At 69.3% G+C, this 54771-nt stretch carries 59 protein-coding genes and 1 pseudogene; 22 read left to right on the top strand and 38 right to left on the bottom strand.

Going from position 1 to position 54771, the window contains the following annotated elements; genetic code table 11:
• Positions 1 to 104: 104 nt before the first annotated feature.
• The 5 genes from ACFT7S_RS27855 to ACFT7S_RS27835 form a co-directional block, all read right to left on the bottom strand.
• A complete protein-coding gene (locus ACFT7S_RS27855; protein ID WP_382736469.1) occupies positions 105 to 1673 on the bottom strand; it encodes a DUF6056 family protein in 1569 nt (522 codons plus the stop codon).
• Positions 1674 to 1695: 22 nt separating this feature from the next.
• The gene (locus ACFT7S_RS27850; RefSeq protein ID WP_382736467.1) at positions 1696 to 3135 is read right to left on the bottom strand and encodes a glycosyltransferase; all 1440 of its coding nucleotides are present in this window, start codon (positions 3133 to 3135) and stop codon (positions 1696 to 1698) included.
• A 294-nt stretch (positions 3136 to 3429) separates the two neighbouring features.
• The gene (locus ACFT7S_RS27845; RefSeq protein ID WP_382736558.1) at positions 3430 to 3981 is read right to left on the bottom strand and encodes a YciI family protein; all 552 of its coding nucleotides are present in this window, start codon (positions 3979 to 3981) and stop codon (positions 3430 to 3432) included.
• Positions 3982 to 4056: 75 nt separating this feature from the next.
• Positions 4057 to 4431, bottom strand: coding sequence for a DUF6892 domain-containing protein (locus tag ACFT7S_RS27840; protein ID WP_382736465.1), 375 nt, complete (start codon positions 4429 to 4431; stop codon positions 4057 to 4059).
• Positions 4432 to 5033: 602 nt separating this feature from the next.
• Complete coding sequence (locus ACFT7S_RS27835; protein WP_382736463.1) at positions 5034 to 7073, bottom strand: prolyl oligopeptidase family protein; 2040 nt, start codon at positions 7071 to 7073, stop codon at positions 5034 to 5036.
• A gap of 727 nt (positions 7074 to 7800) precedes the next feature.
• Here ACFT7S_RS27835 and ACFT7S_RS27830 point away from each other — a divergent pair.
• Positions 7801 to 8718, top strand: coding sequence for a S1 family peptidase (locus ACFT7S_RS27830; protein ID WP_382736461.1), 918 nt, complete (start codon positions 7801 to 7803; stop codon positions 8716 to 8718).
• Between the two features lie 134 nt (positions 8719 to 8852).
• Here ACFT7S_RS27830 and ACFT7S_RS27825 read toward each other — a convergent pair whose 3' ends face one another.
• From ACFT7S_RS27825 to ACFT7S_RS27780, 10 genes are read right to left on the bottom strand one after another with little or no spacing between them, the layout of a single operon-like run.
• On the bottom strand, positions 8853 to 9131 hold the full coding sequence (locus ACFT7S_RS27825; protein ID WP_382736459.1) for a gas vesicle protein K: 279 nt from the start codon (positions 9129 to 9131) through the stop codon (positions 8853 to 8855).
• A complete protein-coding gene (locus tag ACFT7S_RS27820; RefSeq protein ID WP_382736457.1) occupies positions 9128 to 9355 on the bottom strand; it encodes a gas vesicle protein in 228 nt (75 codons plus the stop codon). The genes ACFT7S_RS27825 and ACFT7S_RS27820 overlap by 4 nt, the downstream gene beginning before the upstream one ends.
• Before the next feature lie 3 nt (positions 9356 to 9358).
• Positions 9359 to 10195, bottom strand: coding sequence for a GvpL/GvpF family gas vesicle protein (locus tag ACFT7S_RS27815; RefSeq protein WP_382736455.1), 837 nt, complete (start codon positions 10193 to 10195; stop codon positions 9359 to 9361).
• Positions 10192 to 10551, bottom strand: coding sequence for a gas vesicle protein (locus ACFT7S_RS27810; protein ID WP_382736453.1), 360 nt, complete (start codon positions 10549 to 10551; stop codon positions 10192 to 10194). The genes ACFT7S_RS27815 and ACFT7S_RS27810 overlap by 4 nt, the downstream gene beginning before the upstream one ends.
• Positions 10544 to 11638 (bottom strand): SRPBCC family protein, encoded by a 1095-nt coding sequence (locus ACFT7S_RS27805; protein WP_382736451.1) that lies wholly within the window; start codon positions 11636 to 11638, stop codon positions 10544 to 10546. Before ACFT7S_RS27805 ends, ACFT7S_RS27810 begins: the two co-directional genes overlap by 8 nt.
• Before the next feature lie 6 nt (positions 11639 to 11644).
• Positions 11645 to 12592: a histone protein gene (locus tag ACFT7S_RS27800; protein WP_382736449.1), complete on the bottom strand. Its 948-nt coding sequence runs from the start codon at positions 12590 to 12592 to the stop codon at positions 11645 to 11647.
• A gap of 7 nt (positions 12593 to 12599) precedes the next feature.
• Positions 12600 to 12854: a gas vesicle protein GvpG gene (locus ACFT7S_RS27795; RefSeq protein ID WP_382736447.1), complete on the bottom strand. Its 255-nt coding sequence runs from the start codon at positions 12852 to 12854 to the stop codon at positions 12600 to 12602.
• A 1-nt stretch (position 12855) separates the two neighbouring features.
• A complete protein-coding gene (locus ACFT7S_RS27790) occupies positions 12856 to 13605 on the bottom strand; it encodes a GvpL/GvpF family gas vesicle protein (RefSeq protein ID WP_382736445.1) in 750 nt (249 codons plus the stop codon).
• A 3-nt stretch (positions 13606 to 13608) separates the two neighbouring features.
• On the bottom strand, positions 13609 to 14079 hold the full coding sequence (gene gvpJ / locus ACFT7S_RS27785) for a gas vesicle protein GvpJ (RefSeq protein WP_382736443.1): 471 nt from the start codon (positions 14077 to 14079) through the stop codon (positions 13609 to 13611).
• Between the two features lie 33 nt (positions 14080 to 14112).
• Positions 14113 to 14433, bottom strand: a complete 321-nt coding sequence (locus ACFT7S_RS27780; protein ID WP_382736441.1) for a gas vesicle protein — start codon at positions 14431 to 14433, stop codon at positions 14113 to 14115.
• A 304-nt stretch (positions 14434 to 14737) separates the two neighbouring features.
• Here ACFT7S_RS27780 and ACFT7S_RS27775 point away from each other — a divergent pair, with 304 nt between their 5' ends.
• A complete protein-coding gene (locus tag ACFT7S_RS27775) occupies positions 14738 to 15145 on the top strand; it encodes a DUF2267 domain-containing protein (RefSeq protein WP_382736556.1) in 408 nt (135 codons plus the stop codon).
• A 110-nt stretch (positions 15146 to 15255) separates the two neighbouring features.
• On the top strand, positions 15256 to 15813 hold the full coding sequence (locus ACFT7S_RS27770; RefSeq protein ID WP_382736439.1) for a hemerythrin domain-containing protein: 558 nt from the start codon (positions 15256 to 15258) through the stop codon (positions 15811 to 15813).
• Positions 15814 to 15874: 61 nt separating this feature from the next.
• On the opposite strand, the gene ACFT7S_RS27765 is transcribed toward ACFT7S_RS27770, so the two are convergent.
• Positions 15875 to 16318, bottom strand: a complete 444-nt coding sequence (locus ACFT7S_RS27765) for an STAS domain-containing protein (protein ID WP_382736437.1) — start codon at positions 16316 to 16318, stop codon at positions 15875 to 15877.
• A gap of 501 nt (positions 16319 to 16819) precedes the next feature.
• A complete protein-coding gene (locus ACFT7S_RS27760) occupies positions 16820 to 17977 on the bottom strand; it encodes a PAS domain-containing protein (protein ID WP_382736435.1) in 1158 nt (385 codons plus the stop codon).
• Between the two features lie 86 nt (positions 17978 to 18063).
• Here ACFT7S_RS27760 and ACFT7S_RS27755 point away from each other — a divergent pair, with 86 nt between their 5' ends.
• The 3 genes from ACFT7S_RS27755 to ACFT7S_RS27745 all read left to right on the top strand — a co-directional run bounded on the left by ACFT7S_RS27755 (position 18064) and on the right by ACFT7S_RS27745 (position 19732).
• Positions 18064 to 18801, top strand: a complete 738-nt coding sequence (locus ACFT7S_RS27755) for an ANTAR domain-containing response regulator (protein WP_382736433.1) — start codon at positions 18064 to 18066, stop codon at positions 18799 to 18801.
• A gap of 111 nt (positions 18802 to 18912) precedes the next feature.
• Positions 18913 to 19473, top strand: coding sequence for a DJ-1/PfpI/YhbO family deglycase/protease (locus ACFT7S_RS27750; protein ID WP_382736431.1), 561 nt, complete (start codon positions 18913 to 18915; stop codon positions 19471 to 19473).
• A gap of 52 nt (positions 19474 to 19525) precedes the next feature.
• Positions 19526 to 19732 (top strand): hypothetical protein, encoded by a 207-nt coding sequence (locus ACFT7S_RS27745; protein ID WP_382736429.1) that lies wholly within the window; start codon positions 19526 to 19528, stop codon positions 19730 to 19732.
• A 7-nt stretch (positions 19733 to 19739) separates the two neighbouring features.
• Here the strand turns inward: ACFT7S_RS27745 and ACFT7S_RS27740 are convergent, their stop codons facing one another.
• Positions 19740 to 20033, bottom strand: a complete 294-nt coding sequence (locus tag ACFT7S_RS27740; protein WP_382736428.1) for an SHOCT domain-containing protein — start codon at positions 20031 to 20033, stop codon at positions 19740 to 19742.
• A gap of 85 nt (positions 20034 to 20118) precedes the next feature.
• Complete coding sequence (locus ACFT7S_RS27735; protein WP_382736426.1) at positions 20119 to 20559, bottom strand: DUF6325 family protein; 441 nt, start codon at positions 20557 to 20559, stop codon at positions 20119 to 20121.
• 359 nt (positions 20560 to 20918) lie between these two features.
• Here ACFT7S_RS27735 and ACFT7S_RS27730 point away from each other — a divergent pair, with 359 nt between their 5' ends.
• From ACFT7S_RS27730 to ACFT7S_RS27705, 6 genes are all read left to right on the top strand, one after another.
• The gene (locus ACFT7S_RS27730; protein WP_382736424.1) at positions 20919 to 22337 is read left to right on the top strand and encodes a DUF2252 domain-containing protein; all 1419 of its coding nucleotides are present in this window, start codon (positions 20919 to 20921) and stop codon (positions 22335 to 22337) included.
• Positions 22338 to 22463: 126 nt separating this feature from the next.
• Positions 22464 to 24290: a glycoside hydrolase family 15 protein gene (locus tag ACFT7S_RS27725; RefSeq protein WP_382736422.1), complete on the top strand. Its 1827-nt coding sequence runs from the start codon at positions 22464 to 22466 to the stop codon at positions 24288 to 24290.
• Between the two features lie 240 nt (positions 24291 to 24530).
• Entirely contained in the window at positions 24531 to 24977 is a 447-nt protein-coding gene (locus tag ACFT7S_RS27720; protein ID WP_382736420.1) for an SRPBCC domain-containing protein, read from the top strand.
• Complete coding sequence (locus tag ACFT7S_RS27715) at positions 24974 to 25333, top strand: ArsR/SmtB family transcription factor (RefSeq protein ID WP_382736418.1); 360 nt, start codon at positions 24974 to 24976, stop codon at positions 25331 to 25333. Before ACFT7S_RS27720 ends, ACFT7S_RS27715 begins: the two co-directional genes overlap by 4 nt.
• A 213-nt stretch (positions 25334 to 25546) precedes the next feature.
• Positions 25547 to 27697, top strand: coding sequence for an MMPL family transporter (locus ACFT7S_RS27710; RefSeq protein WP_382736416.1), 2151 nt, complete (start codon positions 25547 to 25549; stop codon positions 27695 to 27697).
• Positions 27698 to 27792: 95 nt separating this feature from the next.
• Positions 27793 to 29049, top strand: coding sequence for an aromatic acid exporter family protein (locus ACFT7S_RS27705; protein ID WP_382736414.1), 1257 nt, complete (start codon positions 27793 to 27795; stop codon positions 29047 to 29049).
• Positions 29050 to 29079: 30 nt separating this feature from the next.
• On the opposite strand, the gene ACFT7S_RS27700 is transcribed toward ACFT7S_RS27705, so the two are convergent.
• Complete coding sequence (locus tag ACFT7S_RS27700; protein WP_382736412.1) at positions 29080 to 29463, bottom strand: hypothetical protein; 384 nt, start codon at positions 29461 to 29463, stop codon at positions 29080 to 29082.
• Positions 29464 to 29746: 283 nt separating this feature from the next.
• Here ACFT7S_RS27700 and ACFT7S_RS27695 point away from each other — a divergent pair, with 283 nt between their 5' ends.
• The 3 genes from ACFT7S_RS27695 to ACFT7S_RS27685 all read left to right on the top strand — a co-directional run bounded on the left by ACFT7S_RS27695 (position 29747) and on the right by ACFT7S_RS27685 (position 33041).
• Positions 29747 to 30661, top strand: coding sequence for a diiron oxygenase (locus ACFT7S_RS27695; protein WP_382736410.1), 915 nt, complete (start codon positions 29747 to 29749; stop codon positions 30659 to 30661).
• Positions 30662 to 30693: 32 nt separating this feature from the next.
• Positions 30694 to 32340: an FAD-dependent oxidoreductase gene (locus ACFT7S_RS27690; protein WP_382736408.1), complete on the top strand. Its 1647-nt coding sequence runs from the start codon at positions 30694 to 30696 to the stop codon at positions 32338 to 32340.
• An 80-nt stretch (positions 32341 to 32420) separates the two neighbouring features.
• On the top strand, positions 32421 to 33041 hold the full coding sequence (locus ACFT7S_RS27685; protein ID WP_382736407.1) for an L-threonylcarbamoyladenylate synthase: 621 nt from the start codon (positions 32421 to 32423) through the stop codon (positions 33039 to 33041).
• Positions 33042 to 33274: 233 nt separating this feature from the next.
• Here ACFT7S_RS27685 and ACFT7S_RS27680 read toward each other — a convergent pair whose 3' ends face one another.
• Entirely contained in the window at positions 33275 to 34789 is a 1515-nt protein-coding gene (locus tag ACFT7S_RS27680; RefSeq protein WP_382736405.1) for an alpha/beta fold hydrolase, read from the bottom strand.
• Between the two features lie 112 nt (positions 34790 to 34901).
• Here ACFT7S_RS27680 and ACFT7S_RS27675 point away from each other — a divergent pair, with 112 nt between their 5' ends.
• Complete coding sequence (locus ACFT7S_RS27675; protein ID WP_382736403.1) at positions 34902 to 35828, top strand: MerR family transcriptional regulator; 927 nt, start codon at positions 34902 to 34904, stop codon at positions 35826 to 35828.
• Here the strand turns inward: ACFT7S_RS27675 and ACFT7S_RS27670 are convergent.
• The 5 genes from ACFT7S_RS27670 to ACFT7S_RS27650 form a co-directional block, all read right to left on the bottom strand.
• A complete protein-coding gene (locus ACFT7S_RS27670) occupies positions 35780 to 36088 on the bottom strand; it encodes a UBP-type zinc finger domain-containing protein (protein WP_382736401.1) in 309 nt (102 codons plus the stop codon). The two genes, ACFT7S_RS27675 and ACFT7S_RS27670, sit on opposite strands and share 49 nt — an antisense overlap.
• Before the next feature lie 97 nt (positions 36089 to 36185).
• Positions 36186 to 37673, bottom strand: a complete 1488-nt coding sequence (mptB, locus tag ACFT7S_RS27665) for a polyprenol phosphomannose-dependent alpha 1,6 mannosyltransferase MptB (RefSeq protein WP_382736399.1) — start codon at positions 37671 to 37673, stop codon at positions 36186 to 36188.
• A gap of 90 nt (positions 37674 to 37763) precedes the next feature.
• Entirely contained in the window at positions 37764 to 37925 is a 162-nt protein-coding gene (locus ACFT7S_RS27660) for a hypothetical protein (protein ID WP_328907457.1), read from the bottom strand.
• Positions 37926 to 38070: 145 nt separating this feature from the next.
• Positions 38071 to 39717, bottom strand: coding sequence for an MFS transporter (locus ACFT7S_RS27655; RefSeq protein ID WP_382736397.1), 1647 nt, complete (start codon positions 39715 to 39717; stop codon positions 38071 to 38073).
• 91 nt (positions 39718 to 39808) lie between these two features.
• Positions 39809 to 40510 (bottom strand): alpha/beta fold hydrolase, encoded by a 702-nt coding sequence (locus ACFT7S_RS27650; protein ID WP_382736395.1) that lies wholly within the window; start codon positions 40508 to 40510, stop codon positions 39809 to 39811.
• A gap of 370 nt (positions 40511 to 40880) precedes the next feature.
• Between ACFT7S_RS27650 and ACFT7S_RS27645 the strand changes: the two genes are divergently transcribed.
• Positions 40881 to 41504, top strand: a complete 624-nt coding sequence (locus ACFT7S_RS27645) for an RraA family protein (protein WP_382736393.1) — start codon at positions 40881 to 40883, stop codon at positions 41502 to 41504.
• Positions 41505 to 41595: 91 nt separating this feature from the next.
• Here the strand turns inward: ACFT7S_RS27645 and ACFT7S_RS27640 are convergent, their stop codons facing one another.
• Complete coding sequence (locus tag ACFT7S_RS27640) at positions 41596 to 41805, bottom strand: hypothetical protein (RefSeq protein ID WP_382736392.1); 210 nt, start codon at positions 41803 to 41805, stop codon at positions 41596 to 41598.
• 287 nt (positions 41806 to 42092) lie between these two features.
• Between ACFT7S_RS27640 and ACFT7S_RS27635 the strand changes: the two genes are divergently transcribed.
• The 3 genes from ACFT7S_RS27635 to ACFT7S_RS27625 all read left to right on the top strand — a co-directional run bounded on the left by ACFT7S_RS27635 (position 42093) and on the right by ACFT7S_RS27625 (position 44356).
• Positions 42093 to 42920, top strand: coding sequence for a PP2C family protein-serine/threonine phosphatase (locus ACFT7S_RS27635; RefSeq protein WP_382736390.1), 828 nt, complete (start codon positions 42093 to 42095; stop codon positions 42918 to 42920).
• A gap of 79 nt (positions 42921 to 42999) precedes the next feature.
• Positions 43000 to 43968 (top strand): MASE1 domain-containing protein, encoded by a 969-nt coding sequence (locus tag ACFT7S_RS27630; RefSeq protein ID WP_382736388.1) that lies wholly within the window; start codon positions 43000 to 43002, stop codon positions 43966 to 43968.
• A gap of 253 nt (positions 43969 to 44221) precedes the next feature.
• Positions 44222 to 44356 carry a hypothetical protein gene (locus tag ACFT7S_RS27625; RefSeq protein WP_382736386.1) on the top strand — a complete coding sequence of 45 codons (135 nt, stop codon included), beginning with the start codon at positions 44222 to 44224 and terminating at the stop codon, positions 44354 to 44356.
• A gap of 512 nt (positions 44357 to 44868) precedes the next feature.
• Here the strand turns inward: ACFT7S_RS27625 and ACFT7S_RS27620 are convergent.
• On the bottom strand, positions 44869 to 45303 hold the full coding sequence (locus ACFT7S_RS27620) for a nuclear transport factor 2 family protein (protein WP_382736384.1): 435 nt from the start codon (positions 45301 to 45303) through the stop codon (positions 44869 to 44871).
• 244 nt (positions 45304 to 45547) lie between these two features.
• Here ACFT7S_RS27620 and ACFT7S_RS27615 point away from each other — a divergent pair, with 244 nt between their 5' ends.
• Positions 45548 to 45886 carry a DUF779 domain-containing protein gene (locus ACFT7S_RS27615; RefSeq protein WP_382736382.1) on the top strand — a complete coding sequence of 113 codons (339 nt, stop codon included), beginning with the start codon at positions 45548 to 45550 and terminating at the stop codon, positions 45884 to 45886.
• An 80-nt stretch (positions 45887 to 45966) separates the two neighbouring features.
• On the opposite strand, the gene ACFT7S_RS27610 is transcribed toward ACFT7S_RS27615, so the two are convergent.
• The 10 genes and pseudogenes from ACFT7S_RS27610 to ACFT7S_RS27565 all read right to left on the bottom strand — a co-directional run bounded on the left by ACFT7S_RS27610 (position 45967) and on the right by ACFT7S_RS27565 (position 54058).
• On the bottom strand, positions 45967 to 46725 hold the full coding sequence (locus ACFT7S_RS27610; RefSeq protein WP_382736380.1) for a hypothetical protein: 759 nt from the start codon (positions 46723 to 46725) through the stop codon (positions 45967 to 45969).
• Positions 46726 to 46851: 126 nt separating this feature from the next.
• Positions 46852 to 47046 (bottom strand): hypothetical protein, encoded by a 195-nt coding sequence (locus ACFT7S_RS27605; RefSeq protein WP_382736378.1) that lies wholly within the window; start codon positions 47044 to 47046, stop codon positions 46852 to 46854.
• A 135-nt stretch (positions 47047 to 47181) separates the two neighbouring features.
• Positions 47182 to 48057 carry a phosphatidylinositol-specific phospholipase C/glycerophosphodiester phosphodiesterase family protein gene (locus tag ACFT7S_RS27600; protein ID WP_382736376.1) on the bottom strand — a complete coding sequence of 292 codons (876 nt, stop codon included), beginning with the start codon at positions 48055 to 48057 and terminating at the stop codon, positions 47182 to 47184.
• 186 nt (positions 48058 to 48243) lie between these two features.
• Positions 48244 to 48687, bottom strand: a pseudogene (locus tag ACFT7S_RS27595) (ATP-binding cassette domain-containing protein); the annotation flags it as partial.
• 150 nt (positions 48688 to 48837) lie between these two features.
• Positions 48838 to 49986, bottom strand: a complete 1149-nt coding sequence (locus tag ACFT7S_RS27590; protein ID WP_382736374.1) for an acyl-CoA dehydrogenase family protein — start codon at positions 49984 to 49986, stop codon at positions 48838 to 48840.
• Positions 49983 to 51173: an acyl-CoA dehydrogenase family protein gene (locus tag ACFT7S_RS27585; protein WP_382736372.1), complete on the bottom strand. Its 1191-nt coding sequence runs from the start codon at positions 51171 to 51173 to the stop codon at positions 49983 to 49985. Before ACFT7S_RS27585 ends, ACFT7S_RS27590 begins: the two co-directional genes overlap by 4 nt.
• Positions 51170 to 52138 (bottom strand): NADPH:quinone oxidoreductase family protein, encoded by a 969-nt coding sequence (locus ACFT7S_RS27580; protein WP_382736370.1) that lies wholly within the window; start codon positions 52136 to 52138, stop codon positions 51170 to 51172. The genes ACFT7S_RS27585 and ACFT7S_RS27580 overlap by 4 nt, the downstream gene beginning before the upstream one ends.
• A 99-nt stretch (positions 52139 to 52237) precedes the next feature.
• Positions 52238 to 52837, bottom strand: a complete 600-nt coding sequence (locus ACFT7S_RS27575) for a helix-turn-helix domain-containing protein (protein ID WP_382736368.1) — start codon at positions 52835 to 52837, stop codon at positions 52238 to 52240.
• A 139-nt stretch (positions 52838 to 52976) separates the two neighbouring features.
• Entirely contained in the window at positions 52977 to 53708 is a 732-nt protein-coding gene (locus ACFT7S_RS27570) for a PIG-L deacetylase family protein (RefSeq protein ID WP_382736366.1), read from the bottom strand.
• A 71-nt stretch (positions 53709 to 53779) separates the two neighbouring features.
• Positions 53780 to 54058 (bottom strand): metal-sensitive transcriptional regulator, encoded by a 279-nt coding sequence (locus ACFT7S_RS27565; protein ID WP_382736364.1) that lies wholly within the window; start codon positions 54056 to 54058, stop codon positions 53780 to 53782.
• A gap of 98 nt (positions 54059 to 54156) precedes the next feature.
• On the opposite strand from ACFT7S_RS27565, the gene ACFT7S_RS27560 reads away from it, so the two are divergent.
• A complete protein-coding gene (locus ACFT7S_RS27560; RefSeq protein ID WP_382736362.1) occupies positions 54157 to 54729 on the top strand; it encodes a rhodanese-like domain-containing protein in 573 nt (190 codons plus the stop codon).
• Positions 54730 to 54771 lie beyond the last annotated feature (42 nt).

Genomic DNA, 54771 nt, shown 5'->3' with positions numbered 1-54771 from the left:
CGTGCACCGGACGTGAAGTGGGTGGTCAGGCCCTGGCCGGGTGGCGAGGTCGTCGGCGTATCGGTGGACCGCATGGTGGGTGCCGGTGATGGCCCGCTACTGGATCACCCCGCGCTGGGGAGCTTGGTCGAGTACGTGACCCGGTCGAGGTGGTAGTAGTCGGCGACGCACCCGGCCGGCCAAGGGCTACGCCCCTGTCGGCTGAACGGCTCCAGCATCCCGCTCACGGTGACTGCCTTGTACGGGAGCACCTCGGCGCCCGCCGCCGCCCGCTCCCGCAGCCACCGGTCCTGGTGGTCCCAACGCTGCGCACGTGCCTGCATGTTGGTGTCGAGGCGGACGAGCGAAATGGCCGGCCCGATGCATACCAGGACGCAGAGTGCGGCGCAGACGGCCTTGACCGGACCGGTGTTGCGGCAGAGTGGCCGAACGGCCTGTCCGAGGAGCAGGCCCGCGCCGACGAGCAGCACGATGTACAGCAACAGGTAGTCGTTCCAGAGCCGGTTGGCGGTCGCGACGCGCTCGCCGAAGGCCGGGTAGGTGATGACGGTACAGAGGTATCCGGAGATGAGCAGGGCGAGTGTGCCGGTGGCGGCGAGCAGGGGCCAGTGCGTGGGCGGTCGGGTCGGGCGTCCGTCGGCCCGGTTGGCGACCAGGCCCAGCAGAAGCCCCACGGCGACCGCTCCGACGTACTGCCAGATCGTGGCAACCGTGACGATGATCTCGCCGAATCCGCGCAGCGACCCGATCAGCGCGTCGGGGGCGAGCAGGGCGGAGTTCTGCGCACCGAACCGTTCGCGACGGGCCTGTGAGCCCGGTGAGGCGAGCAGGACGAGGGCGCCGATCCCGGTCCCGGCGATGCCCGCCGCGCACCATGCCCAGCCATAGGACCGGGTGCGGACCGGGAAGACCCGGCGGCCGATCAGCATGACGACGACGAGCACGACCACGACGACGACGGTGGTCTCTTCCGACAGGGTCCCGATGAGCAGACCCGTGAGGAGGGCGACCGTCAGGGCGAACAACCTCCCCCGGCGTGAGCGGGCCCGCAGCAGCGGAATCACCGCGGCGCAGGCGAGCACGGGGGGCAGGGTGTGCGATACGGAGGCGGCGGGCCAGTAGAACGTCTTGTACGTGTTCGTCGTCACGAACAGGAAGAGCGCAGTGACCATGGAGGCGATCAGGAGCGCCGTGCCGCGGGGGACCCTGACTCCCGCTCTGCGCAGTGCCGCCACCGTAACCGCCCACAGGACGCCCAGCATCAGTACGCCGCTGACCAGGGCGAACCACTGGTGCCCGGCGACCCCGAACTTCGCGTAGGCACCGACCAGCAGCCCGTTCGCGATCCGTCCGTTGTCGTCGAGGTAGAACTTGCCGACGATGCCGGCGATGCCCTCGTCCCGTACGACCGGCAGGAAGCACCAGTCGTCGGCACTGGGGCGGACCCAGCGTCCGAACCATGACGCGGCGGCGAGCAGACCGAGGGGCAGGAGGGCGAGGGCCTGTACCCAGAGACCGGTCCACGGTCGCGCTCTCGACGGCCGGAGTTGTTCGTCCGACGGCATGCCCTCAGCGGCTGACCGATCCTTCTCCTCGTACTGGCCTTGCTCCCCGGGCCTGCCCTTCTCGTCCGGTGGTTCCGGAACGGCGGTTCCAGGGATGCTGCCAACCATGTGCGGAGGTGCCTTTCGCCGTTCAGAGACTGTCGGACTTGACCATCGACGGCTCGGAAGCCGTGGTGTCCGGCCGGTCGGGCGGTTCGCCCGTGCGTCGGCCCGAGGTGATCGCCCATCGGGCCAGCAGGAAGGAGACCGGCGTGACGAGCACACCCGCGACCAGGGCCGCGAGGTTCTTGTCCATGTCCAGCCCACTGACCGCGAAGTGGAGCAGGGCGCCGGATGCCACCAGGTTGATGACGCTCGACAGGGGATAGCGCGCGAACCCACGCCAGGTCGGCCTGGTCCCCACCGTGATGTAGGAGTTGAGCAGGAACGAGCCGATGACGCTGACCGTGAAGCCCACCGCATGGGCGACCAGGTACGGAATCAACTGGTTCAGTACGTAGTAGACGCCCAGATACACCGCCGTATTCGCGAAGCCGATCAATACGAACGAGGCGAACTGTCGCATGGTGCGCGACCGGCCGACGGCGAGTTCGCCCAGCTCGCCCGGGACGACCGGTTGGGGTGTGCCGGTCAGTACGGGGCACGATTCGCTCGTCTCCCGTACGACATACGGTGGGCGGTGTTTCGCCTCGTGGTAGGTACGGCCCACGTATTCACCGATGACGCCGAGCGTGACCAGCTGAATTCCGCTGAGCGCCACGACGGCGGTGAGAAGGGTGGCGTAACCGGGGGTGTCCGCACCGTTCAGTGCGACGTTCACGATCGTCCACAGGGCATAGGCGAGCGCCGAGACGAAGACCCAGAATCCGGTGTAGATGGCGAGGCGCAGGGGCCGGTTGTTGAAGGACAGCAAGCCGTCGATGCCGTAATTGAGCAGTCTTCGGCTTCCCCATTTCGACTGTCCGGCCGCGCGCTCTCTGTTCCGGTAACGGAAGCTGACCGTATCGAAGCCGATCCAGGAGAAGATCCCCTTCGAGAAGCGATTGCTCTCGGGCAGCGAGAGCACACTGTCCACAGCCCGTCGTGACAGCAGCCGGAAATCCCCGGAGCCGTCGACGACTTCCACGTCCATGCAGCGGCGGACCAGTGCGTAGTAGGTGTGGCTCAGCGCGTTACGCAGCACCCCGTCGCCCGTACGGTCGCGGCGCGGAATCACCTGGTCGTAGCCGTGCCGGTGCAGTTCCAGCATGCGGGGAATGAGCTCGGGCGGGTGCTGGAGGTCTGCGTCCATCAGCACCACGGCTGCGCCTCGGGACATCCGGAGTCCGGCGAGCATGGCGGCCTCCTTGCCGAAATTTCGGCTGAAGGCGGTGTACCGGACGCGCTTGTCGAGTGCCGCGAGGCCGCCCAGCAGAAGTCGTGTTCCGTCGGTACTGCCGTCGTCCACGTAACAGATTTCCAGCTCGTCCCCCAAGGGCTCGAGGGCGGCGATCAGCGCGGCGTGAAAGACCTCGATCGCTTCGGCCTCGTTGAAACACGGCACCACGACCGATAGCTGAAGGGCAGTCATGTCACGCTCCCCGGAATTGGCTGACCGCCTGTCTCTGTGGTAACCGGTGACCCGGACCGGCGATCGGACCTGGGCCTCAGCTTTCCGACGCCGTCCACTCTGCGGCCTTCCGCCATTCCGCAAGGCTATACGGGCTCCTAACGCGCGAAACACTCCTTCTTTTCATTCGGACAGCGCACGCGTACGTCGAGATGCCGTAGGCAATCGCGCACCGACAGCAAGCGCGTCACTCCCGCCACCAAGGAGCTGACAACGGCTCACTCGATGGGGCGGGAGGACTGGCGACGCCTCACGTCATGACGGCCGCCCACCGAACTGCCAGTTGTGCACCTCGATGTCGGCGTACCGGTCGGGGGTGAGGACGGCTCGCGCCGCGGCCGGGTCCGGGGCCCGCACCAGCGCCGCCGTACCCAGCCATGTGGTGCCGTCGTCGGACAGCAGTGGCCCGTACGCGATCAGCTCGTCCCGATTCGGCGGCACGGCGAGATCGGCGGCCTCTCCCGTGCCGAGGCCGAGCACCAGGTACCGGTTGCCACCGCTCTCGCCGCCGGGGAAATCCCACATGGTGCGCCCCAACGTATTGCGCCACCGGCGCAGCAGCACGTCGCGGTACACGCCTGCCTGGTAGCCGGGCTCGCCGAAGGCGAAGGCCCGGGCGGCGGCGGGGTCCGGCAGGTCGACGATGTGCACGCTGCCGGTGGGAGCCTCACCGTCGCCGGCAAGGCTCGGGCCGCGGGCGATCATCTCCGACGCGTACCGGTCCATGTAGGACCAGTGCTCCTCCAGCAGCTCGTTACGCAGCGTCAGGGAGCCGGGCCGATCGCGGTGATAGCAGAAGAATTCCATGTCCACAGTCTTCATCACCGATCCGGCGTTGACCGCCGCCCCTTCGACGCCCCGAGCCAACCCGGCATGAGGTCGTCAATCGGCAGCGATGCCGCGTGCCTCAAGGATGCTGAGCCTGTCCGGGACCGCCACGACGCCCTCCTTCGCGCTGACGAGGCGCTTGAGGTTCGGCAGGAGCGCGAGGTCATCGAGGGAATGAACGTCGAACAGATCGTCCTCGCCATCCCACATCGGGCAGCACTCGTTGTAGACGATGTTGCCGCCGTCCGCGTCCAACCGGTCGACGGTGGCGAGAAGTTCGTCACTGATCTGCAGCGCTTCGAAGTAGGTGCACGCTTCCTCCAGCACCACATCGTCGAGATTGTTGTCGACCGCGTAGCTGAAGGCGTCATCGACTCCCAGGCGCTCCGCGAGGTTGAACTTCGGAGTCAGCGTTTCGTCCGAATACATGAGCCTCTAGATGACGAGCAGCTTGAAGTTGAAGTCAGTGAAGTCAGCCATGACGGACCAAGGTAGAGGACGGCACTGACAGCCGTCCCACACGGCCTTGTCCCCACGACGGCGGTGTCAGGCCCCTCGACGGCCCGGCGGTCAGCCGTTGTTCTGGGCCCGGGTCCGCCGGACATCGTCCTGCGCGTTCGCCTTTGCCCGGAGTCGGCCGACTCCGTCCGGACCGAGGTCGTCGAGCGGCACCAGGAACTGCTCGGCGAGCGTTACGGCGAACTCGTCGATGTCGCTGATGGCCCAGGACCTCCTGCTGTCCGCGCCGAGTTGATCGATGCCTGCGAGCCCGCGGCGATACGCAGCCGCTACCCGACCGGAAGACGATGTCAGCCCAGCAGATACGGCGCTCTCGTTGGCCGAAGGCCGAGAAGGTCATCAGGTGCTCGGGGGTGAGCCGGGTGCCTTTGGAGCGCGACAGGAACAGCGAGCCGACGACACCCGCTCCGGCTGCATGCGCACGGCGCGTAATTCCGCGGCCGTCATGGGGTCGGCTGTCCACGGCAGGCCCAGGTAGAGCAGGCCCCTGCGCTGGTCGGGGGCACGATCCGTCAGTCGGCAGCGGGGTGCGGTGGCTGGGTGAGCTGCTGCCACAGGAAGGTGTGCACCAGGGCGTTGTTGTGCGCGGACTGTTCGTTGTCGGTGGCGCCCGCGTGGCCGCCGCCCGTGTTCTCGTACAGCAGGACCTGGTGGCCGAGTTCGCGCAGTCGTGCGGCCGTCTTACGGGCGTGGCCGGGGTGGACGCGGTCGTCACGGGTGGAGGTCATCAGGAGGACCGGTGGGTAGACCTGGTCCGCGGTCAGTTGGTGGTACGGGGAGATCGCGCGGAGGTGGGAGCGGTCCGCCTCGTCGTCCGGGTCTCCGTACTCGGCGATCCAGGAGGCGCCGGCCAAAAGTTTATGGAAGCGCAGCATGTCCAGCAGCGGGACCTGGGTGACGATCGCGCCGAAGAGGTGCGGGTAGCGGGTGAGCATCGCGCCCATGAGGAGGCCGCCGTTGCTTCCGCCCTCGGCGCCCAGCATGGCCGGCGTCGTGATGCCGCGCGCGACAAGATCCTCCGCCACGGCCGCGAAGTCCTCGAAGGCGCGCGGCCGTTCCGCGCCGAGTGCGGCCTGGTGCCAGTCCGGTCCGTATTCTCCGCCGCCCCGGATGTTCGCAATCACGTAGGTGCCGCCGCGCTCCAGCCACGCCCGGCCGGTCACCCCGCCGTAGTGGGGGGTGAGGGAGACCTCGAAGCCGCCGTAACCGTAGAGCAGGGTGGGGCCCGGACCGGTGGTGGTGCGGTTTGGGCCGATCACGAAGTACGGGACCCGGGTGCCGTCCCGGGAGGTAGCGAAGGCCTGTTCCACCGTCAGGCCCGCCGCGTCGAAGCGGGCCGGAACCTGCTTGAGGATCTCCGTGTCGGCGCCGATATCCCCGCGGTAGAGGGTGGAGGGCTGCAAGAAGCCGGAGACATCCAGGAAGAACTCGTCGGAGACGTCCGGGTCCGTGTCCACCACCGTGACGGCCGACAGGGCAGGAACATCCGCGAGCGGCTTCCGCGCCCACCCACGGCCGGAAGCGCCGGAAGCGGGGGTGAGGACCTCGATGCGGGCGCTGACGTCCTGCATCGTCTCCAGGATCAGATGGTGACGGGTCCATGAGTGCCCGGCCAGGGCCGTCCGCTCGTCGGGAGTGAACAGCACCTCCGCGGTGCGGTCGCCCGCCAGGAAGGCGTCGAAGCCGAATGCCAGCAGGGAGCCGGCACGGTGTCCGAGCCAGTCGGACTTCAGGGTGACGATCAGATGCTGGCGATGGGCGTACGCACGGGCGTCGTCAGGAACGTCGATCTTCACGAGCGTGGCGTCGGGGGCCAGGAGGTATGTCTCACTGCGGAAGAAGTCCAGCGAGCGAGCGACGAAGTCCCGCTCGAAACCGGGGGTACTGTCGTGCCAGGCCCAGGCGGACACGTCTCCCGTCTCGGCCTCGAAGACCAGGGCGGCTTCCTCCAGCGGCGTGCCGCGCCGCCACCTGCGGACTATGCGCGGATAGCCGGAGTCGGTCAGGGAGCCCGGGCCGAAGTCCGTACCGACGAAGACGCTGTCGGCGTCGATCCAGCCGATCCGCGTTTTGGCCTCCCCCACCTGGAACCCGTCCTCGACGAATGCCCGGGCGGCGAGGTCGAACTCGCGGACCACGAAGGCATCGCCACCGTCGCGCGACAGACACACCAGCGCGCGGTCGTAGGCGGGGTGGCGCACCCGCGCACCGGCCCACACCCACTTCTCGCCCTCCTCGGCGCGGAGCGCGTCGACGTCGAGAAGGATCTCCCACTCGGGAACGTCCTTGCGGTACTGCTCCGGGGTCGTACGCCGCCACACTCCACGTACGTGCTCGGCGTCCCGCCAGAAGTTGTAGAGGAACGCTCCGCGGCGGACGGGGTACGGGATGCGGTCCGACGCGTCCAGCACCTCCCGCAGGCGGCCCTTCAGGGAGGCGAACCCCGCGTCGGCGGTCAGCGCGGCCTCCGTCTCGGCATTGCGCTCGGCCACCCAGTCGAGTGCGGCCTCTCCCTCGACGTCTTCCAGCCACAGGTACGGGTCGTCATCCATCACAAGCGAATTGTGCAGGTCCGGGAGGCGCGACGCGACCACATTCGTCCGTCCCATGACGTACGGAAGCGGACGGGCGCCGGATTCGGTCGTCGCCGCGCGTCTGGCGGTGACGGGATCAGGACAGTCGGCCGACCCGGGCGAAGGGGAACGATTGAGGCGTTAAAGGGATGCCGCTGACCGCGGTCATGGCCATAGGGCGTCGGCGCGTCGGTGACGAAGGTGGCCGTTGCCGACCCCGACGCGACGACCGTTCGCATGCGTATCTGTGCGCCAGCTACTTCTTCGGACCGGCAACGGGGAGCCGCGTGCCCGGCCGTGGGGTGCGACCGTCGTCGAGGTGGGGTGCCGATGCGGCGCGATGACTGAACTGGAGAAACGGTATGAGTCGTTCCGCTCCGCCCTCGTGCCGCCAGGGTTCCCCCGACGGGCTCGCCACGGCGAGCTGAAAGACCATCAGCAAACTTCCGCAAGCGTTTGCAGTCCACTCCCCCACCCCGACCGGGGCGGCCGTCCGGCCGGGCGGCCGCCTCACCCGAGGGACTCCGGCCCACATGAACGCGCGTAGACGGCCGAAAGGCGTCCTTGCAGCGCAACACCACCTGCACCCAGGATTCGTCTCGTCGAGTTTGGCAGGTCCATGGCGGACTACCTCCTCCTGGACGTGCCGTTCCCGCACCGACGGCCCGCCCACCCAGCGAGCCCCCCACTCCCACCGGAGGATGCAGTGAACCTCAAGCGTCTGTCCCCCCTCGGCAGCGTCGCGAACGGCGCACGGCTGATTGCCGTGGCCACCGCACTCGTGGCTGCCGCAGCGCTTGCCGCACCCACCTCGTCCGCGGCCACAGCCGCTGACAGCCGGGCCACCACGACCCAGCTCGCCGTCGCCAGCGACGCCGTACGCGGAGCCGACGTGGCCGGCACCGCCTGGTACACCGACCAGGCGACCGGAAGAATCGTCCTCACCGCCGACTCCACTGTCTCCGCCGCCGAGATAGCCAAGATCAAGAAAGCGGCCGGCGACCGCGCAACGTCGCTGGAGATCAAGCGCACGGACGGCACGTTCAACAAGCTCATCGCCGGCGGCCAGGCCATCTACGTCGGCGGCGGGCGCTGTTCGCTCGGCTTCAACGTCCGCAGCGGCACCACGTACTACGCCCTGACCGCGGGCCACTGCACCAACATCGGCAGCACCTGGTACACCAACTCGGCCAGCACCACACTGCTCGGCACCCGTACGGGTTCCAGCTTCCCGACCAATGACTACGGCATCATCCGCCACTCCAACACCTCGGCGGCGGACGGCCGTGTCTACCTCTACAACGGCAGCTACCGCGACATCACCGGCGCCGGCAACGCCTACGTGGGCCAGTCGGTCCAGCGCAGCGGCAGCACCACCGGCCTGCGCAGCGGAACGGTCACCGGTCTCAACGCGACCGTCAACTACGGCAACGGCGACATCGTCTACGGCATGATCCAGACCAACGTCTGCGCCGAGCCGGGCGACAGCGGCGGCTCGATGTTCTCGGGCAGCACCGCTCTCGGTCTCACGTCGGGCGGCAGCGGCAACTGCTCCAGCGGTGGCACCACGTTCTTCCAGCCGGTGACCGAGGCGCTCAGCGCGTACGGCGTGAGCATCTTCTAGGGCGGGCGGAACCAACAATCCGTCGGACTCACGGATCAGGCGCGCGGCAGTACTTCACGGACCCCTGGGCCGGCGATGCTCTCCTGATCGCCGGCCCTCGGTCGCGCTCCGCCCGTTCCGCCGCCCGGGTCGGCTCAGCCGCGCGGCAGAAGTGAGCCGAGCGGCCCGAGGTCGAGATTGAGATCTTCCGGTCGCACACCGTGCTGCTCGCAGAGCTCCTTCATGCGTTCGTCGAGGAGCATGAGCGTCGTCCCGATCTCGTCGGCCTTCTCCTCGCTGAGGTCGCCCTGCTCGATACGGCGAATCGCCTGGCATTCCATCAGCTGCCGCAGGAGTTCGACCACGGTCAGCACGAGTGCGACGAGGTCGCGCCCCATCTGTTCCCGGTCGAGGTCCACTCGCGAGCTCGTCACAGGGGACCTCCGTCCGACCAGGGTGCGGGAACCCGCTCGTTGACGGACGACAGGAGCGCGTGCAGCGACACCCGTACGAGAGGTACGTCCGCGATCGCGATGACCAGGTCTCCGCTGATGACCACGCCCGTGGCGAGCACGCGGTCCAGGAGGTCGACGAGCGGCACTCCGATCGGACCGCTCAGGGGCTCGGGATTGTTCCAGGGCACCACATGACCGGTCACGGGCTACACCTCTCCGACGAAGGAGTACGGCACCCACGGGCCCGACAGTTCGATCTCGGCACCCGTCCGGTTCCGCAACACCTCTGCCAAGCGCGCCAGTTCGTCGGCCCGGTCCTCAGCCACCAAGTAAGTGGCGTTGAGTACCTGCACACGGTGTTCCCCCGGAAGCTGGGGGCCGTGGGGTCGCAGGCGTCGGAACGCCGTGGCGAGTGACTGGAGTTCGGCGTCGACCTCCTCGGCGGTCCGGGTCGCCTCCTCCTGTCGCCGTTCGCGCATCTCCTGGAGCCCCCGCTTGCGGTTCAGGTAGGCCAGTCCTGCTCCCGGGGCCGGGCGGGTGCGCTCTGAGGGGCTGGGTGCGGAGGAGCCGGGTGCCGGAACGGAAGAGTCCGGCGCGGGGGAACCGGAGGCGGGAGCATCGGGGGCGTACACCTTCACTCCCCACTCGGAGTGGTGCGCGATGCGCCGCAGGGCGGTCTCGAATCGGGCCGACTCCTGGGCCAGCGCCTCCCGTGCCCTGTCCTCGCCGTGGTAGAGCGTGGCCAGCGGCAGAGGGACCGTGGGGCACTGCGCGGCGACCGCGGTCACCACCGCGTGGTGGGCGCGCGCATAGCGTTCGAGTTCACGCTCGTCGGCCAGGCGCGCCTCCCAGGCTTCGTCGGTGAAGTCAGCGGCTCGTACGGACTGCACGACCGCTGTGAGCGAGCCGAACGGCAGTGTGCGTACGGGTTGCTCGTGCGTGATGCCCGGCAGGTCGGCCACCGCTGCCGGATCGAGAGCGCGGCACGCGGCGAACACGTAGAGAGCGGTGGCTTCCGAAGCTTCGGGGCCGCGCTTGGTCATGTGCCTCGGTTCTCCTTGGTCGTTGCGGGCGTCCTGTCCCCATCGGACGTGGACTCCAGTTCCTCAAGACGTCGGCGCAACTCGCGGTTCTCGTCCTTCAGTTCGTCGCGGGCCGCACGCGAACTCAGGGCAGGGTCTGTCTCCCACCAGTCGATGCCGGCCTTCTTCGCCGTGTCCACGGAGGCCACGAAGAGACGGAGACGGATGGTAAGCAGCTCGATGTCGAGCAGATCGATCTTGATGTCACCGGCGATGACGATGCCCTTGTCGAGGACGCGTTCGAGGATGTCGGCAAGGTTCGTGGTCTGCGGGCCGGGGACCGGGCGCGCCTCCTGCCGGAAGTCGACGTCAGTCACGCCTATGTCCCCTCTTCTTCTGCCTCTTCTTGGAGCGGGGCTCCTCGTCCTCGTCCTCGTCCTCGTCCTCGTCTTCCGCTTCTTCCTCTTCTTCCTCTGGTTCCTCTTCTTCCTCTGGTTCCTCTTCTTCCTCTGGTTCCTCTTCTTCTTCCTCTGGTTCCTCTTCTTCTTCGCCCTCGTCCTCGGGCTCCTCCTGATCCCAGTCGTCCTCGTCTACGCCCTCCTCCTCGTCCTCTCCTTCGTTACCCTCGTCCTCCGCCTCTTCCTCTTCAACGGCCTCGTCGTGGGACTTCACGACCTCGCCGTCCCGGATCTCGCCCCGCCAGCCGTCGGCCTCTTCCTCGGCGAGCGTGACGTACCGCTGGAAGTTCTTGAAGTCCAGGCGCATACGGCGCCCCTGGGCGCGCCACAGGTTGCCCGTCTTCTCGAAGAAGCCCGACGGGTAGTACTCGACGACGAGGACGATGCGCGTCAGGTTCGGTGCCAGTTCGTGGAAGCTCACAGCGCCCCGCGTCGTCCCCTTGGCCCCTTCGGAGGTCCATACGATGCGGTCGTCGGGCACCTGTTCCTGGACCGTCGCCTTGAAGCTGCGTGACGAAGGGCCGACCTTGACCTTCCAGTCACTGGTCACTTCGTCGCTCGTCGAGACGTCGCGGACGCCCTTGGCGAAGCTGCTGAACTCCTCGTACTGCGTCCAGTGGTCGTAGGCGAAACGCAGCGACACTCCCACATCGAGAACCTCGATGATGTTCATGACCTTTCCGCCGCTCGACTTGCGCTTCCCCTTTCCGCCGCCGAAAGCTTCCTTGGCCTTGCCCACGACGTTGTCCTTGACGTCCTTGGCCTTCTGCCCGACGAATGCCTTCACCGGGGACTCGCCCTGCAGAACGCGCGCGCCGACAGCGGGCAGCGACCCGCCGTTCTTGGCGACGTCGCCAAGCTGGTCGGTCACATCCGTGAGCTTGTCGCCCGCCTTGCCCGCCAGCCGCTCCGCCTGCGCGCTGAGGTAGCTCGACAGCTCGTCGCGGAGTCGGTCGAGGACGCCCGATCCCTCTTCCTCGCGTTCATCTGATTCCGTCCTGGCCATGACTGCCTACCTCCTCCGGTCCGCGCGCTTGGATGCTGCTGTCCGCTTCGATGACGTCGTCTTCTTCGCAGCCGTCTTCTTGGCTGAACCGGTGTTCCTGGAGGCCGACTTCTTGGCGGGAGCCGTCTTCTTCGCGGTCTTCTTCGCCGGGCTGGACTTCTTGGCCGGGGCGGACTTCTTGGCTGCGGTCTTCTTCGCAGGCGCCGACTTCTTGGCGGGAGCCGTCTTCTTTGCCGCAGTCGTCTTCTTGGCAGGGGCCGACTTCTTGGCCGCCGACTTCTTCGCAGGGGCCGTCTTCTTGGCAGGAGCCGACTTCTTCGCAGGCGTCTTCTTCGCCGGAGCGGCCTTCTTCGCGCGAGAACCGGAAGGCTTACGGGAAGGAGTCCTGCTCTCGGCCCTGCGCGGTCGCCTCCGCTGCGGCTTCGCCGGCTCCTCTTCCTCCTCTTCCTCCTCGGGCTCCTCTTCCTCTTCCTCCTCCTCCTCTTCCTCTTCCTCTTCCTCCTCGGGCTCCTCTACGTCCTCTGCTTCCTCATCAGGTTCTTCCTCTTCCAGCTCTTCCTCGGCCTCCGGCTCCTCCTCGTCTTCGTACTCCTCTTCGTCCTCCGCCTCTTCCTCGTCCTCCTCCTCGCCTGCCTGCGGCAACTCGACGAGCCGGGCGGTACGTTCACTGATCACATCGGCGAGCGAGTTCATGCTCCGGCTGGCGGCAGCCGTCACCGCCTCACGGCCGGCATCGAGGACCTCCCCCTTCAACTGATCCTGCAGGGCCGCAAACTGGGGCATCTCGCCGAGCCTGCGCATCCCTTCGGCGGCAAGCTGTCGTGGTTCGAGACCGAATCGCCTGCCCGCCAGGTAGGTCGCGACAGTGATCGCCACACGAGCCTTCTTCGTACGGCCGAGCACATAGCCGCCCACCACTGCGGCTGCGAGTGTCACTTTGGTTGTGTCATCCATGGCTGGGTCACCTTCGTTCGTCCGGCGCCGGGCCGACCGGTACTGCGTGCAGCCGGTCGAGCAGCCGTTCCTCTTCCCGTTCGAATTCCTCCAGGTCGATGATTCCGTCTTCGAGTTCCTGGTTGAGCGCGGCGAGCTGGGCACGGATCACCCCGGGATCGTGCAACTCGCGCTCGGCCGTGTCGTGGACCTTCTCCGCCACCCAGATCACACCGCGGACCGGAGCCAGCGGGAGGGTGAGGAGCCCGGTGATCAGCCCCATGTCACACTCCCGCCGCGGTGGCCGGTACGGACTCGGAGCCGACGAAGCTGTAGCAGGGCAGCGGGCCAGCCAGGCGCAGTTCGGCGTGTTCGCGGTACTGGTCGGCGAGCGCGAGCGCCGTGGCACGGAAGGAGTCGCTGTCGCTCCGGTCGACGAGGAAGGACACATTGAGCGTGCATCCCTGCACCTCGGGCCCGGCGGATACCGACCGGGCCAGGGGGGTGAGTGTGCGGAGTGCTTTCTTCCCTGCTTCGGCCGCACGGCGGGACAGTGCCGTCGCCACGGCTTCGCCCAGTCGCACGCTGGCGTCGTACGTGGGGCGGCGGCGGACTTCCTCGCGGAGCCGCCGGACGTTCTTGTCCTCCGCCACCAGTGCCGCGAGCGCGTCCTGCGCCGGAAGCGCCTTGAGGTTGACCTCGACCCGGCCCGCCAACTGCTGAAGGGTCGCCAGGTGCGCGGCTTCGGCCCGGTTCAGTTGCGCCTTCACGGTCTCCTCGTCCGGTGCGACCATGCCGAAGCGCATCGGCAGCACCGGGCCCTCGTCCGTGAGGCGCAGCAGCAGGTCCTGGTGCGCCAGGAGATCGCGTCGCCGTGCACGCAACTGGGCGGGAGCCTCACTGACCACGGCGGCGAGGGCCCCGTGTCCGACCGTCCGCACGGCCACGGGCGGGCCGCCGACGCCGCCGACGTCGTCCGGGAGTGCCCTGTCGGCGTGGATGATCGCGTAGACGTACACACCGTTCGCTGTCACCGGTCACGCCTCCACACGTCGGCGGCGGCTCGCTCCACTGCTGCTGCGCGTGGGCGCACGGCGCTTCTTGGGCCGCTCCTCGCGCTCTTCCTCGTCGTCCTCGTGTTCGTCGGAGTCGTCCTTGGCGCCCACCGCCTTGCGCACGGAGTCGCCGACCGATTCCGCGGCCCTGCGCACCTTGCGCTTGCCGATGGACTTGGCCGCGCTGCCGCCCAGGAGCTCGGGAATGGTCGTGCTGCCCGAGTCGCGCTCCAGGTCGAGCCGATTGCACGCCTCGGCGAACCGAAGGTAGGTGTCCACACTCGCGACGACGATGCGGGCGTCGATCTTGAGGATCTCGATGCCGACCAGGGACACCCGGACGAAGACGTCGATCACCATTCCCCGGTCAAGAATGAGTTCGAGTACGTCGTACAACGTGCCCGCGCGCGGTGGGCACGGTGCCACTTCGTCCGAATAAGTCGTCGTGGGCATGGGACGTCCTTCCAGCTGTCGGGCACACACGGATCACTCGTCGGCGGCGCCCCGTCGATAACGGCGGACCCTGCGGTACTCCATGAGCTCGCCGTCCTCGTCGAGTTGCACTTCGTAGGAGGCGAGAAGGCTTGTGGTGTCCGGGATGCGCGGCACTTCCAGCACATCCACGACGACGCACCAGCCGTCGTCGCTCCGCCGCACGGCGGACACACCCTCTGTTGGATGGCTGAGCAGCCCTTCGAGGCTCTGACAGGCGGCCTGAGCGGCATGCACGGGCCCCTTCACGGATGAGGCGCGTCGAGAGGGGGGCGCTGTCGAAGTCTGCGCGCGCTTGCGACGTTGCTCTGCCATGAACCCCAGTCTGATGAACGGAGCGGAGTTCGCATCTTGAGCGGGTCCATCGGCGGGGATCGGTGCACGTGGCAGCAGGTTCCGGCGGTCACGTGCACGGCGGCCCGGTGGCTCTCCGAGCGGCGACCGGACGTCTCCTCCCGGCAGCTCGTCCTGGCCGATATCCTGGATACCGAGAACATCCGGGCCGACTACGAGCCGGGCCGGCACCAGCCGCGCAGCGGCGGAGGACGGGGCACGTTCTCCCCCCATGTCCGGTCCTCCGTCTCCTCCCCCGCACCCAGGGAGGCCACAAGTGACTCACATCAGCTGGTCGGCGTTTCTGGACGCCGTCCGGGAACGCGGCAGCTACCCCTCGCCGCACGAAGCGGAACGGGCGGCGCGCACCGTACTCGCACTGCTCGGCGCACACCTGGTGGGCGAAGAACGTTCCGAACTGGCAGCAAGGCTGCCCGACACGTTCGCCCTCATCCTGCTCAACCCTCTGCAGGCAGCCGAACCGCTCTCTCCCGAGAGGTTCGTCCGGGCCACAGCGGCGTGGATCGAGGGAGCGACCGAACAGACCGCCGTGTGGGATGTCGGGGCCGTACTGAGTGTCGCGGCCGATGCCGCAGGCGAGGACCTCACCCAGCGCCTGCTGCTTCAACTGCCCCCTGGATACGACCTGCTCTTCGGGCGCCCCGGTCCACTTGAACCGCCCGCCGAGCACTGAGGCGGTGCCCGTGAACGCCCCTTTCCCTCCCCACCGTCTGCCGGCCGAGCAATCGCGGCAGAGCCGTGCCACCCGCCCGCAGCGGCGGGAAGGACGCGAAGGAGAGTGCCATGATTCACGGCAGCACCGTGATCGAGGAAATTCAGGCCGACCACCGTGAAACCGAGAGCCTGATCGCCTGCCTCGAAGCCCTGCCCGTGCAGGACCTGCGGTGCCGCGCGCTGGCGGACGAGCTGACAGCACTGCTGGTACGGACAGCTGTCGCGGAGGAGACGCACCTCTATCCGGTGGTACGCGAACGCTTCGGGAACGGTCCCGAGCTAGCCGACCAGGAGATTGCCGCCCACACCCGAATCGAGGAGATCCTCAGGGAACTGGAAGACCTGGAGTCCGACGATCCGCGCTTCACCGAGCGGCTCACCAGCCTGAAGGCCGAGATCTTCGCGCACATCCGCGACGAGGAGATACGGCTCTTCCCTGAGCTGGCCCGCACCTGCTCGGCGCAGGAGCTGCGGCTGCTGGGGCAGCACGTGCGCCGGACCATGGAGACGGCGCCGACCCGTCCGCATCCCTGGCTGCCCACCTCGCCGCCGGCCATCAAGGTCGTCGCACCCGGCGTCGGATTCGTCGACCGGCTCCGCGACACGCTGAGCGGACGCCCGCACTGAACCGGACCGCGCAGGACAGGGCAGAGCAGGGCAGGGCAGCTTTACGGTGACGAGTACGGGGTTACGGGTTGCCCTGCCGAACGGGCCGTACGAGGCCATCGGGTTCCGCCGTGGCAAGCAAGGCAAGGTGCCTCTGCCGTTCGGCCCGCTCCTCGACCATGCGGCGGAACCCCATGAGCGCGGCGCGTTCACGGGGATACGCGTGCCCGCCCGGCAGGTCGGCGACAGCTTCCATCAACTGCTGCGGCTGGGCCTGCCAGCCCGCGACGAGGACCCTGAGACTGCGGCACTCCGCCCGCCGGTGCAGATCGAGGAAGAGCAGCAGGCCGGCCGAGTCCATGAACGAAACCCCGTGCATGTCAAAGATCACCACTGCGGTCCCTGACGGCACACTGTCGAGGACGCGGGCGAGAAGCGGCCCGGCAGCGGCATCCAGGTCTCCTGCGACGCTGACCAGAACCGAACTGCCGGTGTGCTGAAATGCTGTTCCGAAAGAGACCGTCACGCCCATGCCCTCCATCTGCCGAGGTGCGTGGTTCGCCATCGGCCCAGATCAGCCACAGAGGATGCCGTAACCGAGTTGACAGGGCGGCGAGGCGCGCCGACGGATGGACTACGGCCGGGGCTGTTCCCCGCCATCAGCCGAGCCGGGGCTGTTCCCGCAGCTCCGATCCGAGCCGTGAACCTTGCGAGGCTGCCGGGCGGACGCGTTTGTGTCCGGCTGCGTGGGTACCCCGTACAGCACGCTGCCGACGTACGCGGTGGCGGAGGCGCTGATGGTTGGGAAAACAGCCTCAGCGCCGTCCCACTTCCGCAGGCAGGGTGCCGCTGCGAGCGCTCGCCATGTTTGGACCTCGGACACGCGGGGACCCGGAGAGACAGCCGAGCGGCCGGCCACGGTGGGGCCGGGCCGGGGAAGTGGGATTCAGGGGTCTTTCCTCGGCCCGGCCACGGGGATCACGCCGCGGCAGCGCCGCACACCTTCCCGTACCGAGTGCGACGGGCGCTACTCGGCGCCCCCGGCCGTCGTCGCACCGTCGGCAAGAGCCTCCGCGACGATCGCCATGTGCCCCACGATCGTCTCCACGCATGCGGCCTCGGCCATGGAGAACGAAGGTCGCGCCCCCGTCCGCAGCAGGGTCAGCACACCCCGCACCGGGGGCTCGCCGACCTGGGCGGAGAGTGGCACGGCCAGGAGCGAACCGACGTCGGCGCGTCCTGCCAGCGGAGCCCCGTTGTCGTCCACGCCCAGACGGTCGAGGTCGGCCGCCAGGCCGTCGAGCACGACCGAGCCCGTGCTCACGACGCCGACGACCACAGGGCAGCGCCGAGGGTCCTGCTGGACGATCGTTTTCTCCAGTCCCGGGTCGTCGTTCCCCTCGGGGCCGTGCACGGCACTGCGGGTCAGCTCTCCCTCGACAAGGAGATCGAGCACCGCCCAGTCGGCGATCCCGTCCCGGATCAGGCCGGTCACGGACCGCAGCACCTCGGCCGGATCGTGTGCGCGGCCTCCGAGGAGCACGCGGGTCGTCCGGTCCATCAGGTCCGTGAGTTCGGCCGCGCGGACCGCCACCCGCACCGTTGGTGTCGCCTCGGGCGGATGTCCGGTGGCCTGCGTGGAGGTCGGCCAGAGGGTCACCAATACCGCGGTTTCCGTATCGCCGGACGACAGCACCTCGGTGAGCGTCACGCGCACGAAGCTCCCCGTCCGTGACTGAAGGTGCACCGAGAGGCTGCGGCTACCCTCTCCTCTGGCGACAGCCGCGGTCTGGCTCCGCAGCGCGGGCCGGTCGCCGGGGCGCAGGATCCCGCTCAGCGGTCTGCCCGCCGCATAGCCGACGGGCAGACCGGTCAGGTCGGCGGCGGCAGCATTGATGCGCCGCATCACCGTTTCGCCGTCCACGAGGGCCACGGGCACCGGAATGTTTTCGAAGATAGCCTTGAAGAGCTGCTCGGCCCTGACACCGGTCGTCGCACCTCTGACGCGGGAGGCGAATTCCTCGTACGCCGGGCGCATGTCGTCGACCACGTGCTGCAATTCCAGAAGTGCCGCATCGAGCAGAACCGAACGTTCGGAGTCGGGGCGGGCGCGGGCTGCGCGCAGCTCCTCCACCCGGGCTGCGAAGTCCCGGAACTCGCTGCCGAAGTCCTCTGACTGGGTCATGAAGCGAAGCTAACGGATTCGGCCGGATTCGGGGCGCGCGGCAGGGGTGGTTCGTTCCGCGCGAAGGCGCGAAGGAGGGATCGGAAATGTCTCCGCCGATCGAGGTGAATACCGAATCCGCGTCCGCCGTGCGGCGGACCACACAATTGAGTCTGCGTGCGAGAGAATACGCACCGGCGTGCTGCGGAACCACCGTGACCCTGTGCGTCCCCGGCGGCGGACGCCGGACCGCGGCGACCCACCCCGACCTTGCGGTGCTGGCCCGGCTCCAGGAGACGACGGGCGCGGGTCCTGACTGCGACGCCTTCGCCCTCCACGAACCTGTGGCCTCCGCCGACCTGGTCGCGGACCCACGATGGCCGCGCTTCCGTTCCCGGGCCCTGGGAACGGGCCTTCGCGCCTGCCTGGCTCTTCCGGTCCGTGAACAGGGCATTGTCACGGCGGTCACCCTCTACGCGTTCCGGCCGAACGCGTTCCCTCCCTCGATCCGCCAGCCCCTCCGTGGGCTCGTCGAGGACTTCATCGACGGGCTGCTCCGTGATCACGCGTACGCGTCGACGAGGGCCGAAGTGCAGCAGTTGAAGAGGGCCGTGACGTCGCATGCCGTGATCGACCGCGCCAGCGGCATCGTGATGCGCGTCGTGGGCTGCGACGCCGATCAGGCGTTCGCGATACTGCGGGCCATTTCCCAGGGGACGAACCTCAAACTGAGCGAGATAGCAGAAGAAGTGGTCGAGGCGAACGGCCGAGGTCTCGCCCAGCACCTGCGGCTCATCAGGTACACGGCCCCCTCCTCCCGCCGCACCGGATCGCCGGCCCGCTGAGGGGGTGCAGGGACCGTCACGCGGCCGGCAGGAATGCATGACTACGGATATCGGGGGAACCGAGGACGTGGAATCGCCATGGATATGCAGCGTTCGGAAAGGTGACAGCTGATGACTGAGAACGACGTGAGCAAGCGGAACGTACTGGCCATCGTCACCAATTACGGTGTCGAGCAGGACGAACTCGTGGTGCCGGTCGAGCATCTTCGTGGATGGGGCGCCCAGGTCGACGTCGCCGCCGTGTCGATGGACGACATCGAGACGCTCGTCAGCGACAAGAATCCGGGGAAATCCATCCGGCCCGACCTCACTCTGGCCGACGCCGATCCGGCCCATTACGACCTGCTGCTCGTGCCCGGCGGCACGTTGAACGCGGACACGCTCCGGCTGCAGGGGCCCGCCACCGACATCGTCCGCGCCTTCACGGAAGCCGGGCGCCCCGTCGCGGCGATCTGCCACGGGCCATGGGCTCTCGTCGAAGCCGGTGTACTCGAAGGGAAGCGGCTCACCTCCTACTCCTCGCTGAAGACCGACATCCGCAACGCGGGAGGCGCCTGGACCGATGAGCCGGTCGTCACCGATGGCACCGGCGGCTGGAACCTCATCACCTCACGCAACCCCGGCGACCTGGAACCCTTCGTGCGCGAGATCGACGAGGCGCTCGCGGTGTAGGCGCCTTCGCCGCTCCGCATCGGCGTACGGTCGCGCGGCGTGCTGCCCCGAAGTGCCGGGGTCGCTCGGCCCGGTCTTCACCATGCTGTCGTGGCTGATCGTGATCTGCGTGGCCGTCGCTGTCGCTGTCGGGATCACCATGGGCGCCGTGCCGGCGCAGGAGACGTACCTGGCCGGCCGCCTCGGCACCGGTTCACCGCAGCGGATCGAGGAGACATCGGGTCGGCGGCCGGCCGCACCCACGGACCGGCGCCCGTAGGAGGTGCTCAGGAGTTGAGAATGCGGCCCTTCTGGACTTCGAACTCAGCTTCCGTGAGAACTCCCTGCGCCTTGAGTTCCCCGAGCTCCTTCAGCTGGTCGATCTTGCTCTCCATCGACGGCGCGGGCGCTTCGGCCGGCGGCGCGGCGGGAGGGGCGGCGTAGACACCCTGCTGGGCGGCTTGCGCGTTGTCCTGCTCGGCCCAGCGGCCGGCCTGACGTCGCGACACTCGATTGGAGACCGCGGTCGCCGTCCCGGCGACCGCAGCGGTACGGGCGATTCCACGAAGTAGACCAGGCATGGCATTCTTCCTTGCTCGCGGAGCGGCCCGGAGCGGTCGTCACGACAGCGTCCGGGCCCGGATGGGTGGCGGTCTCGCTTCGGACTCAGGCCTCGACCGCTTCGAGCGATGCCACGAGGTCCGGCACCGGAATCCGCCCACCGGCCACCAACTGGGCACCCGCGCGCCGTAGGGCGGCAGCGAAGGGTGCGGCCCAGGTGTTCTCGTAGACGATGACGCCTGCGGACGTCCCCGGCTCCAGTACGGCGGCTGCGTCCTGCAGGTCGTCCTCGCCGAGCAGGCCCGATGAGGCGCCTTCGAAGAGGGCCACGTCGAGTTCTCCGTCACCGTCCATGTCGGCGATCTCGATGCCCGTCACTGAACCGTCGCGTTCTTTTCTGACGAATCTCAGATCGAGAATCCGGATGATGCGCCGCTCCACCAGATCGAGAAGGAGCGGCAGACCCTCGCCGGTCATTCGGTTGCCCGGAAACTCGACGACCAAATAGTCGACAGGGCCCATATCGAAATCTTCGGCTGCGCTCATCGGGGCTCCTGGCCTCGTTCGGGTCTTCACACCAGCCTCACCATTGCAACACCGCGCGCCTTCCCATGCACCTCGGCTCACATCCGTCGGCGAATCGGGCCACTGCCCCGTCCGCACACTTCTGCTTGCCCGGTCGGGCGCCCGCACTTCGCGCCTCCGGCGCTTTCATGACTGTCTGGGTTCGGCAGACGCAACGACGCATCGTCCCGATCTCTCTGGCCCAGCCCGCCCGACGGGCGACGCTTCCCCGCCGCAGTGCCGTCTCGGCCGATGTGCGTTTCCCTGGAATGGGCAGGGCCGCCACGGCTTCCGCTCATCAACTCCGCGCGCGGCGGCAACGCCGCTGGGGAAGGTGCGAAATGAACCGGAAACCGGTGACGGTCACGCGAGAAGTACAGCTCTCCCCCCGGGAGCGAGCGGCCCGGGGCAAGGCGGCCCGTGCGCGCTCCTCGCGTTCCGCCCACGCGGATTTCACGCCGTCCCGGCATCGGCCGAACCCGGTGGACACCATCGAGAAACAGTCCGCGACGCGCGTACAGGAACTCGTTCCCCTCCGGTACGGGCGGATGGCGGAGTCGCCCTTCCGGTTCTACCGGGGTGCGGCCGCGATCATGGCGGGTGACTTGGCCACGACTCCGGATTCCGGTCTGCGGGCCCAACTGTGCGGTGACGCCCACATGCTCAATTTCCGCCTGCTGGCTTCTCCGGAGCGGAATCTGCTTTTCGATATCAACGACTTCGACGAGACGCTGCCGGGACCGTGGGAATGGGACGCGAAACGACTGGCTGCCAGCCTGGTGATCGCCGGCCGGGAGAACGGCTTCACGGAGCGACAGCGCGGCACGATCGTCCGCGCCACCGTGCGGTCGTACCGCGAACAGATGCGCAGATTCGCCGGGATGCGCACGATGGACGTGTGGTACGCCCGGTCCGACGCCGCGCAGTTGTCGGCGCTGGCGTCCGGGCGGCTGCACAAGCGTGGCCGTGAGAAGCTCGCCCGGTCCTTGGCGAAGGCGCGCACGCACGACAGCCTCCAGGCCTTCGGGAAGCTCACCGCCATGGTCGACGGCGAGCGTCGGATCGCGGCCTCGCCTCCCGTCATCACGCCGCTCGCCGATCTGCTGCCGGACGTGGAACGACGGGCGCTGGAGGAGAACGTACGCGGGCTCATCCGCCTGTACGGCACGAGTCTCCAGACCGACCGTCAGCACCTGCTCCAGCAGTTCACCCCGGTGGACTTCGCGCGCAAGGTGGTCGGTGTCGGCAGCGTCGGCACCCGGTGCTGGATCGTGCTGATGCTCGGCCGGGACGGTGGGGATCCGCTGTTCCTCCAGGCCAAGGAAGCGGACCAGTCCGTCCTCGCTCCGCACGTCGGGAACAGCCGGTTCGCCACACAGGGCGAGCGGGTGGTCGCGGGGCAGCGGTTGATGCAGGCCGCCAGCGACATCTTTCTGGGCTGGGAACGGACGCAGGGGATCGACGGCCGCGAACGGGACTTCTACGTACGCCAGTTGCGGGACTGGAAGTTCGTCGCCGAACCGTCCCTGATGGTTCCCCGCGGCATGCAGCTGTTCGGCGAACTGTGCGGGGCCACGCTCGCCCGCGCCCACGCCAGGTCGGGCGACCGTATCGCCATCGCCGCCTACCTCGGCAGGAGTGACGTCTTCGACCGCGCTCTGGCGACGTTCGCCGAGCGCTACGCCGACCAGAACGAGCGCGACCATCAGGCACTCCTCGACGCGATCAAGGGCAAGCGGGTCGCCGCTCGGGCGGACTGAGGAACCGATCGAGCACCGGCCGCGGGGCGAAGGCTGCGGACGGGCCGCACGGCCTCGGCGCGCAGAGCGGGCCGGGGTGCCGGATGGTAAGTGCAGGGGACTTCTGTTCGAGACATCGGAGCAGCTATGGACCGCTACCCTCCCATCGCCGAACACGGCCTGGTGGGCGATCTACAGACCGCTGCACTCGTGTCGTCCCAGGGTGTCGTCGACTGGTTCGCTGCTCCGAGGTTCGATTCGCCGAGCATCTTCGCCGCCCTGCTCGACCACGACCGGGGCGGGTACATGCGGCTGGCCCCCGACCACCCCGACGGAAGCTGCAAGCAGCTCTACTACCCCGACACGGCCGTCCTGGTGACGCGCTTCATGTCCCCGGACGGCGTGGGCGAAGTCGTCGACTTCATGCCGCCGGACCGGATCGGTGCAGTCACCGACCGCCACACCCTGGTGCGCGTGGTGCGCGCCGTGCGCGGGACGGTCGCCTTCACGCTCGAGTGCCGACCTCGTTTCGACTACGGCCGCGCGGAGCACTCGCTGGAGCTCGGAGAGAAGGACGGCCTTTTCAGCGCTCCGGGGATCGATGCCCATCTGCAGACCACCTTCCCACTGGAGCGCGATGGTCAGGACGTCCGGGGCACCGTGACCCTGAGCGCCGGTGAGGCCGCAGGCGCCGTGTTCACCGTCTGCGCCTCCGGCGGCCCGGCACCCGAACCGCTCACGGTCGACGGGCTCACCGCACAGGTCGAGGGGACCGTCCACTTCTGGCAGCAATGGCTGCGCCGGTCCCGCTACCGGGGCCGCTGGCCCGAGCTGGTGCACCGCTCGGTCATCACGCTCAAGCTCCTCACCTACGCGCCCACCGGCGCGCTGGTCGCGGCAGCCACCATGGGCCTGCCCGAGCAGATCGGCGGCGAGCGCAACTGGGACTACCGCTACACCTGGATTCGCGACGCCGCGCTGTCCGTGCGAGCCATGCTGGACCTCGGATTCGTCGAGGAGGCGACTGCCTTCGTCCACTGGCTGGTGGATCGGCTGCATCAGCGCGAGGGCAAGGAGGAAGAGCCGCTCCAGACGATGTACCGCGTCGACGGCGACCCCGACCTGGCGGAAGAGACCCTCGACCACTTCGAGGGATACCGCGGCTCCTCCCCCGTACGCATCGGCAACGGCGCAGCCGACCAGCTCCAGTTGGACATCTACGGTGAGGCCCTCTACGGACTGTCCCAGGGGCGTGCGGTCGCCCAGCAGGCCACGTACCGGGGATGGCAGGCTCTGGCGAGGACGCTGGACTGGTTCGCGAAGAACTGGGACCGGCCGGACGAGGGCATCTGGGAGACCCGCGGCGGACGCCGCGACTTCACCTACAGCAGGGTGATGGCCTGGGTCGCCTTCGACCAGGGGCTGAGTCTGGCCGAACGCTTCCGCAGGCCGGCGGACGTGGACGGATGGCGCAAGGCCAGGGACGCCATCCTCGAGCAGGTCATGGCGCGCGGCTGGAACGACAAGGAACGGGCCTTCGTGCAGCATTACGACAGCGACGTCCTGGACGCCTCGCTGCTGCTCATGCCGAGGGTGGAGTTCATCGCCCCGAAGGACCCGGTCTGGCTCTCCACACTCGACGCGATGGACCGCAGGCTCGTCTCCGACAGTCTCGTCTACCGCTACGACCCGGCGGCTTCGCCGGACGGCTTGCCCGGTTCGGAGGGCACGTTCAGTCTGTGCACCTTCCTGTACGTCGACGCGCTCGCCCGGGCGGGACGGGTGGCCCAGGCCCGCTACACGTTCCAGAAGATGCAGACCTACGCCAACCACGTCGGGCTGTTCGCCGAGGAGATCGGCCCGAGCGGGGAGCAGCTGGGCAACTTCCCCCAGGCGTTCACCCATCTGTCGCTCATCATGGCGGCGGTCACCCTGGACCAGGCCCTCGACGAGGAGCAAGGACACTGCCAGTGATCACCACCGTCCGTGCCGCCGCGCACCGGCACTCCCGCCGAGACGCAGGCGCGTGCCCGAGAGTGCGGTGACGGCTGTGCCGACCGGACCCACCCCGCGGGTCTGGCGTAACGCGGTGGACTCGGTGGGCTGACCGGAGCCTCATCCCATGGTGCAACCTTCGGGTTGCGTCTCATGTCTCAACGTGCAACCCTGAAGTTGCACCGATCGACGGCATGAACGACACGAAGGAGTCACGTCATGAGCGAGGACCGGATCGAGCGCGAAACCCTCATCGCCGCATCCCTGGACCGCGTCTGGTCCCTGGTGGCCGAACCGGGTTTCTGGGTGGCCGAAGAGGGGAGCCTGTCCGGAGCCGTGGCCAAGGAGGGCGAGTCCCTGGTGGCGAAGAACCCCGAGTACGGCGACTTCCCCGTACGCGTGGAGAAGGTCGAGCCGCAGACGTACCTGGCGTACCGCTGGGCCAGCGCGTTTCCCGGCGAAGAGCTGCGCGAGGACAACAGCACCCTCGTGGAGTTCACGCTGACCCCGGAGGGCGACCAGACGCGGCTGCGCGTCGTCGAGAGCGGGTTCGCGGCCCTGGCGGGCTCCGACGAGCTGCGGAACAAGGCCGTGAAGGACAACACAGGCGGCTGGCCGCAGGTGCTCGACGCCCTCAGGACACGCGCCGAAAAGCCGTCCGTGTGACGGACGAGCGGGGCTCGGAAGCGGTCGACAGCGTCCTCGCCGCCCTGGCCGACCCGACGCGACGCCGGCTGCTGGACCAGCTCGCCGCGCAGCGCGAGGCCACCGCGACGACGCTCGCCGAGCGACTCCCCGTTTCACGGCAGGCCGTGGTCAAGCATCTAGCCGTCCTCGACGCCGCCGGACTGGTCTCCGGCAGCCGTGTAGGGCGCGAGATGCGGTACACCGTGCGGCCCGCCGCTCTGGACGCGACCTCGCGGTGGATGGCCGCGCTCGCGACGGACTGGGACCGGCGGCTGGCGACCATCAAGCGCGTCGCCGAGACGGCGGAACAGGAGGAGAGGAACACGGACCGGTAACCGATCCCCGCTCGCGGCCCCGGATAGCCCAACCGGGGCCCGGCCCGGTACGGACGGCATGTCGCGGGCCCGCCCGGCAAGGCTCCACTTACTGTCTCCCGCACGGGCCGGGCCCGCGGGCGGCCGAAGAAGATCGCTGCCTCGCGGGCCACTTCGACGGCCTCCGTCCCGAGGGCAGCCATGCCACTCATGACGAAGCGATGGGGGAATGGCATGCCGGACGTCCAGCAGCCTCGACGGCGCGGAGTGGCCTGGCTGACGTGCGGCCCACGCACCAAGTGGCTGGTGGTGGCCCTGTGGCTGGTGGTCTTCGTCGTCGCCGCGCCCCTCGCCCAGAAGCTCACCGACGCGCAGGACAACGACGCCGCCTCCTGGCTGCCGAGCAGCGCCGAGTCCACCCAGGTGCTGGAGAGCTCGAAGGACTTCAGACCCGAGATCATCACGACGATCGTCGTGTACGCCCGTGAGGACGGCCTGACGCGGGAGGACCGTGTCCGGATCGCCGCGGACACGCGGCAGCTCAAGATGCTGCGGGCGGACGGCGTCAGGGGCGCGGAGACCCGGGGCCCCGTCTACAACAGGACGATCCCGCCCCAGGCGGCCCAGGTGTTCGTACCCATCACCATGGACGAGGAAGGGTGGGAGCGCATCGGGCCCGCCGTCGACTCCATCCGGGACATCGTGGGCACCGGCGGCGACGGTCTCGCTGTGCACATCACCGGGCCCGGCGGTGTCACGGCCGACTCCGCCGATGCCTTCTCGGGCATCGACTCGACCCTGCTGCTGGCCGCGCTCGCCGTGGTGATCGTGATGCTGCTGATCACCTATCGCAGCCCGACACTGCTCCTCCTGCCGGTGCTCGCGGTCGTTGCCGCACTCTTCAGCGCGCAGGCGCTCATCTATCTGCTCGCGACGCACGCGGGTCTGACCGTCAACGGGCAGAGCGCCGGCATCCTCACCGTGCTGGTCTTCGGCGCGGGGACGGACTATGCCCTGCTCCTGGTGGCCCGCTACCGGGAGGAGTTGCGCCGGCACGAGAACCGCCACGAGGCCATGGCCCGTGCGCTGCACCGGGCCGGGCCCGCGGTGCTGGCGAGCGGCGGCACGGTGGTGCTGGGCATGCTCGTGCTGCTGACCGCCGAGATGAACTCGACGAAGGGTCTGGGTCCCGTTGCCGCGATCGGCGTGGCCGTGGCCCTGCTCGCCATGGTCACCCTCCTCCCGGCGCTTCTGGTGATCTTCGGACGATGGGTCTTCTGGCCGGTCGTCCCGCACTTGGGCTCGCCCGAGCCCACCGAGCACGGCGTCTGGGCGCGGATGGGGGCGCGGATCGCCCTGCGTCCCCGCGCGGTCTGGGTGGGCACCGCCCTGGTGCTCGCCGTGCTCTCCCTGGGGCTGACGCAGCTGCGCGCCGCGGGGCTGAGCAACGCCGACTCCTTCACCGACAAGCCCGACTCGATCACCGGCCAGGAGGTCCAGGACCGCTACTTCCCTGCGGGCAGCGGCAATCCGCTGGTGGTCATCGCCGCCGCCGACCGGAACGCGGAGGTACGCATGGCGGTCGCGTCGACCCGTGGTGTGGTACCCGAATCCATCGGCGTACCCCCGGGTACGAAGCCGGTGCACGACGGCCAGGTGCTCTTCGAGGCGACCATGACCGATCCGGCGGACAGCGATGCGGCCAAGCAGACCGTGAAACGGGTCCGTGACGCGGTGCATGACGTGCCATACGCCGACGCCCAGGTGGGCGGTGGCACGGCGGCCCTGCTGGACATGGACACCGCCACGAGGCACGACAACATCCTGATCATCCCTCTGGTGCTGCTTGTGGTGCTGTGCATCCTCGCGCTGGTGCTGCGCGCGGTGGTGGCTCCGCTGCTGCTGATCGCGACGGTGGTGCTGTCCTTCGCCGCCGCACTGGGCGTCAGCGCGCTCGTCTTCCGGTACGTCTTCGACTACGCGGGCGAGTCGACGGACTTCCCGCTGTTCGTCTTCGTGTTCCTGGTCGCGCTCGGGATCGACTACAACATCTTCCTCTCCACCCGCATCCGCGAGGAAGCGTTGCATCAGGGCACCCGGGCCGGAGTGGTGACCGGGCTCGCGGCCACCGGAGCGGTGATCACCTCGGCGGGACTCGTCCTGGCGGGCACCTTCGCAGCCCTCGGAACCCTGCCGATCGTGGGTCTCGCGGAGATCGGATTCGCCGTGGCGCTGGGTGTACTGCTCGACACCTTCGTCGTACGGTCCGTACTGGTCACGTCCCTGTTCCTGGACATCGGCCCGAAGGTGTGGTGGCCGCACCGGCTCGCCCGCGAGGACGGTACAGCGACGAGTGGGCCCGGGACGCCGGCCACGGATTCCTAGATTCCGGGCACGTACGTCCTGCTCGCCGGCCGGCTGCCCGGTTCCCGTCGCAGCTGCCGTTGCCCCCTGCGCGTAGGCCCCGGAGGATTCACAGAGTGCCCGAAGTCACCGACCCCTTGCTGAATCTCGTCCGGCGGCACAACGAGCCGGTGGTCGTACAGACGGTCCGGTCGACCGTGGCTGCCGTGATCTCCTACGTCGTCGCCCTGATGCTGAGCAGTGAACCCGCGCCGCTCACCGCGCCACTGACCGCGCTGCTCGTCGTCCAGGTCACCCTCTACTCCACGCTCACCACGAGCATGCGCAGGGTGAACGCGGTGGTGGCCGGCGTGGTCATCGCCATCGGCTTCAGCTCGTTGGTGGGGCTGAGCTGGTGGAGCCTGGGCCTGATCATCCTCGCGTCCCTGGTGCTCGGCCGCTTCGTCCGGGCCGGTGAGTTCGTACCCGAAGTGGCGATCAGCGCGATGCTGGTGCTGGGCGTGACGCACGTGACCGAGACGGCCTGGGACCGGGTGCTCGAAACGCTCATCGGGGCGGTCGTGGGACTGCTGTTCAACGTCCTGTTCGCACCACCGGTGTGGGTGCAGCCGGCCAGCGAGGCCATCGAGCATCTCGCGGGCCGCATGCGGCGGTTGCTGCTCTGCCTCAGCGACGAGGTGGTCGGCCACACCACCGTGGCGGTGGCCGCCGACCGCTTGCACGAGGCCCGCCGGCTGGATCACGACATCGTCCAGGTGGACGCGTCGCTCCGGCAGGCGGAGGACAGCCTCCGGCTCAACCCCCGCGTCAAGGAAGGCATGCTCTTCCGGGTCGTCCTGCGGACCGGGCTGGACACCCTGGAGATCTGCGCGGTGGTGCTCCGCACCGCGTGCCGCACCCTGACCGATCTCGCCAAGGCCCGGACGGACGAGCCGCTCTTCCAGCCCGAGACCGGCGCCGCCCTTCAGGAACTCCTCACCCATATGGCCCGTGCGGTCGAGAGTTTCGCCGAACTCATCACCACACAGGTCAGTGCGAACGCCGACGCGGCGGAGGACCGGCTGGTCGAGGAGCTCTCCGCCAGCCGTGAGAGCAGGGAGACCGTCGCGTTCCTGCTGCTCGGAGGCGTACAGCAGCATCCACGCCAGTGGCAGTTGCACGGGGCGCTGCTGGCGGAGGTCGACCGGATTCTGGACGAGCTGGATGTGGAGAAGCGGTCGGCGCGACTGGTGGAGGAGCTGGACCGTCAGTCCCGTGAACAGCGGGAGAAATACCCGCTGGTGGACAAGCTCCGGGACCGGTTGCGCCTCGGTCGCTCGCGTCCGGACAGCGAAGACATGGCGGACGCGTCCGACGAGCACGACCGGGACTGACGCGGTGCCCGCCGTCCACCGGCCGGACCGTCAGAGGTTGTTGAGCTCGGCGACGAGGTCGGGATCACGCATGCCGGGCAGGGCATAGCCCTCCGTCTCGTCCCAGGGGACGTCGAGGTCGTCCGAGTGGACCCGCCACTCCGCTCCCGCGACGGCGCGCCGCAGTTCGGTCACCGAATCGAGCACACAGGCGATCAACGGCAGGAGCCGCCCCGGGTCGAGCGGCATCTTCGTGGACCCCGCCAGGATCTCGCCCGCGTCGCCCCTGTCCGGTGGATAGAGATACAGGGACTCCTCCTCTCCGCTGTACGGGAACGACGCCATGTGGGCGGCGACGATGCGCTCGACGGAGGCCGTCTCGGCCTCGGTCAGCGGCTGCTCGCGGCGCGCGCTGTAGTAGAGGGAAACACTCATGGCGCGAGCGTACGGCGAGGGTCTGACACTGCCGGCCGCCCTCCGGGGCCGCCCGCCACGTGAAGGCGCGGCGGCAGCTCCGTGGAGAGATCTCACGCAATTTGTTACCGGGGGTAGGCCCACGAGCCGCTCTTGTTGTACCTTCCGCCTGACAGCTTGCTAGACGCGGTGTCTAACAAGCGTGGTTGGCGCGTGGCAGCCATCGCTCCCATCAAGCGGGCACTCGGTGGGAGCGACACGGCGGCCGGCGTCGGGTCGACCTCTCGATTCAAGGAGCCGCAGCATGTCAAGCAGCACACTTCGGCCGGAGGAACAGGACCGGCTCCAGGAGCAGGACGTCGCACGGCGGCTGCTCGACTCGTCCGCGAAACTGTCGTACGACCCGGCCACCGAGGTGGACTGGGACACCCCGCTGGACAAGGACTTCCACGGTGCGAGCCCCGAGTGGAGCACGCTCTACGGAACGGCCTACTGGCAGGAACTGAGCGATGCCCAGCGCAAGGAGCTGACCCGCCAGGAGGCGGCGTCGGTGGCCAGCACCGGTATCTGGTTCGAAATGATTCTGCAGCAGATGGTGCTGCGCGACATCTACACCAAGGACCCGACCGACGCGGATTTCCAGTGGGCGCTCACGGAGATCGCCGACGAGTGCAGGCACTCCATCATGTTCGCCCGGGGCGCCGCGAAACTGGGGGCCCCCTCCTACAAGCCCCGCCGCGGCGTCGTCGAACTCGGCAGGGCCTTCAAGACACTTGCCTTCGGCGAGGCCGCGTACGCCGCGATCCTCGTCGCCGAGGAAGTCCTCGACGTCATGCAGCGCGACTGGATGCGCGACGAGCGGGTCGTGCCGTTCGTCCGCACGATCAACAACATCCATGTCGTGGAGGAATCCCGGCACATGAAGTTCGCCCGCGACCAGACCCGTAAGCGGCTCCGGCACGCGGGCCCGCTGCGCCGGCAGCTCAACGCGCTCGTGATCGCGATCGCCTCCTACTTCATCGTCACCAGCATGGTGAACCGGGGCGTCTACGCGAACGCCGGGCTCGACACGAAGCGCGCCCTCACCGAGGCGGCGGCGAACGAGCACCACAGGTCCCTGATGCGTTCCAGCTGTGCTGGCCTCATGGAGTTCCTGTCTTCGGCCCGCCTCCTCACCAAGCCGGCGCTGTTCTTCTACAAGCGCGCCAACCTCATCTGACCCGAGATCCGACCCGGAGCCGAGCCGACGCCATGACCTACGCCATCACCCAGACCTGCTGCAGCGATGCCACCTGTATCGCCGTGTGCCCGGTCAACTGCATCCATCCCACGCCGCAGGAGCGGGAGTTCGGTAGCACGGAGATGCTGTACATCGACCCGAAGACCTGCATCGACTGCGGTGCCTGTGCCGACGCCTGCCCGGTCGACGCGATCTTCCCGGTGGACAGCCTCCCCGACGCGCAGCAGGAGTACGCCGCCATCAACGCGGACTACTTCGCGGACGGCGAGCCCGAACCGGTCGGCGCGGGACCGAACTTCCATGCCTGGGGCGAGCCGAGTTTCGATCGCGGCGTGCCATCCGACTTCGCGCCGGTCCGCGTCGCGATCGTCGGCACCGGCCCGGCCGGTATGTACGCCGCAGAGGACCTGCTGCTGCACACCAATGCCGAAGTGACCCTGGTCGACCGGCTTCCGGTGGCCGGCGGCCTCATCCGGTACGGCGTCGCACCGGACCATCCCGCGACGAAGAAGGTCGGCGACACCTTCGCACGCTTCCACGCCCATCCCCGGGCGCGGATGGTCCTCGGCGTCGAGGTGGGCAAGGACATCACTACGCAGGAGCTCGCCGCGCATCACGACGCGGTCATCTACGCGGTGGGTGCCTCCAAGGACCGCCGGCTCGGCGTCGGGGGCGAGGACCTGCAGGGCAGCATCGCGGCCACCACTTTCGTCGCCTGGTACAACGCTCATCCCGAGGTCGCGGCGGACGCCGTCGACCTCTCGGGCGAGCGGGTGGTCGTGGTGGGCAACGGCAACGTCGCGGTCGATGTGGCACGTATCCTCGCCACGGACCCGGAGACGCTGGCCGGTACCGATATCGCCGACCACGCGCTCGCGGCCCTGCGGGCATCGAAGGTGCGCGAGGTGGTCCTGCTCGGCCGCCGCGGGCCCGAGGACGCCGCGTACACCGCTTCCGAACTGCTGGCCCTCAAGCACCTCCCTGGTGTGGAACTCGTCGTCGACGACCACGATCCGCGGACCGGTGCGACGATCGACAGCGCCTCGCCGAAGGGGAAGGCCGCGCTGCTGCGGGACGTGGCCCGAAGGACGGTCGACTGGTCGCCCACCCCCGACGCGGGACGCCGCATCGTCCTGCGTTTCCACTCCTCGACCGTGGAGGTGCTCGGCACGGACACCGTCCGGGCCGCTCGGGTGACGAGTGTTCCGGGCGACCTGGAGATACCGGCGGGCATGCTCCTGCGGGCCGTCGGATATCGCGGTGTGCCCGTGCCGGGCCTGCCCTTCGACGAGGCGACCACCACCGTCCCGCACGAGGGCGGCCGCGTGACGGGGCAGCCCGGAACGTATGTCGTCGGCTGGATCAAGCGCGGGCCCTCGGGCGGCATCGGGGCCAACCGCACCTGTGCGGCGGAGACCGTCAGCATGCTCCTCGCCGATGCCGTCGCCGGCGCCCTGCCCGCACCGGCCCTGACAGCGACATCGTTCCGCCGCCTCGTCCGGAGCCGCACCCGCCAACTGATCGACGCCCGCGGCCTGGCCGCCATCGACCGGGCCGAGCTGGCGCGCGGCCGGGGCCAGGGCCGGACACGCGCCAAACTCGGCACGGTGCCCGAACTGGTGGCGGCGGCGAAGGGCAACCGCTGGGTGAAGCGCTGAGCGGTGCGCACGGACAAGGGCCAGGGACCGGACGCGCCGGGCCGCCGGGCCGAGAGGCCCGGATCACCTAGACTCGGCGGATGGCGAAGTACTTCGACGTGCACCCCGAGAATCCTCAGCGGCGCACCATCAGCAACGTGGCCGACAGCATCCGCTCCGGCGCGCTCGTCGCGTATCCGACGGATTCGTGTTACGCGCTGGGGTGTCAGCTGGGCAGCCGTGACGGCATCGGCCGAATCCGGTCGATCCGCAATCTCGACGACCGGCATCACTTCACCCTCGTCTGCGAGAACTTCGCCCAGCTGGGCCAGTTCGTGCAGGTCGACAACGACGTGTTCCGCGCCATCAAGGCGGCGACACCCGGCAGTTACACCTTCATCCTCCCGGCGACGAAGGAGGTGCCGCGCCAGCTGATGCACCCGAAGAAGAAGACGGTCGGCGTGCGTATTCCGGACCATGCCGTCGTCCAGGCGCTGCTCGCGGAGCTCGGTGAGCCCATCCTGTCCAGCACCCTGCTCCTGCCGGACGAGGAGGAGGCACTGACCCAGGGCTGGGAGATCAAGGAGCGGCTCGACCATGTGGTGGATGTCGTGGTCGACTCGGGTGACTGCGGCACCGAGCCGACCACGGTCATCGACTTCTCCGGCGGTGAACCGGAGATCGTACGCAGGGGAGCAGGCGACCCCTCGCGGTTCGAGTAGCCACAACCGCTAGGGCCCCTTCGTTTGGCTCAGGCCGGATCAGGGAGCGGGGTCTGGTGCGCGCAGCTGCAAGGCGGAGGATTCAGGCATGGCGAATGGGGCGTCCCCTGCTCGAGCGGAGCCGAGAGCTCGGAGAACATGGTGATTGACGACAACGCAGGAGGGGGTCCAGCCGAGAGCTTGGGGAGCGCGTGCCAGACCCCGCGAGCCCGGGCCTGATCCAAACGAGAGGCCTAGCTCCGCAGGTGCCCCAGCACCGTGCGTACCGCGTGCTCCACGGCTTCGCGCGCCTCGTCGGTGTGGTCGATCGATTCGAACGAGTGGTGGCCCGAGGGCACGTCGATCACTTCGATGTTCGCGTCGCACTCCTTGGCGGCGGTCAGGAACTCCTCGACCGTCGCCATGATCTCCGGTCGTTCGAGGCCGACCCGGGTCAGCACGATCGGCAACCCGCCCGCGCCGCGAACCGTCGCCGCAGGCCGGAACCGGGGATCGACGAGCGTCCAGTTGGGCAGCGGCTCGAGCACGGGGTAGGACGCCGCCACGCACCGCAGCCACGGCGGGGGCGCCGCGAGCCAGTCGGCTGACAGTATGCCGCTGCCGGAGAAGTACCAGAGCGCCACGCGTTCCCCGTCGACGCGCGGATCGGCGCGTACGAGCTCGACCGCGTCGGCGACGTCCCGAGCCGCTCGGCCGTAGTCGGTGAAGTCGTGGAGCCGGTGGTCGAGCGTCACTCCGATCCCACCCAGATTCGCCACGTACTGCCCGTAGCCGACGAATGTCGGCCAGTCCCGCGGGGTCGGCCGCGCACCGGCGGGAAGCGGGCCGCCGTGCACGAACACCACAGCGGGGCGCGGGCCGTCACCGTCGGGCAGGTGGAGGTCGACCTCTCCCACCCGCTCGCGGGGCCGCTCCGGTACGTCCATGAGGAACGGCCGCAGATGGACGGGTTGCTCCTTCACGCTCGCGGCGAGACGGTGTCCTTCTCCCGCGGCGGCCCGGACCAGCACCTCGGCCAGTTCGCCGGGGACGGAGAGCATCGGCCAGTGCCCGGTGCCGAGTTCGAAGAACGTCACGCGGGGGTCGGTGAGCGCCTGGAAGCGCGAGTCCCCGAAACCCACCACGGACTCGACCAGTTGGATGCTCGACCCGTTGGCGGTGCACAGGACACCGGTCAGCGGCAGCTCCGCGACCGCGACCGCGTCGGACAGCCGGAGCGGCTGGGTGAGCGTGCCCACCGGCTGTGGCGCGGCGCAGCGGGCCAGTTTCGCCAGTCCCTCCGCGTCGATGCCCTCGACACTCCCCCAGCGCTGCCACGCGTCGAGCGGGGGCGGGGCGATCAACCCGTCGTCCTCAGCCGCCCCCGAAGGGTCCACCAACCGGTCGCGGAGTTCCTGGTCGGGTACGAGGCCGAGTGCCGGGTCGCCGTCCTGGGGCAGTCCCCCGTCAACGTTGACGATTCGGGCAACGCGCTCCGGGCGCCGGCCGGCGGCGCCGAGCACGGGGTACAGGCCGTAGGCGTGGCCGACGAGCACCACCTCCGGGGTGTCCACCTGGTCGATCAGCCGCACCACATCCCGGATGTGCGTCTCCAGGTCCGTGCCGGGTCCCGCCGGAGGTCCGGATTCTCCCATGCCGGTGAGCGTCACCGGATAGGCGTCGGCGCCCGACTCCCGTAGCCCTGCGGCCACTTCCTGCCAGATCCAGCCGCCGGTGAAGGTGCCCGACACCAGGATGAATGCCGTCATGTACGTCTCCTCGCACGCTGTGGTCCGTGGGGCCTGCCGCGTGGGCCGCCCACCCTCGCCGGTACCGTAGTAACTCCCCCTGAGGGAGGTTCAAGAGTTGTCCCCTGACGGCATGTGGAGCATCGGAGAGCTCGCCGAGCACGCGGGCGTGTCCGTCAAGACCGTCCGCTTCTACTCGGACCGGGGTCTGCTGCCGGAGTCTGCCCGCAGCAGCGGCGGCCACCGCAGATATGGACCCGGTGCGGTCGACCGGCTCCGCCTCATCCGCTCCCTGCGCACGCTCGATCTGCCCGTTCCGGAGGTGAGCCGGGTCCTCGACGAGGAGGACGCGCTGGAGGACGTGATCGCGGGACAGTTGAGGGAACTCGGTTCGCGGCTGGCCGCCCTGCGCTGGCGGGAGGCCGCGCTCCAACTGCTGCAGGACTGCACTCCGCAGGAACGTGCCGAACGGCTCCGGCTGATCGGTGCCGTGCCGATCCCGCCCGACACCACCGAGCTCGCCCGCTTCTGGCGACGCTGGCTGCCCCCGCGGCTGCCCGCGTCGCTGGTCTCCGCGGTCGTCGATCAGGCGATCCCGCAGCCACCCACCGATCCGACCCCGGCCCAGGTGCTGGCCTTCGCCCGGCTGTTCGCCTTCGTATCCGGCGTGTGCGTCGCTGCCGCGCACTGCCAGCCGGCAGCGCACCGGACCGACAAGGGCTACCGTCCGGCCGTGCTCTACGAAGGTCTCAGTGAGGCGTACGCCCTGGCGTCGCCGGAGCTCAGGGCCCGACGGCCAGGACGCGAGGGCGAGGCGCTCGACTGCTTCGTATCCGCCTACGCCCGCTCACACGGCACGCGCGACACTCCCGGCTTCCGTCGCGGGCTCGCCGGGGTGCTCGCGGAGGATCCCCGTATCGACCGCTACTGGCAACTCGTCGCCGAGCTGACCGGCCCGTCGCAGCCGACGGCCGGCGCCGCCCACGACTGGCTTCTCGACGCCCTGGACGCTCAGACCGGACGGGCCGGGAGTGCGCCCTCGACGTCGAAGGACACCTGATCCACGTAGCACCACCACCAGCTCTCCCCCTTCTCGAAGGAGCGGATGAGCGGGTGGCCGCTTGCGGCGAAGTGGGCGGTGGCGTGCTTGTTCTTCGAGGAGTCGCAGCATCCGACGTGTCCGCAGCTCTGGCACTCCCGCAGATGCACCCAGGTGTCGCCCTGCGCCACGCACTCCGGGCAGGAGTCCGGGCTGTCGGGGGTCACGGGCCGCACGTCGTCGAGGTGCCGACAGATCCGGAACGTCTCGGCGTCCTTCATCGTCCGTACTCCTTCGCTTCGCTCGCGCAGCGGTCGCACTTGCCGGGCACGGCAGCGGACCGGCACATCGACAACCCTCCCACCCGGCCGCCGCATGTCAAACGGAACCGGAGCCCACCCGTCCGATACGGGTTTCCTCGGCCCCCGCGGGCTCGGCGCTGCGCGGGGCCGGCACACGGACTCCGTCCGGCGCGGTCCGCTCGCGGCGGACGAGCAGCGTGCCGATCACGCAGGCGACACCCACCAGGGCGAAGCCGTAGAGCGGGGTGCTCCCCGTGGGGTGCGTCTCGTACACGAGCGCTGCCGACAGCACGGCGACCGCTGTGCCGGCGCGGCTGTGGCCGGCGGTGGCGGCAACGACCGCCGTCCCCCACAGCAGGTACCAGGGCTGCACCATCGGCGAGAGCGCGACCAGGGCGAGGAGGGCGAGACCGAGGGCGTGCACCGGTTCCACACGGCCGCGAAGGGCGCGCCATGCCAGGTGGAGGATCAGTGCGACCGCGGCCGCGAGGCCCAGCGTCTGGACGACGGACTTGACCGTGGTCGGATCGGTGCCGATGACCAGGTGCAGCAGGTGGCCGAGGCCGAGCCCGATGTCGCTGGTCGCCGACAGTGCGGTGTGGATGGTGCCGGCGACGCTCTGTGTTCCCAGCCAGCCGAAGCCCGTACCGGCGAGGAGGGTGGCCGCGACGGCCACCGCCACTGCGACAAGACCGGGCGCCAGCAAGCCCTTCGCCAGCCGGCGCATGTACGGGCCGGTGGCCGCCCTGGTCACGAGTACGCCGATGAACAACAGCGCGACGGCCGCCGGGGACTTGACCATCATGGCGAGCCCCACGAGCACACTGCCGGTGATCCAGCGGCCCCGTAGGGCGAGGACCACACCGGCCAGCATGAGCCCGATCATCAGCCCGTCGTTGTGCATGCCACCGATCACATGCATGAGCAGCAGCGGATTGAGCGCCCCGAGCCAGAGAGCGGCGCTCTCGCTTCTGCCGTGCTCGCGCGCGAGGTGCCGCAGCGCCCACACGATCAGCACGAGCGCACCCACGGCGACGAGTCGCATGCCGAGGACTGCGGGCACGATCGTCCCGCCCGTCAGCCAGGTCACGCCACGAGCGAGCACGAGGAAGAACGGTCCGTACGGCGCCGGGGTGTCCGTCCAGTGCCCTCCGACGCTCGCGGCGGCGTCGCCGCCGAGCCCGCCCGGGTCGAGGACCGAGGGCCCCACGACATAGACGTCGTGCCCTTCGATGACCATGGCACCCTGGGCGATGTAGCTGTACACGTCGGCGCTGTAGAGCGGCGGTGCCAGCAGCATCGGGGCCGTCCACCAGGCGAGGGTGACGAGCGTCTCGCGTACCGAGGCCCCCGCCCGGCCGTACTGCCACCAGGCGACGACGAGCAGGGTCAGTCCGGCGTATGCCAGGACAGCGGCCGACGTGGTCGGCACGGACCCGTGCGGCACCCACAGTCCCCAGGGGTCGCGGGCCGGCAGCTTTCCGGCGGCCCAGCCGCCCAGGACGACCGCGAGGGAGCCGACCGTGCCGAGCCGACGGTATGCGACAGCGCTCATTGCCCACATGACCGGCCAACCTATCGAACGGGTGAACGAGTTCCCAGTGGGGACCGTTCGGCCGGGTACTCGGAGATCAGGCGGCCGATGTGGCCGGGATCACCGGAAGGCCACCGGCGCGCGCAGGTCGCTGAAGTCGATCGCGCGTTCCGCGTCGCGGAGTGCCTGCTCGGCCACCCGGCGAACCTCGGCCAGTACATCTCCGTGCTCCTGCACGAGACTGGCGTAGATCGGTGCCTCGGACCTGTCTGCGGAACTCATGTCGAACTTCTCCGTCAATCAGTTGCGTACACTCCCCGCCGGTGGGCGCAAGTGCGGGCCGAGTGTACGTGCTCCGCCATCCGCGCCGCAGCTCGTATCGCGACAACGCGTCTCGGCCACCATGATCACGTACCGAATCCCGTGGTCATCGCGCGGGCGGGGGTCCGTCGGACGGTCCGGGGCCGCGTGGCGGTGCTCCCGCCGGTTCGTCAGCGCCGGCCGCGCCCTCGGGGGCGTCTCCGGCCGGTGCGAGCGGCATGGTGCCGCTGCCTCGCAGGCGCTCCAGGTCGGCGGGGCGCACCTGGATGACGAGCAGGGCGATCAGCGCCGCGACGATCGCCAGGACGGCGGCGCCGATGAACGCGCTCGAAATGCCCGATGCCAGTACCTGGTCACCCCAGGACCCCGGCAGCTCCCCCGTCCTGCGGAACTCCAGCATCTCGGCCGGGGTCGCCTCCGCCATGAAACGCGGGACCTGATCGGTGGCCTCGTTGCGGCTGGCCGTACCGAAGATCGTGACCAGGATGGACAGGCCGAGCGACCCGCCCACCTGCTGGGTGGTGTTGAGGATGCCGGAGGCCGCCCCGGATTCGTGCGGCGCCACACCCGACACCGCCATCAGGGTCAGCGAGACGAACTGCATCCCCATACCGAGGCCGAAGACCAGCATGGGGCCGAGGATGCTCCCCAGATACGTGCTGTCGATGTCCGTCATCGTCAGCCAGCCGAGTCCCACCGCCGCCAGGACCGCACCCACCACCATGAACGGCTTGGGACCCCACCTGGGCAGCAACTGCGAGGCGATTCCCGCGCCCACCGCGATGATCGCGCTCACCGGCAGGAACGCGAGACCGGCCTTCAAGGGGCTGAAATTCAGGACGTTCTGGACGAACAGCGTCAGGAAGAAGAACATGCCGAACATCGCCGCGGCGAGGCTCAGCATCATTCCGTAGGAGCCTGCTCGGTTGCGGTCGCGGAACATCCCCAGGGGCGTGATGGGCTGCCTCGACCTGTTCTCGATCACCAGGAACACGGCGAGCAGCACGAGGGCGGCGCCGAAGGCGGCGAGGGTCACGCTGTCGCGCCAGCCGTCCTTCGAGGCGCGGATGAAGCCGTAGACCAGCAGCACCATGCCCGCGGTCGAAGTGAGCGCGCCGAGGATGTCGAAGTGTCCCGGGTGTCGTTCCGACTCGCGGATGTAGTGGGGCGTCGCGAACGCGATCAGCAGGCCGATGGGCACGTTCACGAAGAGGATCCAGCGCCAGTCGAGCCACTCCACGAGCAGCCCGCCCGCGAGCAGCCCGATCGCGCTGCCACCCGCCGACACGGCGGCGAACACACCGAACGCCCGGTTCCGCTCGGGCCCTTCGCGGAAGGTGGTGGTGATGAGCGCAAGGGCCGTGGGCGAGGCGATGGCGCCGCCGACGCCCTGGAGCGAGCGCGCGGCGAGCAGTTGCCAGGATTCCTGCGAGAGTCCGCCGAGCAGAGAGGCGAAGACGAACAGCAGGATGCCGAACATGAAGACTCTGCGGCGGCCGAGAATGTCGCCCAGCCGGCCTCCGAGCAGCAGCAGGCCGCCGAAGGTCAGCGTGTAGGCGTTGATCACCCAGGACAAGGTCTCGGTGGAGAAGCCCAGCGAGGTCTGGATGTGCGGCAGGGCAATGTTCACGATGGTGATGTCGAGGACCACCATCAACTGGCAGGACGCGATGACCAGCAGAGCCATTCCGCTGCCGTGGCCCCGCTCGGGGGCTGCGGCAGTTCGGGAGGATGGTGCGTGGGAGCTTGTCATGGCATCTACGCCTCGCGTCAGCGGTGAAGGCATGCGCTCACCCATCGACGTTATGCCTCGGCTCCCGGCCTCGCCAATCGATCACCCGTGGTCAGTCGCCCACGGCCGCCCGGTGCAGAATCCCGGCCAGTTCACCGGGCCGGGAGAACATCGGCCAGTGCCCGGTGTCCATCGTGACCAGTCGCCAGTGCTCGCTCTTCAGCAGTTCGGCGACGTCCTCGCTGGGCTCGGCGCCGTCGAGCAGGCACTTGATGTACATCGCCGGAAGCTCGCCGAGCGGGCGCGTGAGGATGGCAGGCTCGGTCAGCGTGGCGCCCGGATGCGGGGTCGAGCCGCCCACGATCCGTGCGGTCTGCTCAGCGGTCAGATCCTGGCCCTCGCAGTCCGCGGCGGTGAGCGGCGCCCAGAAGCCCCCGTTCTCCCTGATCGGGGTCTCCAGCTTCTCGCGGCCCTCCCACCAGCCGGAGGCGAACGACTCGCCGTCGGCGGGAACGCTGGAGTCCACGAAGACCACCCGGGTCAGCCGGTCCCCCAGCCGCTCGGCGGCCTGGCCGACCGGAATGCCCGAGTAGCTGTGCCCGACCAGCACGACGTCGCGCAGATCAAGGCGCTCCACCTCGTCGACGATGTCCTGCACGTGGGTCTGCTGCCCGGCCGCCAGGCCCTTCTTCTCGGCGAGGCCGGTCAGTGTCAGCGGGTGCACGCCGTGCCCCGCGGCCCGCAGTCCGGGCACCACCTCGTCCCACGCCCACGATCCCAGCCACGCGCCCGCTACCAGTACGAATTCGCTCATGGGGGCAACCTAGCGGGAGGGTACGACAGTCGGCCTCCCGCACGGAGCCGACCGGCGCCCGCCCCCACCGACGGTGAGCGCGTCCCGCTGCCCGCAGAGGTGCCGGCCAGGACGTTGATTCCCAAGGAGCCGTTCTGCATACGGATGTCGGCCGAATACCCCCTGACGGAACGGGAGTACATCGACCTCGGGGACCTGGCCGACGAGTCGAGGACGACGACGGCGGTCCGGAGGCTCTGGTCGAGGCATGCGTGATGGCCGGATTCGTCCCGTCACGCAGGCGGATCTGCTCTACCTCCCGGAGCTGCACCCGGCATTCGAATAGAGTTGATCGTTGTTGATGGCAGGGGCACTTGAGCGGGAGAAGAGCATGAGCGACGTCACTGGATTCCAGGACATCTCCCCGACCACCCTCGCCGATGTTCTCGGGCGCGAACAGGTCATGGACATCGGTATCCGTCCACTGTGGCAGCCGATGCCGCGTATCGCGGGGCCCGCCTTCACCGTGCGGTGCCCTCCGGGTGGCAACCTCATGCTGCACGCGGCCATATACCGCGCGGAGCCCGGTTCGGTGGTCGTCGTCGAGGCCGGTGACGTGGACTTCGCGGTGGCCGGAGGAAACGTGTGCGCCGTCGCCCGGCGCCGGGGAATCGCGGCGTTCGTGGTCGACGGCGTGATCCGTGACCTCGCCGAGGTACGCGAGATGGGCTTCCCGGTCTTCGCCAGGGGCGTCATTCCCGTCCCGGGGGTCAAGGAGGGCGTGGCGCCGCTCAACGGCCCGGTGCGGTGCGGCGGGGTGAAGGTGAGCGCCGGCGACATCGTGGTGGCGGACGAGGAGGGCATCGTCGTCACGCCGGGCGGTCGTCGGGAGCAGGTCCTCGCCGACGCCCGGGCGAAGCAGGCCAAGGAGGCCGGCGAATCCCACGACGCCTGGGAGGCGGCGCACCGCGCCCGCATCGACACGATCCTGGCCGGCAACGGCTTCCAGGGCTGAACACCACTGTGCCCGGTGCCGGAACGGCCGGGCCGGAGCACAGCGAACCGCCCGGGACATGGTCCCGGGCGGTCGAGTGGTTCAGAGCGTTTCAGGCGCGGCCCTTCACGTAAGCGGTGAGTCCTGCCGTGAGGTTGAGCGGTACGCCGATCAGTTCGACGACCATGGCCTTCCACGCGTAGTGGATGTTGATGACCTTGTTCAGGTACACGTACGGGAAGTTCCGTGCGATCCGCAGGAGGGAGAGCTTTCGGCGACGCGCGGCGTAGATGAGGGGCGCCCACAGCAGCACGATCTCCACACCGAGCCACCACAGCAGGGCCGCCCAGACGGACTGGTGGAACGCGACGACGCCGCGCCGAAGGTGACATCTCCGTCGCAGGACCTGGTCACGCAGCGCAATGGCGGTGGCTGCCGCAATGGGGCGGATAGCCGGGCGTCACGGAAGACTCAGGCCCATATACGTTTACGCCATATACGTACACATCACACCTCGATGGCAGGAACGCCAAGAGGGCGGGGTGGGGTGATGGTTGACCAATGGGTTTAAGGTTTGACCAGAGTCATAACGAAATGCCCGGGAATGTCATGAACCAACGCCGCCACGCGTCCGACAGCACACAGGAGCTCCTCCATACCCTTGGGCGTCTTGTCGATCAGGCCCTGGACAACATCCGGCTCCAGCGGGCCCAGGCGGAGTTCGGTATGGCCTTGCAGCGGCACATGCTTCCATTCGCGCTGCCCGAGTTCCCGGGCATCCGGCTGGCAACGCGGTACACGCCCTGTCAGGACGGCATGGCTGTCGGCGGTGACTTCTACGACGCCTTCGCGATGCGGAACGGCGTGGCGGGCATCGCGATAGGTGATGTGCAGGGCCACGGAGTGGAGGCTGCTGCCTTCATGGGGGAGGCCCGTGCCAGTCTGCGAGCCCTCGCCAGTGTCACGGCCGACCCTGGGGAGGTGCTGACCTGCACCAACGACCTGCTGATCGCGCTGGGCTGTGACCTCTTCACCACCTGTTGCCTGGTGAGTTTCGTCCCGGAGAGCGGGGATCTCGGGGTCGCCCGGGCCGGCCACGTCCCCATGGTGTGGGGCACCGACTCCGGCGAGTCCGGTGTCTCTCTGGACGCCGGCGGGATGCCGCTGGGGATTCTGCCCGACCAGACGTACCCGGTGGCGCGCCGGCAGGTGACGGAGCCGGGTTACCTCGTCCTGCTGACCGACGGTGTGGTCGAGGGGCCGTCGTACCCGATCGACGAGGGTCTGGCGGAGGTGGCCAGGCTGGTGGGCGCGGCCTCCGGAGTGGCTCCCGACGTACTCGCGTCGCAGGTGATCCAGGTCGCCGACCTCACGGGCCACGATGACGATGCCGCCGTACTCGTCGTCCGCTACGACGGGCGGCCGGGCACCGGGTAGCGGAGGCAGGGCAGGGACCCGTGTCACGGGCGTCGGCGCGTCCGACCGGGCGGGACGACCCGATGTGGTGTCTGATGCTGTGGTGAACAGCGCGTGGCTGCGACAGCACAAAATCACTGCTCTGACGATTCTGGCGGTCGCCGTTCTCTACTACGCGACCGCCCGCCTCGGGCTGCTTCAGCAGCTGGTGCGCGACCAGGTCACGCCCCTGTGGCCACCGACCGGGATCGCGCTCGCAGCCCTCCTGCTGTTCGGTCTGCGGATCTGGCCCGGAATCGCCGTCGGCGCCCTCGTCGTCAACATCTCCATCGGCCCCACGACCGCGTCCGTACTGGCGATCGTCGCAGGCAACACCCTTGCCCCCGTCTGCTCGTACCTGCTGCTGCGCCGGACCGGATTCCACAACGACCTCGACCGACTACGCGATGCGCTGGCCCTGGTCTTCCTCGGCGCCCTGGGCCCCATGCTGATCAGCGCAACCGTCGGCAGCGGCACTCTTGTCCTGTCAGGGGCGCTCCCGGCCGACGGCTTCTGGCCGACCTGGTCGGTCTGGTGGACAGGCGATGCGACGGGCGTCCTGCTCGTCACCCCCTTCCTGCTCGTGCTCCGGCACGCCCGGTGGCCACGCGACGTCGGCCTCGCCGAATGGGCCGAAGCGGCGGCGCTGGTGGCGTGCACGCTGACCGTGACCCTCCTGGCGACCGCCAGCGGCAGCTCATCCCTGCTCTTCCTGGTGTTCCCCTTCCTGATCTGGGCCGCGTTCCGCTTCGAACGTGCCGGGGCCGCACCGTGCGCCCTGGGCGTGTCCATGCTCGCGATCCTCGCCGCCGGCCGGGAGACCGGCCCCTTCGCCCATCGCGATCTCCTGACCAACATGGTCACCCTCCAGGCGTTCAACGGCTCCCTCTCCCTCACCGCCCTGCTTCTCGCCGCGCTCATCACCGAACGCAACCGCACGCACGAGGAGATCCAGCGGTTGTGCGTCCAGCTCGCGAACACGGTCACGCGGCGGGACAAGGAGTCCCACCCGGAGCCGCCCGAACGGTGAGACCGCCACCAGCGCGCTGTCACAAACACGGTCTGATAGCAAACGCTCGCATGCCGGCGCGCAGCCCGCACATCACTCCGATGCCTTGATCCCCATGGGAGTTCTCGATGCGCCCTGCCCCAATGCCCTTCCTCTCCGGATGTTCCCGCCGCATCCGTCCCCCTTCCGTCGACCGTCTCCGGCCCGGGAGACCGGTCCGGCCCGCCACCGCCACCCGTCGCACGCGTGCTTCTGGTCTCGCCTGCACCAACTGGTGCGGCGTGAGCACCAGGACGACGCCCCGGTCGACGACACCCGGGCCTTCCCGATCGACCCGTCCGGGGTCGAGGCACTCGCCGCGCTGAAGCTGCCGCAGCCGCCCGTCGACCCCAGCACACTCACCGACTAACCAGGAGGCCGTGCCGACATGAGACCACCCCGACGCCAAGCCCTCGCGCTGGCAGGTGCCACCGGTGCCGCTCTCCTGGTCTCCGGTGCGCCCGGCCGGGCGCAGGCGGCCACGGGCGACGGGGGTGCGGGCACGCACGACACACTGCGGTTGCGAACCGTTGAGCTGATCATGGGCGGCGCCATCGACCCGGTCGACCCGACGATGAAGCCGGGGGCAGCAGGCCAGAGTTGGGCGTCCACGCCCACGGTCCGCTGGACGACGGGCGCGCCGGTCCGTCACCAAGCAGACACTCCCGATGTCGTTCGAGGAGGCCCCCGACGCGTCCGGTACCTACTTAATTGGAGAGCGGAAACCCGACCGTACGCGGGCTTCCAGCCCAAGCCCCCTTCAACGCCAACGCCACCACCACGGACAGCCACTGCAAGTACGGCGCCGACGGCGGGGCGGGTGTACGACGAGATCGCCGTGGGGCGCAGCGCCCTGGGCCCGGTCGTGATGCTTCGCCGCGATCACGACGGCATGTCGGGCAGCAGTCCCAACTGGTCGAGGAATTCGACCTGATCGAAGTAGAGGCGGTAGCTGACGATCCGGCCGTCCTCCACCGTGGCGACGTCGCAGCCCCGAATCCTGACGGGCTTCTGCGTGGCCGGCAGGATCTCCCCGGAGGGCAGCGGCAGCGGGCCGGTGTTCGTGCCCGAGTAGAACCCTTCATCGATCGCCGTGTTGCCCACCTCGTACTTGTGCAGCGACTCAAATGTGCTGCCGGGCAACGCGTCTGTCATCTGACGCCAGTATTCGGTGATGCTCTCCCGTCCCCGGATCTCGCCCTGGTCCGGTGTAAAGGCGACCGCGTCCTCGGCGTAGAGCTCCGCGATGGCCTTGAGGTCGTTCGTCGTGGTGAGCGCCTCGGTGAGCCGGTCCATTACCTCGCGCGCCTGTCCCATGATCCACCTCCTGCTTCCCTGTGGTCACATGGCGATTTTCCCATGGCCGAGGTGCGGTGGAACGGCAGGCGGACCTGCCGGACAGGGGATACGACCGGCGCCGGGCGGTGGAGGCACGCAACCCTCCTGCAACGTTGAGGCGGGTTCACTGGGGCGGCGCAGCTGTTTTCAGCAGTCGGAGAAAGGCCCGTAGGTGAACGCACACGAGACGAACCATCCCCCTGGTGACGCGCCGGCTCCCGTCGTGGAGCTCACTCCTGCGGCTGCCGCTCTGCTGCGCCGGCTCCGGGCGGATCACGGCCCGCTGATGTTCCACCAGTCCGGCGGCTGCTGCGACGGCAGTGCGCCCATGTGCTACCCGGCCGGTGAGTTCCGGACGGGGAACTCGGACGTGCTGCTCGCTTCCCTCGACGTCACCGGCGTCGCCGAACCGGTCCAGTTCTGGATGTCGAAGAGCCAGTACGAGGTGTGGGCGCACACCCGGCTGATCGTCGACGTGGTCGAGGGGCGCGGCAGCGGGTTCTCGCTGGAGGCTCCCGAAGGGGTGCGGTTCCTGATCCGCTCGCGGCTCGTCGGCACCTGAGAGCCGACGAGCCGGACCGGACGGTCACGCCGTGTCGCGTACCGCCACGATGCCGTTGAACACACCCGCGTACGCCGTGATCAGCGCTGCGGCCTCTGCGGAGGCTTCGGGTGCTGCTTGCGGGAGCGGTTGTCCAGCATGGCTCGTCTGATCTCGGCCGCGGTGGCACGGGCATGTGCCGAGGTCGCCGTGTGGTCGGCCACCGCGGTGACGAAGCGATGCGTGGGGTGCTGGCACCGCCCACACGGCCTATCGCTGGTGACCAGATAGCCGTCCTCGCACTGCGGGTCGGAGCAGTGGCCCGGCTGCAGCAGCTGCTCCGTGATCTCCTCGACGCTCCAGCGGCGGCGGCCGTCCTCGTCCTTCTCGTGCAGGGCGTGGGACCAGCGCGTGTTCCACCGGCGTTCCATCCGGTCCACCAGCTGGGCGGGCGTGCGACGGCCCAGTTCCTGGTGGATCAGCTCGTGGATCTCCTGCGGCATGCGGCGGCCGAGCGCCTGCGTCAGCGGCTGCGGAATGGCGCGCAGTACGTAGCCGACCGGGTCCGAGCCCGCCCTCTGGTGCCAGGTCCGGCATCCGCATTCGCCTTCGGGCGGCATCGGGGTGTGGCAGCGTCCGCACAGCCCACGGCATTCTCCGCAGAGCCCGTCGTTCAGCCCGTCCAGGTGGGGGGCGGGAGACCTGCCGCACTCGCGGCAGCAGGCGGCGCACAGTCCGCAGAGCCGTTCGTTGCCCAGTTTCGTCGTCCAGGACCGCTGCTGGCACCGGCAGCAGAGCCCGGTGTTGCAGTACTCGTGGTGCGCGGCGCCCGACTGCCGTCCGGGGAGTGGGAAGGACATTGGTGCGTTCTCCAGATACGTGGCGGGGGCCGTCCGGAGCAGTGCGCGGCCGGGTTCCCTCGCCATTGTCCCGTATCGGACGGAGCCGCGTAGCTGAAAGGGCTGGTTACGGGGAAACGGTGCAGGTCAGGGGTGCAGGCCGCTGACGACATTCGCGGTGGCGGTGATCCCCTCCTGGATGGACGGCGCCATGCTCGTGCCGGCGAGGAAGAAGCCGAGCAGGGCGCAGACCACTGCGTGGGAGACCTTCAGTCCTCCGTTGCGCAGGAAGATCACCGCAAGAATCAGCAGGAACAGCACCAGTGAGATCGAAATGGCCATGCCAACCTCCTCCGCCGCGCCTGAATTGCGGCATTCGGCCGCCAGTGTGGCGCAGCGGAGGGGCCATCCGGCGCACCGGCGTGTCCGCCGAACGGGTGTTGACTCGGCGTGACCGTTTCGGCGCTGCGTGACCGGTCAGGCGGTGGTGCGCCCTTCCCTCTCGCGGTCGCGCAGGAACTTTTCGAGTCCGGCCAGGTCATCGGTGTTGAGGTGGTCGACCCCCGCCGCGAGGAGTTCGGTCCATACGGCGTCGCGTGCCGGGCCCGGCACGTCGGGTGTCGCCCAGAAGCGGACGCGCCGGTCCTGCTGGTGCGCGGTGTCGACGAGGGTGCGGAGCCTGTCCCGCTCGGCCGCGGGGAAGGGGCCGGTGCCCAGCCAGCTGAAGCTCTGGGTCCAGTTGCTGCTGATGAGCGGGATGAAGGAGGCGGATGCCGGACCGGTGAGGTCGTCGAGCCGGCCGTCGTAGAAGGCGTACCGCGTGCGCTGCGCTTCCATGGGCACGCGGGCGGCCCGGTCGCCGGAGATGACGGGGGTGACCGCACCGGTGTGGACGCGGCCGTTCCTGAAGCGGGTCAGGATCTTGCGGTAGGGCTGGAGCTGCCGGTCCAGTTCGGCGTAGGCGGCGGCGCCCTCGTTCTTGATGTCGATCAGCAGTTGCAGCGGGGTGCGGTGCCCGGCGTGCACGGTGCCGTGGTTCGCCGTGACGCGCGCCAGCAGCGGGTCGAGGTAGAGCGAGGCGAGGGTACGGGTGGGGTCGAGCCCGGCGGGTTCGTGGGCCACGAGCAATTCGCCGCCGACGAGGAAGATGTCCGCCTCTACGCTGGTGAATCGATGGTCGAGCGCGTCACGCAGCGGGCGCGGGTGCAGGTAGTCGTTGTGCGCGTGGGCGTGGGCCAGCGGACGCGGACCGGGCCGGCCGTTGGCGGCCGCCGCCTGCGCGGGGATCGCTACGCCCGCGGCCGCGGTGACGAGTGCGGTGGTGACGACTCTGCGACGGGTCAGGTATGCCATGGCGTCTCCCTGGAGCGAGGGGGCGGTACCGGAGGGCGGACGCGACCGAGTATGGAGCCGCACCACCTCCTACGGGCAGGTACCTGCCAAAAGTTGGACCGTCCGTCGCCCGCCCGTCGACTACGCCGCGTCTGCTGTTTCCCGGTCGGGCGGGGGCAGTTCGAGGCCGGCCACCGATGCCCCTGACTACCCGCGCGGTCCCACGGCCTCCGTGAGCTCGCACTGCCGGTCCAACTCGCCCCAGCGCACTGTCCGGTCGCACTTGCGCTCCAGGAGCACCCGGTCGTGACCCACGGCCAGCAGTGCCGCCCCGGACTCCGTGCGGTACGCCTCCACGACCGCGACGAGTGCGGCGGTGGTCGAGGCGTCCAGCATCGCCGTCATCTCGTCGCAGATCAGCAGCCCCGGCCTGAGCACCAGGGCACGGGCGAGGCAGGCCCGTTGCAGCTGCCCGTCGCTGACCGCGTGCGGGCGGCGTCCCAGGAGTTCCTCGGTGAGTCCGACCTCCCGCGCCAACTCTCCTACTCGCTTGGTGACTTCGCGGCGCCGCCCGGTGGACCTCAGCGGCTGAGCGATGAGCTCGCGCAGGCTCAGGCGGGGGCCGGCGGAGAGGCGCGGCTGCTGGAACACGCCTGTGAGGTACCAGAGCGGGAAGGCGGCTCGCACACCGTCCTTGGTGCGGACGCCGTCCTTGCCGGGCTTCCAGCCGGCCTCGTCGAGGATGTTCTTCGCCGCGCGTATCCCCGCCCCTGACACCCTTGGCAGGTAAGCCGGTTCGGGTTATGGCGCCGGCAGCTCCATCAGTTCCGCAATGACCTCGCGATGCCGGCCGGCCGTCCCGTACGCGATCGAGTCGGCCTTGGCCCGCTTCAGATACAGATGCGCGGGGTGCTCCCACGTCATGCCGATCCCGCCGTGCAGCTGAACGCACTCCTCGGCGGCGTGGACCGCGACTCCCGAGCAGTACGCCTGGGCCACGGCGACCGCGAGCGGCGCGTCGGGGCTGTTGGCGGCCAGCTCGCCCGCCGCGTTGCGGGCAGCGGCCCGGGCGGAGACGATCTCCAGCCAGAGCTGCGCCATCCGGTGCTTGAGCGACTGGAACGAGCCCACCGGCCGGTTGAACTGGTGGCGTTCACGGGTGTACCGGACGGTCTCGGTCAGACACCACTCGGCGATACCGAGCTGTTCGGAGGCGAGGAGCCCGGCGCCCACGAGCAGTCCGCGCCGCACCGCCGGGACGGCGGACGCGGCATCGGCGACGCGGACACCGGTCGCGCCGTTCAGGACGACGGTGGCGAGCGGGCGGGTCAGGTCGAGTGAGACGAGCGGTTCGACGGTGACCCCGTCCGCCGCCGTCTCCACCGCGTACAGACCGTCGGTGGTGGGGACAAGCAGCACATCGGCGGTGGCCGCGTCGGCGACACCGGTGACGGTCCCCTCCAGCCTGCCGGTCACCGCGCTTGCGGGCTGTGCCTCGTCGGCGGCCGGGGCGGAGAACGGCACGGCGAGGGCCGCCGTCCTGCGCCCTGCGGCGAGTTCGCCCAGCAGCTCGACGACGGACCCGTCCGTCGCGGCCAGCGCGAGGAGCGTCTCGGTCGCGACGACCGAACTCGTCAGATACGGCGCGGGGGCGACGCTGCGGCCGAGCTCCTCCAGGACCACGGCGGCCTCACGGTGCGAGGCGCCCTGACCGCCGAGCTTCTCCGGTACGAGAAGTCCGGCGGCGCCGATGTCGGCGGCGAGCGCCTTCCAGAGCCGGGGGTCGTACGGCGTGTCGGACTCGACGCGGGCGATGACGCCCGGCGCGTCGGCCCGGTCGGCGAGCAGCGCGCGCACGGCGGCGCGCAGGTCCTCCTCGGCCTCGGAGTACAGGAGGACGGGCATCGGGTTCGGTTCGTCCTGCGCCGGCTGTGCTGATTGTGCGGTCATCGGGAGAGGTCCTTCCAGGCGACGTCCTTGTCGTTGCGTGGTTCCGGGGGCAGCCCGAGCACGCGCTCGGCGACGATGTTCAGCAGTACCTCGCTCGTACCGCCCTCGATGGAGTTGCCCTTGGAGCGCAGATAGCGGTACCCGGCGTCGCGGCCCGTGAAGTCCACCAGTTCCGGGCGGCTCATGGTCCAGTCGCTGTACAACAGGCCCTCGTCGCCGAGCAGTTCGACTTCGAGCCCGCTGATCTGCTGGTTGAGGCGGGCGAAGGCGAGCTTCATGGCCGACCCTTCGGGGCCGGGCTGTCCGACCATGAGCTGCTGACGCAGCCGTTCGCCGCTGAGCCTGGCCACCTCGGCCTCCACCCAGAGGGTGAGGAGGCGCTGATGGAGGTCGTGGGTGCGCAGCTCGGGGCGTTCGCGCCAGGTCCGTGTGACGGTGCCGATCATGCCTCCCTCGCGCGGGATACGGGCTCCGCCGATCGAGACGCGCTCGTTCATGAGGGTGGTCTGGGCGACCTTCCAGCCGTCGCCGACCGGGCCGAGCCGCATGCTGTCCGGGATGCGTACGCCGGTCAGGAAGACCTCGTTGAACTCGGCCTCGCCGGTGATCTGCCGCAGCGGCCGTACCTCGACGCCGGGGTCGGTCATGTCGCAGATGAAGTAGCTGATGCCCCGGTGCTTGGGCAGGTCCGGGTCGGTGCGGGCGATCAGGATCGCCCAGCGGGCCACATGGGCACTGGACGTCCAGACCTTCTGGCCGTCCACGACCCACGTATCGCCGTCCTTGACGGCGCGCGTGCCCAGTGCGGCGAGGTCGGAACCGGCGCCCGGCTCGCTGAAGAGCTGGCACCAGACCTCCTCGCCGACCCACAGGGGACGCAGGAAGCGCTGCTTCTGCTCGTCGGTCCCGTAGCGGAGGATGGTCGGGGCCGCCATACCGAGGCCGATGCCGATGCGCCGCGGGTCGTTGTCGGGAGCCCCGGCCTCGGCGAGTTCGGCGTCGATGACGTGCTGGAGGAAGCGGGGCGCGTCGAGTCCGCCGAGGCCGACCGGGTAGTGCACCCAGGCGAGACCGGCGTCGAACCGGGCCCTGAGGAAGTCGGTGCGGTCCGTGGTGGCCGGCGGGTGAGCGGCAAGCAACTCGCGGGTGCGGCGGCGGATTTCGGCGGCGGGGAACTTGACGGTCATCGGGCACCTCCTGCCGGGAGGACGACGATGCGGCCGGTGCTCGTGCCGTCGGCGACACGCTGGACGGCACTCGCCGCGTCCGCCATGGCGACACGCTCGCTGATCAGCGGTTTGATGACACCCTGGGCGGCGAGCTTGGTGAGCTCGTCGTGGCAGGCGCGTACGGCCGCGGGGTCCTTGGTGTTGTACAGGCCCCAGTGGAGGCCGACGATCGAGTAGTTCTTCACCAGGGCGTGGTTCAGTCCCGGGGCGGGGATGGTGCCGCTCGCGAAGCCCACGACGACGACGCGTCCCTCGAAGGCGATGCACTTCACGGACTTGGCGTAGGCGTCGCCGCCGACCGGGTCGTAGACGACGTCGGCGCCACGTCCGCCGGTGGCTTCCTTGACGACCGCGACGATGTCCTCGCTGCGCCGGTCGATGACCACGTCGCAGCCCAGCTCGCGGGCGATGCGGGCCTTCTCCGGACCTCCGACGACGCCGATGACGGTGGCTCCTGCGGCCTTGCCGAGCTGCACGGCCGCACTGCCGACCCCGCCCGCCGCAGCGTGCACGAGCAGCGTCTCGCCCGCTTGGAGGTGTGCGCGCCGGTGAAGTCCGAACCAGCCCGTCTGATAGCCGATGTGCAGCGCGGCCGCTTCGGCGTCGTCGAGCGTGTCGGGGGCGGGCAGCAGGGCCGCCTCGTCCGCGACGACGTACTCGGCGAAGCCGCCGTGGGGGAGGGCGGGAGTGGCGAGCACCCTGCGCCCGTCCTCGGTCTCCCCGCAGATCTCCACGCCCGGCGTGAACGGCAGCGGCGGCCGTACCTGGTACTGCCCCCGGCAGAGCAGCGCGTCGGGGAAGTTGATGTTCGCCGCGCGCACCCTGAGCAGCACCTGCCCGTCTCCGGGGGTGGGGCGGTCCGTCTCTTCGAGCTCCATCACCTCGCTCGGCTCGCCGTTCCGGTGCACTCGCCATGCCTGCATGAGGGGCCTCCACAACACTGTCGGCATTACCACTGCTCCGGAGCATACTAAGCGGTCGCTTGCCCGTCTGGGAACACCTCGGCCTCGATGACCGCGCGCTCACGCCCGCTTCGGTCTGGCCTTGACGTGCATGCGCTCCCCCTGCGGCCCGAACAGGCTCAGATACTCCACCGGCTGCTCGCCCACCGGACCGAACCAGTGCGGCAGCCGCGTGTCGAACTCCGCCGCCTCGCCGGCGCCCAGCACCAGATCGTGTTCGGCCAGCAGCAGCCGCAGCTTCCCGGAGAGCACGTACAGCCATTCGTAACCCTCGTGCGTGCGCTGCTCCGGCACCTCCGTGCTGCCCGCCCAGTGCACGACCTTGAACGCCTGGAGGCCGCCGGGCCTGGCGGTCAGCGGCAGCACGGTCCGCCCGTCGTGGACGATCGGCTTGATCCTGACCCGGGGGTCCCCCACGGGCGGCGCGCCGATGAGGTCGTCGAGCGGAACCTCGTGGGCGCGGGCGATGGGGAGCAGCAGTTCGAGGCTGGGGCGCCGGCCGCCGGACTCCAGCCGCGAGAGGGTGGACACGGAGATGCCGGTGGCCGCCGAGAGGGCGGCGAGTGTGACGTCGCGCTCCTTGCGCAGACGGCGCAGCCGGGGTCCTACACCGGTGAGCACGGCGTCGATTTCCGGGTCGTCCCGGTGCTGTTCGTTCATACCGACCATTGCAGGATCAGCAAACGACTTTGTCAATCGGGTACGAAGACCACAGGCGCGCCCGAAGATCGGGCCCGCCCGGAGATTGAGTACGGACCGCCGACGAGCAGGGTCGCAGCCCTGACGCGAGGCCCCTTGCTCAGCGGGCGAAGACCTCGAATGCGACGGCGGGACGATCGCCGAAGCGGCTCGCGGCCATGCGGGACATGCCGTCCAGGAACGTGCGGCAGTACGTCTCGGGGTCTTCCTCGGTCAGTACCTCGATGTACGTGCGGTGGGCGAGCAGCGATTCGACGGACCGCTCGAATCCCTCGCTCGCGTCGACCGCGTGGGTGGGCCTGTCGGTGCCGGCGACGGCCACCCAGCGCACGCCGCCCCACGGTTCGAGTCCCTGCTCGGTCAGCTCCGGGAAGATCCACCGGTTGCCGGCGTCGCCCGCGGCGTCGAGGGTGGCCCGGCCGACCGCGCGGTGGTCGGGGGTGTTCCACATCGAGCCGCCCCACGTGTCGCGGTGGTTGAGCGTGATGAGCAGTTCGGGACGGTGCCGGCGGATGGCCGCGGCGATGTCGCGGCGCAGCCGCGTGCCGTACTCGATCACACCGTCCTTGTGATCCAGGAACTCCACCGTGCTGACGCCGACGACCGCGGCACTCGTCCGCTGCTCGCGCTCCCGCAGCGGCGCGCATTCCTCCGGGGCGATCGTGTCGATGCCCGCTTCGCCGCGGCTTGCGAGGAGATAGGCGACGTCACGTCCGGCGTCGGTCCAGCTCGCGACGGCCGCGGAACAGCCGTACTCCAGGTCGTCGGGGTGGGCGACAACGGCCAGCGCGCGCTGCCAGTCCGTGGGCATGGGTTCCAACTGCTGCGTCATACCCGCAGGTTATCGGCGCGGGGGCCGGATCATCCGTCATTCCACGCGGGCCGGTCAGGGCAGGGAGCCGGTCAGGCCAGGGCGAGGAAGAGCTTCTCCAGGCGGGCCCGCATCCGGTCACGGTCGGCGGGCTCGGCGGTGCCGTCGGCCATGCAGTGCTGCAGACCCGTCGCGATGATCGCGAAACCGGCGCGGTCGAGGGCCCGCGAAACGGCCGCCATCTGCGTGATCACATCCTCGCAGTCGCGCCCTTCCTCGATCATCCTGATGACCGCGTTGAGCTGGCCCTGGGCGCGGCGCAGGCGGTTGAGGACCGATTTCAGTTCATCGGCCGCCATGTCGAGTTCCACTCACCCTCCTCGAATACCCTGGGGGGTATTCTAGCCGGTCCGGGGCAAGAGAGACGGAGTCTCCTGTCCGGCCCGGTGACCGAAAGGAATCTCAGATCGTGACCAGCCCCGCTTCCCTCTCCCCCGCGCAGGCCGCAGCCCGTCTGGAGGAGTTCACCGTGATCGATGTGCGGGCCCCCGGCGAGTACGCCTCCGGTCATGTGCCCGGTGCGCTGAACATCCCGCTCGACCGTCTCAGGGAGGCCGTGCCCGCTCTCAAGGCCGCCGCCGCCCGGGGCTCGCTGCTCGTGGTGTGCGCCTCCGGCGTCCGCTCCACGCGGGCCTGCGAGATCCTCTCGGCCGCCGACATCGACGCCTCCACCCTGAGCGGCGGCACGTCCGCCTGGGAGGTCGACGGACACGACCTGGACCGTCCCGAGGGTGCCCGCGCCACCTGGCCCATGGAGCGTCAGGTTCGGCTCGCAGCCGGTTCGCTGGTGGTGGCCGGGATGCTGGCCGGGACCCGATTCCCGGCGGCCCGCTGGCTGTCCGCGGGCATCGGTTCCGGGCTCGTCTTCTCCGCGGTGACCAACACCTGCGGCATGGCGGCTGTCCTGTCGAAGCTGCCGTACAACCGCGCCCCGCGCTCGGCCACGGACCTCGGCGCCACGCTGGACGCACTCCAGAAGTGAGCCGCACCGAAGAGGGAGCCGGCCGCGCGTGACGCGCGGCCG

Origin of the sequence: Streptomyces sp. NPDC057136 (assembly GCF_042670885.1) — a bacterium.
In the GTDB taxonomy this organism is placed as follows: domain Bacteria; phylum Actinomycetota; class Actinomycetes; order Streptomycetales; family Streptomycetaceae; genus Streptomyces.
Note: the sequence above shows the minus strand (reverse complement) of the source record. Positions and strands in the feature narration are given on the sequence as shown.

Coding starts and splice junctions, on each gene's coding strand:
- ACFT7S_RS27770 (WP_382736439.1), top strand. CDS start 15,256: ATGATTCACGGCAGCACCGTGATCGAGGAAATTCAGGCCGACCACCGT.
- ACFT7S_RS27795 (WP_382736447.1), bottom strand. CDS start 12,854: ATGGGGCTGATCACCGGGCTCCTCACCCTCCCGCTGGCTCCGGTCCGC.
- ACFT7S_RS27635 (WP_382736390.1), top strand. CDS start 42,093: ATGAACCAACGCCGCCACGCGTCCGACAGCACACAGGAGCTCCTCCAT.
- ACFT7S_RS27850 (WP_382736467.1), bottom strand. CDS start 3,135: ATGACTGCCCTTCAGCTATCGGTCGTGGTGCCGTGTTTCAACGAGGCC.
- ACFT7S_RS27835 (WP_382736463.1), bottom strand. CDS start 7,073: ATGGATGACGACCCGTACCTGTGGCTGGAAGACGTCGAGGGAGAGGCC.
- ACFT7S_RS27750 (WP_382736431.1), top strand. CDS start 18,913: ATGACTGAGAACGACGTGAGCAAGCGGAACGTACTGGCCATCGTCACC.
- ACFT7S_RS27780 (WP_382736441.1), bottom strand. CDS start 14,433: ATGGCAGAGCAACGTCGCAAGCGCGCGCAGACTTCGACAGCGCCCCCC.
- ACFT7S_RS27720 (WP_382736420.1), top strand. CDS start 24,531: ATGAGCGAGGACCGGATCGAGCGCGAAACCCTCATCGCCGCATCCCTG.
- gvpJ (WP_382736443.1), bottom strand. CDS start 14,079: ATGCCCACGACGACTTATTCGGACGAAGTGGCACCGTGCCCACCGCGC.
- ACFT7S_RS27675 (WP_382736403.1), top strand. CDS start 34,902: ATGTGGAGCATCGGAGAGCTCGCCGAGCACGCGGGCGTGTCCGTCAAG.
- ACFT7S_RS27660 (WP_328907457.1), bottom strand. CDS start 37,925: ATGAGTTCCGCAGACAGGTCCGAGGCACCGATCTACGCCAGTCTCGTG.
- ACFT7S_RS27855 (WP_382736469.1), bottom strand. CDS start 1,673: ATGGTTGGCAGCATCCCTGGAACCGCCGTTCCGGAACCACCGGACGAG.
- ACFT7S_RS27845 (WP_382736558.1), bottom strand. CDS start 3,981: ATGGAATTCTTCTGCTATCACCGCGATCGGCCCGGCTCCCTGACGCTG.
- ACFT7S_RS27695 (WP_382736410.1), top strand. CDS start 29,747: ATGTCAAGCAGCACACTTCGGCCGGAGGAACAGGACCGGCTCCAGGAG.
- ACFT7S_RS27760 (WP_382736435.1), bottom strand. CDS start 17,977: ATGACCCAGTCAGAGGACTTCGGCAGCGAGTTCCGGGACTTCGCAGCC.
- ACFT7S_RS27710 (WP_382736416.1), top strand. CDS start 25,547: ATGCCGGACGTCCAGCAGCCTCGACGGCGCGGAGTGGCCTGGCTGACG.
- ACFT7S_RS27730 (WP_382736424.1), top strand. CDS start 20,919: ATGAACCGGAAACCGGTGACGGTCACGCGAGAAGTACAGCTCTCCCCC.
- ACFT7S_RS27655 (WP_382736397.1), bottom strand. CDS start 39,717: ATGACAAGCTCCCACGCACCATCCTCCCGAACTGCCGCAGCCCCCGAG.
- ACFT7S_RS27690 (WP_382736408.1), top strand. CDS start 30,694: ATGACCTACGCCATCACCCAGACCTGCTGCAGCGATGCCACCTGTATC.
- ACFT7S_RS27620 (WP_382736384.1), bottom strand. CDS start 45,303: ATGGGACAGGCGCGCGAGGTAATGGACCGGCTCACCGAGGCGCTCACC.
- ACFT7S_RS27685 (WP_382736407.1), top strand. CDS start 32,421: ATGGCGAAGTACTTCGACGTGCACCCCGAGAATCCTCAGCGGCGCACC.
- ACFT7S_RS27670 (WP_382736401.1), bottom strand. CDS start 36,088: ATGAAGGACGCCGAGACGTTCCGGATCTGTCGGCACCTCGACGACGTG.
- ACFT7S_RS27700 (WP_382736412.1), bottom strand. CDS start 29,463: ATGAGTGTTTCCCTCTACTACAGCGCGCGCCGCGAGCAGCCGCTGACC.
- mptB (WP_382736399.1), bottom strand. CDS start 37,673: ATGTGGGCAATGAGCGCTGTCGCATACCGTCGGCTCGGCACGGTCGGC.
- ACFT7S_RS27610 (WP_382736380.1), bottom strand. CDS start 46,725: ATGTCCTTCCCACTCCCCGGACGGCAGTCGGGCGCCGCGCACCACGAG.
- ACFT7S_RS27585 (WP_382736372.1), bottom strand. CDS start 51,173: ATGACCGTCAAGTTCCCCGCCGCCGAAATCCGCCGCCGCACCCGCGAG.
- ACFT7S_RS27575 (WP_382736368.1), bottom strand. CDS start 52,837: ATGAACGAACAGCACCGGGACGACCCGGAAATCGACGCCGTGCTCACC.
- ACFT7S_RS27800 (WP_382736449.1), bottom strand. CDS start 12,592: ATGGATGACACAACCAAAGTGACACTCGCAGCCGCAGTGGTGGGCGGC.
- ACFT7S_RS27570 (WP_382736366.1), bottom strand. CDS start 53,708: ATGACGCAGCAGTTGGAACCCATGCCCACGGACTGGCAGCGCGCGCTG.
- ACFT7S_RS27735 (WP_382736426.1), bottom strand. CDS start 20,559: ATGAGCGCAGCCGAAGATTTCGATATGGGCCCTGTCGACTATTTGGTC.
- ACFT7S_RS27755 (WP_382736433.1), top strand. CDS start 18,064: ATGTCTCCGCCGATCGAGGTGAATACCGAATCCGCGTCCGCCGTGCGG.
- ACFT7S_RS27645 (WP_382736393.1), top strand. CDS start 40,881: ATGAGCGACGTCACTGGATTCCAGGACATCTCCCCGACCACCCTCGCC.
- ACFT7S_RS27680 (WP_382736405.1), bottom strand. CDS start 34,789: ATGACGGCATTCATCCTGGTGTCGGGCACCTTCACCGGCGGCTGGATC.
- ACFT7S_RS27600 (WP_382736376.1), bottom strand. CDS start 48,057: ATGGCATACCTGACCCGTCGCAGAGTCGTCACCACCGCACTCGTCACC.
- ACFT7S_RS27580 (WP_382736370.1), bottom strand. CDS start 52,138: ATGCAGGCATGGCGAGTGCACCGGAACGGCGAGCCGAGCGAGGTGATG.
- ACFT7S_RS27815 (WP_382736455.1), bottom strand. CDS start 10,195: ATGACCAAGCGCGGCCCCGAAGCTTCGGAAGCCACCGCTCTCTACGTG.
- ACFT7S_RS27725 (WP_382736422.1), top strand. CDS start 22,464: ATGGACCGCTACCCTCCCATCGCCGAACACGGCCTGGTGGGCGATCTA.
- ACFT7S_RS27605 (WP_382736378.1), bottom strand. CDS start 47,046: ATGGCCATTTCGATCTCACTGGTGCTGTTCCTGCTGATTCTTGCGGTG.
- ACFT7S_RS27650 (WP_382736395.1), bottom strand. CDS start 40,510: ATGAGCGAATTCGTACTGGTAGCGGGCGCGTGGCTGGGATCGTGGGCG.
- ACFT7S_RS27590 (WP_382736374.1), bottom strand. CDS start 49,986: ATGACCGCACAATCAGCACAGCCGGCGCAGGACGAACCGAACCCGATG.
- ACFT7S_RS27840 (WP_382736465.1), bottom strand. CDS start 4,431: ATGTATTCGGACGAAACGCTGACTCCGAAGTTCAACCTCGCGGAGCGC.
- ACFT7S_RS27740 (WP_382736428.1), bottom strand. CDS start 20,033: ATGCCTGGTCTACTTCGTGGAATCGCCCGTACCGCTGCGGTCGCCGGG.
- ACFT7S_RS27805 (WP_382736451.1), bottom strand. CDS start 11,638: ATGGCCAGGACGGAATCAGATGAACGCGAGGAAGAGGGATCGGGCGTC.